At 64.8% G+C, this 57,671-nt stretch carries 47 protein-coding genes (1 of these 47 running past the window's edge); 14 read left to right on the top strand and 33 right to left on the bottom strand.

Annotated elements, in window-relative coordinates:
• The 10 genes from IX761_RS20755 to mtnA all read right to left on the bottom strand — a co-directional run.
• Positions 1-167, bottom strand: the 5' portion of a protein-coding gene (locus tag IX761_RS20755) for an MBL fold metallo-hydrolase RNA specificity domain-containing protein (protein WP_194791380.1). 1,303 nt of this gene lie to the left of the window's left edge; 167 of the gene's 1,470 nt are visible here — the first part of the coding sequence; the start codon lies at positions 165-167; the stop codon falls past the left edge of the window.
• Between the two features lie 102 nt (positions 168-269).
• A complete protein-coding gene (locus IX761_RS20750) occupies positions 270-533 on the bottom strand; it encodes a lipopolysaccharide assembly protein LapA domain-containing protein (protein WP_194791379.1) in 264 nt (87 codons plus the stop codon).
• 16 nt (positions 534-549) lie between these two features.
• Positions 550-846: an integration host factor subunit beta gene (gene ihfB / locus IX761_RS20745; RefSeq protein WP_194791378.1), complete on the bottom strand. Its 297-nt coding sequence runs from the start codon at positions 844-846 to the stop codon at positions 550-552.
• Positions 847-1,070: 224 nt separating this feature from the next.
• Positions 1,071-2,747: a 30S ribosomal protein S1 gene (gene rpsA, locus IX761_RS20740; RefSeq protein WP_023630827.1), complete on the bottom strand. Its 1,677-nt coding sequence runs from the start codon at positions 2,745-2,747 to the stop codon at positions 1,071-1,073.
• Positions 2,748-2,870: 123 nt separating this feature from the next.
• Positions 2,871-3,557, bottom strand: a complete 687-nt coding sequence (cmk, locus tag IX761_RS20735) for a (d)CMP kinase (RefSeq protein ID WP_110992523.1) — start codon at positions 3,555-3,557, stop codon at positions 2,871-2,873.
• Positions 3,554-5,794 (bottom strand): bifunctional prephenate dehydrogenase/3-phosphoshikimate 1-carboxyvinyltransferase, encoded by a 2,241-nt coding sequence (locus IX761_RS20730; RefSeq protein WP_194791377.1) that lies wholly within the window; start codon positions 5,792-5,794, stop codon positions 3,554-3,556. Before IX761_RS20730 ends, cmk begins: the two co-directional genes overlap by 4 nt.
• A 116-nt stretch (positions 5,795-5,910) precedes the next feature.
• On the bottom strand, positions 5,911-7,005 hold the full coding sequence (gene pheA, locus IX761_RS20725; RefSeq protein WP_194791376.1) for a prephenate dehydratase: 1,095 nt from the start codon (positions 7,003-7,005) through the stop codon (positions 5,911-5,913).
• Positions 7,005-8,090 (bottom strand): 3-phosphoserine/phosphohydroxythreonine transaminase, encoded by a 1,086-nt coding sequence (serC, locus tag IX761_RS20720; protein WP_194791375.1) that lies wholly within the window; start codon positions 8,088-8,090, stop codon positions 7,005-7,007. Before serC ends, pheA begins: the two co-directional genes overlap by 1 nt.
• Before the next feature lie 201 nt (positions 8,091-8,291).
• A complete protein-coding gene (gene gyrA, locus IX761_RS20715; protein ID WP_194791374.1) occupies positions 8,292-11,063 on the bottom strand; it encodes a DNA gyrase subunit A in 2,772 nt (923 codons plus the stop codon).
• 411 nt (positions 11,064-11,474) lie between these two features.
• On the bottom strand, positions 11,475-12,551 hold the full coding sequence (gene mtnA / locus IX761_RS20710; RefSeq protein WP_194791373.1) for an S-methyl-5-thioribose-1-phosphate isomerase: 1,077 nt from the start codon (positions 12,549-12,551) through the stop codon (positions 11,475-11,477).
• A 111-nt stretch (positions 12,552-12,662) separates the two neighbouring features.
• On the opposite strand from mtnA, the gene IX761_RS20705 reads away from it, so the two are divergent.
• The 4 genes from IX761_RS20705 (at position 12,663) to IX761_RS20690 (ending at position 16,204) form a co-directional block, all read left to right on the top strand.
• Complete coding sequence (locus tag IX761_RS20705; RefSeq protein ID WP_194791372.1) at positions 12,663-13,988, top strand: TRZ/ATZ family hydrolase; 1,326 nt, start codon at positions 12,663-12,665, stop codon at positions 13,986-13,988.
• A gap of 64 nt (positions 13,989-14,052) precedes the next feature.
• Positions 14,053-14,751 carry a bifunctional 2-polyprenyl-6-hydroxyphenol methylase/3-demethylubiquinol 3-O-methyltransferase UbiG gene (ubiG, locus tag IX761_RS20700; protein ID WP_194791371.1) on the top strand — a complete coding sequence of 233 codons (699 nt, stop codon included), beginning with the start codon at positions 14,053-14,055 and terminating at the stop codon, positions 14,749-14,751.
• Between the two features lie 2 nt (positions 14,752-14,753).
• Positions 14,754-15,425: an N-acetylmuramic acid 6-phosphate phosphatase MupP gene (gene mupP, locus IX761_RS20695; protein WP_194791370.1), complete on the top strand. Its 672-nt coding sequence runs from the start codon at positions 14,754-14,756 to the stop codon at positions 15,423-15,425.
• Between the two features lie 149 nt (positions 15,426-15,574).
• Positions 15,575-16,204 (top strand): SDR family NAD(P)-dependent oxidoreductase, encoded by a 630-nt coding sequence (locus IX761_RS20690; protein ID WP_194791369.1) that lies wholly within the window; start codon positions 15,575-15,577, stop codon positions 16,202-16,204.
• A gap of 112 nt (positions 16,205-16,316) precedes the next feature.
• Here IX761_RS20690 and IX761_RS20685 read toward each other — a convergent pair whose 3' ends face one another.
• The 7 genes from IX761_RS20685 to IX761_RS20655 form a co-directional block, all read right to left on the bottom strand.
• Entirely contained in the window at positions 16,317-17,102 is a 786-nt protein-coding gene (locus IX761_RS20685; protein ID WP_194791368.1) for a TenA family transcriptional regulator, read from the bottom strand.
• 37 nt (positions 17,103-17,139) lie between these two features.
• A complete protein-coding gene (locus IX761_RS20680; RefSeq protein WP_194791367.1) occupies positions 17,140-19,596 on the bottom strand; it encodes an EAL domain-containing protein in 2,457 nt (818 codons plus the stop codon).
• A gap of 290 nt (positions 19,597-19,886) precedes the next feature.
• Entirely contained in the window at positions 19,887-21,719 is a 1,833-nt protein-coding gene (locus tag IX761_RS20675) for an ABC transporter ATP-binding protein (protein WP_194791366.1), read from the bottom strand.
• Positions 21,712-22,344, bottom strand: a complete 633-nt coding sequence (locus tag IX761_RS20670) for a DsbA family protein (protein WP_194791365.1) — start codon at positions 22,342-22,344, stop codon at positions 21,712-21,714. Before IX761_RS20670 ends, IX761_RS20675 begins: the two co-directional genes overlap by 8 nt.
• Before the next feature lie 3 nt (positions 22,345-22,347).
• Positions 22,348-23,280: a rhodanese-related sulfurtransferase gene (locus IX761_RS20665; RefSeq protein ID WP_194791364.1), complete on the bottom strand. Its 933-nt coding sequence runs from the start codon at positions 23,278-23,280 to the stop codon at positions 22,348-22,350.
• Between the two features lie 217 nt (positions 23,281-23,497).
• Positions 23,498-23,794, bottom strand: a complete 297-nt coding sequence (locus tag IX761_RS20660; RefSeq protein WP_194791363.1) for a BolA family protein — start codon at positions 23,792-23,794, stop codon at positions 23,498-23,500.
• A gap of 10 nt (positions 23,795-23,804) precedes the next feature.
• A complete protein-coding gene (locus IX761_RS20655) occupies positions 23,805-24,323 on the bottom strand; it encodes a DUF2059 domain-containing protein (RefSeq protein WP_194791362.1) in 519 nt (172 codons plus the stop codon).
• A 153-nt stretch (positions 24,324-24,476) separates the two neighbouring features.
• Here IX761_RS20655 and IX761_RS20650 point away from each other — a divergent pair, with 153 nt between their 5' ends.
• On the top strand, positions 24,477-25,871 hold the full coding sequence (locus IX761_RS20650; protein WP_194791361.1) for a class II fumarate hydratase: 1,395 nt from the start codon (positions 24,477-24,479) through the stop codon (positions 25,869-25,871).
• 102 nt (positions 25,872-25,973) lie between these two features.
• Here IX761_RS20650 and IX761_RS20645 read toward each other — a convergent pair whose 3' ends face one another.
• Positions 25,974-26,936, bottom strand: coding sequence for a DMT family transporter (locus tag IX761_RS20645; RefSeq protein WP_194791360.1), 963 nt, complete (start codon positions 26,934-26,936; stop codon positions 25,974-25,976).
• Between the two features lie 254 nt (positions 26,937-27,190).
• On the bottom strand, positions 27,191-28,684 hold the full coding sequence (gene pap / locus IX761_RS20640; RefSeq protein WP_194791359.1) for a polyphosphate:AMP phosphotransferase: 1,494 nt from the start codon (positions 28,682-28,684) through the stop codon (positions 27,191-27,193).
• 132 nt (positions 28,685-28,816) lie between these two features.
• Here pap and mnmC point away from each other — a divergent pair, with 132 nt between their 5' ends.
• The 5 genes from mnmC (at position 28,817) to IX761_RS20615 (ending at position 36,274) form a co-directional block, all read left to right on the top strand.
• Complete coding sequence (gene mnmC, locus IX761_RS20635; protein WP_194791358.1) at positions 28,817-30,781, top strand: bifunctional tRNA (5-methylaminomethyl-2-thiouridine)(34)-methyltransferase MnmD/FAD-dependent 5-carboxymethylaminomethyl-2-thiouridine(34) oxidoreductase MnmC; 1,965 nt, start codon at positions 28,817-28,819, stop codon at positions 30,779-30,781.
• 233 nt (positions 30,782-31,014) lie between these two features.
• Entirely contained in the window at positions 31,015-32,802 is a 1,788-nt protein-coding gene (locus IX761_RS20630; protein WP_194791357.1) for an N-acetylglutaminylglutamine amidotransferase, read from the top strand.
• Positions 32,803-32,805: 3 nt separating this feature from the next.
• Positions 32,806-34,551 (top strand): N-acetylglutaminylglutamine synthetase, encoded by a 1,746-nt coding sequence (gene ngg, locus IX761_RS20625; protein ID WP_194791356.1) that lies wholly within the window; start codon positions 32,806-32,808, stop codon positions 34,549-34,551.
• Positions 34,552-34,641: 90 nt separating this feature from the next.
• A complete protein-coding gene (locus IX761_RS20620) occupies positions 34,642-35,826 on the top strand; it encodes an osmoprotectant NAGGN system M42 family peptidase (protein ID WP_194791355.1) in 1,185 nt (394 codons plus the stop codon).
• A 220-nt stretch (positions 35,827-36,046) separates the two neighbouring features.
• Positions 36,047-36,274, top strand: coding sequence for a YheU family protein (locus IX761_RS20615; RefSeq protein ID WP_194791382.1), 228 nt, complete (start codon positions 36,047-36,049; stop codon positions 36,272-36,274).
• A gap of 13 nt (positions 36,275-36,287) precedes the next feature.
• On the opposite strand, the gene csrA is transcribed toward IX761_RS20615, so the two are convergent.
• Together csrA and IX761_RS20605 are read right to left on the bottom strand one after the other, a co-directional pair.
• Complete coding sequence (gene csrA / locus IX761_RS20610) at positions 36,288-36,473, bottom strand: carbon storage regulator CsrA (RefSeq protein ID WP_194791354.1); 186 nt, start codon at positions 36,471-36,473, stop codon at positions 36,288-36,290.
• Positions 36,474-36,599: 126 nt separating this feature from the next.
• Positions 36,600-37,415, bottom strand: coding sequence for an SDR family oxidoreductase (locus IX761_RS20605; RefSeq protein WP_194791353.1), 816 nt, complete (start codon positions 37,413-37,415; stop codon positions 36,600-36,602).
• A 217-nt stretch (positions 37,416-37,632) separates the two neighbouring features.
• Here IX761_RS20605 and IX761_RS20600 point away from each other — a divergent pair, with 217 nt between their 5' ends.
• Positions 37,633-37,785 (top strand): DUF3309 family protein, encoded by a 153-nt coding sequence (locus IX761_RS20600; protein WP_110996334.1) that lies wholly within the window; start codon positions 37,633-37,635, stop codon positions 37,783-37,785.
• 8 nt (positions 37,786-37,793) lie between these two features.
• Here IX761_RS20600 and IX761_RS20595 read toward each other — a convergent pair whose 3' ends face one another.
• The 10 genes from IX761_RS20595 to IX761_RS20550 all read right to left on the bottom strand — a co-directional run bounded on the left by IX761_RS20595 (position 37,794) and on the right by IX761_RS20550 (position 51,685).
• The gene (locus IX761_RS20595; RefSeq protein WP_194791352.1) at positions 37,794-39,002 is read right to left on the bottom strand and encodes an EAL domain-containing protein; all 1,209 of its coding nucleotides are present in this window, start codon (positions 39,000-39,002) and stop codon (positions 37,794-37,796) included.
• A gap of 16 nt (positions 39,003-39,018) precedes the next feature.
• The gene (locus IX761_RS20590; RefSeq protein ID WP_194791351.1) at positions 39,019-42,597 is read right to left on the bottom strand and encodes a transporter substrate-binding domain-containing protein; all 3,579 of its coding nucleotides are present in this window, start codon (positions 42,595-42,597) and stop codon (positions 39,019-39,021) included.
• Between the two features lie 24 nt (positions 42,598-42,621).
• Positions 42,622-43,248: a response regulator transcription factor gene (locus IX761_RS20585; protein WP_194791350.1), complete on the bottom strand. Its 627-nt coding sequence runs from the start codon at positions 43,246-43,248 to the stop codon at positions 42,622-42,624.
• Positions 43,249-43,263: 15 nt separating this feature from the next.
• Positions 43,264-43,998: a molecular chaperone gene (locus tag IX761_RS20580; RefSeq protein ID WP_194791349.1), complete on the bottom strand. Its 735-nt coding sequence runs from the start codon at positions 43,996-43,998 to the stop codon at positions 43,264-43,266.
• Between the two features lie 112 nt (positions 43,999-44,110).
• Positions 44,111-45,310: a hypothetical protein gene (locus IX761_RS20575; RefSeq protein WP_194791348.1), complete on the bottom strand. Its 1,200-nt coding sequence runs from the start codon at positions 45,308-45,310 to the stop codon at positions 44,111-44,113.
• On the bottom strand, positions 45,307-47,799 hold the full coding sequence (locus IX761_RS20570; protein WP_194791347.1) for a CS1-pili formation C-terminal domain-containing protein: 2,493 nt from the start codon (positions 47,797-47,799) through the stop codon (positions 45,307-45,309). The genes IX761_RS20575 and IX761_RS20570 overlap by 4 nt, the downstream gene beginning before the upstream one ends.
• Before the next feature lie 108 nt (positions 47,800-47,907).
• Positions 47,908-48,381, bottom strand: coding sequence for a CS1 type fimbrial major subunit (locus IX761_RS20565; RefSeq protein WP_194791346.1), 474 nt, complete (start codon positions 48,379-48,381; stop codon positions 47,908-47,910).
• 200 nt (positions 48,382-48,581) lie between these two features.
• Positions 48,582-50,246, bottom strand: coding sequence for a cation acetate symporter (locus tag IX761_RS20560; RefSeq protein WP_194791345.1), 1,665 nt, complete (start codon positions 50,244-50,246; stop codon positions 48,582-48,584).
• The gene (locus tag IX761_RS20555) at positions 50,243-50,554 is read right to left on the bottom strand and encodes a DUF485 domain-containing protein (protein ID WP_194791344.1); all 312 of its coding nucleotides are present in this window, start codon (positions 50,552-50,554) and stop codon (positions 50,243-50,245) included. Before IX761_RS20555 ends, IX761_RS20560 begins: the two co-directional genes overlap by 4 nt.
• Positions 50,555-50,824: 270 nt before the next feature.
• Positions 50,825-51,685 carry a glycine betaine ABC transporter substrate-binding protein gene (locus IX761_RS20550; protein ID WP_194791343.1) on the bottom strand — a complete coding sequence of 287 codons (861 nt, stop codon included), beginning with the start codon at positions 51,683-51,685 and terminating at the stop codon, positions 50,825-50,827.
• 463 nt (positions 51,686-52,148) lie between these two features.
• Between IX761_RS20550 and IX761_RS20545 the strand changes: the two genes are divergently transcribed.
• Positions 52,149-53,690 carry a beta (1-6) glucans synthase gene (locus tag IX761_RS20545; RefSeq protein ID WP_194791381.1) on the top strand — a complete coding sequence of 514 codons (1,542 nt, stop codon included), beginning with the start codon at positions 52,149-52,151 and terminating at the stop codon, positions 53,688-53,690.
• A 230-nt stretch (positions 53,691-53,920) separates the two neighbouring features.
• On the opposite strand, the gene IX761_RS20540 is transcribed toward IX761_RS20545, so the two are convergent.
• Positions 53,921-54,283, bottom strand: coding sequence for a hypothetical protein (locus tag IX761_RS20540; RefSeq protein ID WP_194791342.1), 363 nt, complete (start codon positions 54,281-54,283; stop codon positions 53,921-53,923).
• Between the two features lie 219 nt (positions 54,284-54,502).
• Between IX761_RS20540 and IX761_RS20535 the strand changes: the two genes are divergently transcribed.
• Both IX761_RS20535 and IX761_RS20530 read left to right on the top strand, forming a co-directional pair.
• Entirely contained in the window at positions 54,503-55,801 is a 1,299-nt protein-coding gene (locus IX761_RS20535; RefSeq protein WP_194791341.1) for a serine/threonine protein kinase, read from the top strand.
• Complete coding sequence (locus tag IX761_RS20530; RefSeq protein WP_194791340.1) at positions 55,794-56,609, top strand: VacJ family lipoprotein; 816 nt, start codon at positions 55,794-55,796, stop codon at positions 56,607-56,609. The genes IX761_RS20535 and IX761_RS20530 overlap by 8 nt, the downstream gene beginning before the upstream one ends.
• An 810-nt stretch (positions 56,610-57,419) precedes the next feature.
• Here the strand turns inward: IX761_RS20530 and IX761_RS20525 are convergent.
• Positions 57,420-57,671, bottom strand: a 252-nt coding sequence (locus IX761_RS20525; protein WP_194791339.1) for an integrase core domain-containing protein, incomplete at its 5' end; no start/stop codon positions are given.

Here is a 57,671-nt window from a genome sequence, read left to right as displayed (position 1 = left end):
GCAATATCGAAACCGAGTTCACCGGGCTGCGCCCCGGGACGGACATCGCGCCCTTGCTCCAGCCCACAATCGATCAGCAGGCTGGTCACATCGTCGAGGTGCAACTGATGGCAGGAACCGGTGACACCGCGAACCCCGCCATGATGGGAAATTGAAGGAAAATCCATGTAGTAAACCCTCTGTCAGCCAACTCGAAGAAGGGGTCATTAACTCACCCTCCCAAAGGCCAACAAAGGGCATGAAGCCCCTGGCTCGTGCAGGAAACTTCCTTAGCTTTCAGCGAGTGCCGATCGGCGTGCCGCTGCACGAATCTTGCGCTTGCCCCGCATCAGCCCATAGGCACCGAGCAAGGGACCGATGGCCAGCCCTACGACCAGCGCAGCCACTACCACCACCGCGACTGGCACTTGAGGCGCAGCCCAACCAAACAGCACCAATGCCACCGGTTGCTGGTTCTCCAGCACGAAGAACAACACCACTGCCGCCAGCAGCAGCATGAACAGCACCGCCACGGCGCGCTTGAGGTTACGCATCAGTCTGCTCCTTCGCTCAGGTGGTCTCGTGCTCGTCTTCGTTCACCCGGTCCCGCAGTTCCTTGCCCGGCTTGAAGTGCGGCACATATTTGCCTTCGAGGCTGACCGACTGGCCGGTCTTAGGGTTGCGACCCAACCGCGGCGCGCGGTAGTGCAAGGAGAAGCTGCCAAAGCCACGGATCTCGATACGATCCCCTGTCGCCAGGCACTGCGACATCTGCTCAAGCATGGTCTTGATGGCCAGCTCCACGTCCTTGGACGAGAGCAGCCCCTGATGGGTGACAATACGTTCGATCAGCTCCGACTTCGTCATATTTTTCCCTTCGTTATCAAGCAGCTAGATCATTGCTTAAGCAGTTTGTAGCACGCTCCGGCAGATTTGAACAGTGTGGTTCTTGACTAAACAAAAAAATTCAAGAATAGCGTTCAGCCGGACAGGAAAGCCCTGACGTGCCGAGCTATTCTCAAGCGCCCTGAATTGCAGGCACAAAAAAGGGCGACCCGAGGGTCGCCCTTTTTCTACCGATCAAACAGAACTCAGTTCTGCTTGGCCATTGCTTCGCGCAGCAGCGCAGCCATGGTGGTGTCGGCAGCCGCTTCCGGAGCGTTTTTCAGGCTCTGGATGGCTTCGCGCTCTTCAGCATCGTCCTTCGACTTGATGGACAGGCTGATAACGCGGGACTTGCGGTCGACGCTGATGATCTTGGCTTCGATCTCTTCGCCTTCCTTCAGCACGTTACGAGCGTCTTCAACGCGGTCACGGCTGATTTCGGAAGCTTTCAGAGTGGCTTCGATGTCGTCGGCCAGGGTCACGATAGCGCCCTTGGCATCAACTTCCTTGACGATACCTTTGACGATAGCGCCCTTGTCGTTGATCGAAACGAAGTTGGAGAACGGATCGTCTTCCAGCTGCTTGATGCCCAGGGAGATACGCTCGCGCTCTGGGTCAACCGACAGGATGACGGTTTCCAGCTCGTCGCCCTTCTTGAAGCGACGCACGGCTTCTTCGCCGGCTTCGTTCCAGGAGATGTCGGACAGGTGAACCAGACCGTCGATGCCGCCGTCCAGGCCGATGAAGATACCGAAGTCGGTGATCGACTTGATGGTACCGGTGATCTTGTCACCCTTGTTGAACTGGCCGGAGAAGTCTTCCCATGGGTTCGACTTGCACTGCTTGATGCCCAGGGAGATACGACGACGCTCTTCGTCGATGTCCAGAACCATGACTTCCACTTCGTCGCCAACCTGAACGACTTTCGACGGGTGGATGTTCTTGTTGGTCCAGTCCATTTCGGAAACGTGTACCAGACCTTCAACGCCTTCTTCCAGCTCAGCGAAGCAGCCGTAGTCGGTCAGGTTGGTAACGCGAGCAGTGACGCGGGTGCTCTCTGGGTAACGGGCTTTGATAGCAACCCATGGGTCTTCGCCCAGTTGCTTCAGGCCCAGCGAAACGCGGTTGCGCTCGCGATCGTACTTCAGGACCTTGACGTCGATCTCGTCACCAACGTTGACGATCTCGGACGGGTGCTTGATACGCTTCCAGGCCATGTCGGTGATGTGCAGCAGACCATCGACGCCGCCCAGGTCAACGAACGCACCGTAGTCGGTGAGGTTCTTGACGATACCTTTGACCTGCTGGCCTTCCTGCAGCGATTCCAGCAGAGCTTCGCGCTCGGCGCTGTTTTCGGCTTCCAGGACGCTGCGACGGGAAACGACAACGTTGTTGCGCTTCTGGTCCAGCTTGATGACCTTGAATTCCAGCTCTTTGCCTTCGAGGTGGGTGGTGTCGCGCACTGGGCGGACATCAACCAGGGAGCCCGGCAGGAACGCACGGATGCCGTTAACGTCGACAGTGAAGCCGCCCTTAACCTTACCGTTGATAACGCCCTTGACCACTTCTTCAGCAGCGAAAGCAGCTTCCAGAACAATCCAGCACTCGGCGCGCTTGGCTTTTTCACGGGACAGCTTGGTTTCGCCAAAGCCGTCTTCGACCGCGTCCAGCGCAACGTGAACTTCGTCACCGACCTTGATGGTCAGTTCGCCGGTTTCGTTGTAGAACTGCTCGAGCGGGATGACACCCTCGGACTTCAGGCCAGCGTGTACGGTAACCCAGTCGCCGTCGATGTCGACAACGATACCGGTGATGATTGCACCCGGCTGAAGATTGAGGGTTTTCAGGCTTTCTTCAAAGAGTTCTGCAAAGCTTTCGCTCATTTTAATTCCTGTAGATTCGGGCGATAAAAACGCCCATAGCCACATTCCAGACAATGTGGGTTTCGTTAAGTTAAGAAGCGCTGACAGGACGTTGACTGGTGCCCCTGCCGGCCCTCCTCTCCATCAGACCAAGTCGCGCAGGGCGAGCTCGCTTCTGATGCGTTGCAGCACCTGCTCGATGGACAACTCCGTGGAATCCAGCTGAATGGCATCGGCCGCCGGCTTTAGCGGGGCCACTGCACGCTGGGTATCACGCTCATCGCGCGCACGGATCTCATCTAGCAGACTTGACAGACTAACATCTTCACCCTTGCCCTTCAACTGCAGGTAACGGCGACGAGCACGCTCCTCGGCGCTGGCGGTGAGGAACACCTTCAACGGCGCGTCCGGGAACACCACGGTACCCATGTCGCGGCCGTCGGCGATCAACCCAGGGGCTTCGCGGAACGCGCGCTGGCGCTGCAGCAGCGCCTCACGCACCGCCGGCAGCGAGGCCACCATCGAGGCGCCAGCACCGACCGTCTCGGTGCGGATGACGTTGCTGACGTCCTCACCCTCGAGAATGATCTGTTGAAGCTTGCCGGGCTCGGCGGCGATGAACTGCACGTCCAGGTGCGCGGCCAGGGCCTTGAGCAGCTCTTCGTTGGTCAGGTCAACACCGTGGTTGCTGGCGTTGAAGGCCAGCAGACGGTACAGGGCGCCAGAGTCGAGCAGACGCCAGCCCAGTTCGCGAGCCAAAAGCCCTGCGACGGTACCTTTGCCCGAGCCGCTCGGCCCGTCGATGGTGATGACCGGCGCTTGCGAATTCACGACTTGCCCTCTTCTGCGACGCGGATGCCGACTTCCTTGCACAGGGCCAGGAAGTTGGGGAAAGAGGTGGCGACGTTGGCGCAGTCATGGATGACGATTGGTGCGCTGGCGCGCAGCGAGGCGACACTGAAGGCCATGGCGATACGGTGGTCGCCGTGGCCATGCACTTCGCCGCCGCCGATCTGGCCGCCATCGATGATGATCCCGTCCGGGGTCGGTTCGCACTTGATGCCCAGGGTGATCAGGCCATCGGCCATGACCTGGATGCGGTCCGATTCCTTCACCCGCAGCTCCTCGGCACCACGCAGCACGGTACGCCCTTCGGCGCAGGCAGCGGCAACGAACAGCACCGGGAATTCGTCAATGGCCAGCGGCACCAGCGCTTCCGGGATGTCGATACCCTTGAGCTTGGCGCCACGCACGCGCAGGTCAGCCACCGGCTCACCGCCGACTTCACGCTGGTTCTCCAGGGTGATGTCGCCGCCCATCAGGCGCAGGATGTCGATCACGCCAGTACGGGTCGGGTTGATACCAACATGCTCCAGGACCAGTTCGGAGCCTTCGGCAATCGACGCGGCCACCAGGAAGAACGCTGCGGACGAGATATCCGCCGGCACTTCGATACGCGTGGCAGTGAGCTTGCCACCCGATTGCAGGGAGGCGACCGGGCCGTTCGTCTCGACCGCATAGCCGAAGCCACGCAGCATGCGCTCGGTATGGTCGCGGGTCGGTGCAGGCTCGGTGACGGTGGTGGTGCCTTCGGCGTACAAACCGGCCAGAAGCAGGCAGGATTTGACCTGGGCACTGGCCATCGGCAGCGTGTAGGTCAGTGCCTTCAGCTTGCTCCCACCGCGGATGGTCAGCGGCGGACGACCCTCAGGGCCGGTCTCGACCACGGCGCCCATTTCGCGCAGCGGATTGGCCACACGGTTCATCGGGCGCTTGGACAGCGACGCGTCACCCGTCATGGTGACGTCGAACGGCTGGCCGGCCAACAGGCCAGAGAGCAGACGCATCGAGGTGCCGGAGTTACCGACATACAGCGGGCCAGGTGGTGGCTTCAGGCCATGCAGGCCAACGCCATGAATGGTCACGCGGCCATGCTGCGGACCTTCGATGACCACGCCCATGTCGCGGAACGCCTGCAGCGTGGCAAGCGCATCTTCACCCTCGAGGAAGCCTTCGACTTCGGTGGTGCCTTCGGCCAGCGAGCCGAGCATGATCGAGCGGTGGGAAATCGATTTGTCGCCCGGTACGCGAATCCGTCCGGACACGCGGCCACCAGGTTGGGCCAGGAAAATCAGGTCGTTGGCGTTCATAGCGTCCACATAGGCCCGGCGGGCCAGGATTTTACTGAAATGCTCGCGGGCAACCCGAGCGCGGGTGAACACACCCAGCAACTGGTGCCCGTCCCCAGCATCGACCGCGTCGCGCAAGGCGTCGAGGTCGCTGCGAAATGTATCGAGGGTGCGCAGGACCGCTTCCCGGTTGGCGAGGAAGATGTCGTGCCACATGATCGGGTCGCTGCCGGCGATTCTCGTGAAATCGCGAAAGCCCCCCGCAGCGTACCGGAAGATATCCAGGTTTTCATTGCGCTTGGCCAGCGAATCGACCAGGCCGAACGCCAGCAGGTGCGGCAGGTGGCTGGTGGCCGCCAGCACTTCGTCGTGGCGCTCCACCGGCATGTGCTCGACATCGGCGTCCAGCGCCCGCCACAGGCGATCGACCAGGGCCAGTGCCGCCGGGTCGGTTTCGGCCAATGGCGTGAGGATGACCTTGTGCCGCCGGAACAGTGCGGCGTTGGAGGCCTCCACCCCGCTCTGCTCGGAACCGGCGATCGGGTGGCCTGGGACGAAGCGCGGCAAGCGCTCGGCGAAGGCTTCACGGGCGGCGCGCACGACATTGCCCTTGGCGCTGCCGACATCGGTGATCACCGCGCTGCCAAGGTCCAGTTGCGCCAGGCGCGCCAACACCTTCTCCATCGCCAGGATGGGTACGGCCAGCTGGATCACGTCGGCACCCACGCAGGCATCGGCCAAGTCCGCCTCGCAGCGGTCGACCACGCCCAGCGCCACGGCTTGCTTGCGCGATTCGGCATCCAGGTCGACGCCCACCACTTCGCGGCACAGGCCGCTTTCGCGCAGACCCTTGGCGAAGGAGCCACCGATCAGGCCCAGACCGACGACGACCAGGCGGCCGATGAGCGGAGCGGGTTTGTTTGTTACAGCATTAACCACGAGTGCGAACCCTGTTCAGAAATCAAGACAGTCTGTGAGGCCCATCGCGGGGCAAGCCCGCTCCCACAATTCAGATGTGGCAGTGGGCTTGCCCCGCGATGGGGCTTGAACAGCCCTCAGAGCACCGCCTTCGGATACGACCCCAGCACCTTCAGCGCCACGGCCTCCTGACTGATCTGCTCGAGCACTGCCTTGATCAGCGGATCGCGGTGATGCCCGACGAAGTCAATGAAGAACACGTAGGTCCACTTGCCGCTGCGCGACGGACGGGTCTCGATGCGGGTCAGGTCGATGCCGTTCTCGTGGAACGGCACCAGCAGCTCGTGCAGCGCGCCCGGCTTGTTGCTCATCGAGACGATGATCGAGGTCTTGTCGTCGCCGGTCGGCGGCACTTCCTGGCTGCCGATCATCAGGAAGCGCGTGGAGTTGTCCGGACGGTCCTCGATCTTCTCGGCCAGGCGGGTCAAACCATACAGGTTGGCCGCCATGTCGCCGGCGATCGCCGCCGAATTCCACTCACCCTTGACCCGCTTGGCCGCCTCGGCGTTGCTCGACACCGCCACGCGCTCGACGTTCGGGTAGTGCGCGTCCAGCCACTTGCGGCACTGGGCCAGCGACTGGGCGTGGGAATAGATGCGGGTGATGCTGTCGGTCTTGGTGTTCTCGCCCACCAGCAAGTGGTGGTGGATGCGCAGCTCGACTTCGCCACAGATCACCATGTCGTGCTCGAGGAAGCTGTCCAGGGTGTGGCTGACCGCACCCTCGGTGGAATTTTCCACCGGCACCACGCCAAAGTTGACGGCACCGGCCGCCACTTCACGGAACACTTCGTCGATGGCCGCCATCGGGCGGCTGACCACGGCATGGCCGAAGTGCTTCATGGCCGCCGCTTGGGTGAAGGTGCCCTCAGGGCCGAGGTAGGCGATCTTCAGCGGCTCTTCCAGGGCCAGGCACGACGACATGATCTCGCGGAACAACCGCGCCATCTCTTCGTTGTCCAGCGGACCCTTGTTGCGTTCCATCACGCGCTTGAGCACGGCGGCTTCCCGCTCGGGGCGGTAGAACACCGGCTTCTCGCCTTCGGCCAGCGAGGCGGTCTTGACCTTGGCCACTTCCTGGGCGCAACGGGCGCGCTCACTGATCAGCTCGAGGATCTTCTCGTCGAGGCTGTCGATGCGTACGCGCAGCGCCTTGAGTTCCTGTTCGGCCATCAGCCGTGCTCCTTCTCGAATTCAGCCATGTAGCCCACCAGCGCTTCGACGGCTTCCAGGCCCAGGGCGTTGTAGATCGAGGCGCGCATGCCGCCGACCGAACGGTGGCCTTTGAGGTTGAGCAGGCCACGGGCGTCGGCACCGGCCAGGAAGGCCTTGTCCAGGCGCTCGTCGGCCAGGCGGAACGGTACGTTCATCCACGAACGGGCGTTGTGGCTGATGGGGTTGGTGTAGAACTCGCTGTTGTCGATGTAACCGTACAGGCGGTCTTTCTTCGCCCGGTTACGCTGCTCCATGGCCTCGACGCCGCCCTGCTCCTTGAGCCACTCGAACACCAGGCCCGAGAGGTACCAGGAGTAAGTGGCCGGGGTGTTGTACATCGAACCGTTGTCGGCCGAGACCTTATAGTCGAGCATGGTCGGGCAGCTGCTGCGGGCGTGGCCCAGCAGGTCTTCACGCACGACCACTACCACCAGGCCGCTCGGGCCGATGTTCTTCTGCGCGCCGGCGTAGATCAGGCCGTACTGCGAAACGTCGATCGGGCGCGAGAGGATGTCGGAGGACATGTCGACCACCAGCGGTACATCACCGGTCTCCGGCACCCAGTCGAACTGCAGGCCGCCGATGGTCTCGTTGGACGCATAGTGGACGTAGGCCGCGTTCTTGCTCAGCTTCCACTCGTTCTGGCCAGGGATGGCCAGGTAGTCGTAGGGCTTGGCGCTGGCGGCGACGTTGACGTTGCCGAAGCGGCGCGCCTCCTCGATGGCCTTCTTCGACCAGATGCCCGTCTCGATGTAGTCGGCGGTGCCGTTTTCCGGCAGCAGGTTCAGCGGGATCTCGGCGAACTGCTGGCTGGCGCCACCTTGCAGGAACAGCACCTTGTAGTTGGAGGGGACGGACAGCAGGTCGCGCAGGTCCTGCTCGGCCTTTTCGGCGATGGCCACATAGTCGTCGCTGCGATGGCTCATTTCCATCACGGACAAGCCCTTGCCGTGCCAGTCCAGCATCTCGGCCTGGGCACGCTGCAGGACAGCATCGGGAAGCGCGGCCGGGCCTGCGCAGAAGTTAAAGGCTCGTTTGCTCACATCCACTCTCGCTCTGCCAAATAGAACTTGTGGGAGCGGGTTTACCCGCGAACAAGGGCGAAGCCCTTGCCATGCACCGCAGTGCCTTCTTCGCGGGTAAACCCGCTCCCACAGGGTTTTGCATTGCCCTCGGGGGCTTTGCCATCCGTAATCAGTCAAACGGGGCGACCTTGGTCGCCCCGTTCGGGTTGTAGCACTTGCTTATTCCTGTGGCGCCTCTTCAGCGCCGGCACCGTTCTCGTCAGCGGCCTCCGTCGCATCCAGCGGGGCGCCCTCCTCGTCCGTCTCGACGAGGTCGTCGAGCTCTTCCTCGGATGGCTCCTGCACCCGCTCCAGGCCCACCAGCGTTTCATCGCTGGCCAGCTTGATCAGCGTCACGCCTTGCGTGTTACGACCCAGGCTGGACACTTCGCCGACCCGCGTGCGCACCAGGGTGCCCTGGTCGGAGATCAGCATGATCTCTTCGCCTTCCTGCACCTGGATCGCGCCGATCAGCAGACCGTTGCGCCCTTTGGTACCCATGGCGATCACGCCCTGGCCACCACGGCCGCGGCGCGGGAACTTGGACAGCGGGGTGCGCTTGCCGAAGCCACGCTCGGAGGCGGTGAGGATCTGCGCGCCGGACTCGGGGATCAGCATCGAGATGATGCGCTGGCCCTTGCCCAACTTCATGCCGCGCACGCCACGGGCGTTACGGCCCATCTCGCGCACCACGCTCTCGGCGAAGCGGATCACCTTGCCGGCGTCGGAGAACATCATGACTTCCTTGGCGCCGTCGGTGATGGCCGCAGCGATCAGGGTGTCACCTTCCTTGAGCTTCAGGGCGATCAGGCCATTGGAGCGCGGACGGGCGAACTGCACCAGCGGGGTCTTCTTCACGGTACCGGAGGCGGTAGCCATGAAGATGTAGGCGCCGGTTGCATCGGCCACCCACTCCGCGGTGTCGCCGTCTTCTTCGTCGACTTCCTCGGCCTCGATCACTTCACCTTCGAGTACGGTGTCCTCCGCGTCCTCCAGCTCTTCCTCGGCGCCTGCGCTTTGCTGCAGGGCCTCCAGGTCGATCTGCAGCATGGCGGTGATGCGTTCACCTTCTTCCAGCGGCAGCAGGTTGACCAGCGGACGACCACGGGCGGCACGGGAAGCCTCGGGGATTTCGTAGGTCTTCTTCCAGTACACCTTGCCCTTGCTGGAGAACAGCAGCAGCGTCGCATGGCTGTTGGCGACCAGCAGGTGCTCGATGTAGTCCTCGTCCTTGACGCCAGTCGCCGACTTGCCCTTGCCGCCACGGCGCTGGGCCTGGTAGGCGGCCAGCGGTTGCGTTTTGGCGTAGCCGCCGTGGGAAATGGTCACCACGCGCTCTTCTTCCGGGATCATGTCGCCGTAGTTGAGGTCGTGGGTGGCGTTGAGGATCTCGGTGCGACGGGCATCGCCGTATTCGGCGCGGATCGCCTCCAGCTCTTCGCGGATCACTTCCATCAGGCGCTCGGCGCTGCTGAGGATGCGGATCAGCTCGCCGATCTGCTCGAGGATCTCCTGGTACTCGGCCAGCAGCTTCTCGTGCTCAAGGCCAGTCAGGCGGTGCAGGCGCAGGTCGAGGATGGCCTGGGCCTGCTCCGGCGACAGGTAGTACTTGCCGTCACGCAGGCCATACTGCTCCGGCAGGTCTTCCGGGCGGCAGGAATCGGCGCCGGCGCGCTCGACCATGACCTGCACGGCGCTGGACTCCCAGGCGGTGCTGACCAGGGCCTCTTTAGCCTCGCCCGGGGTCGGCGAGGCCTTGATCAGGGCGATGACCGGGTCGATGTTGGACAGCGCGACCGCCTGGCCTTCAAGGATGTGGCCACGCTCGCGGGCCTTGCGCAGCTCGAACACGGTACGACGAGTCACCACTTCACGGCGGTGACGGACGAACGCTTCGAGCAGGTCCTTGAGATTGAGCAGGCGCGGACGACCGTCGATCAGGGCGACGATGTTGATACCGAACACACTCTGCAGTTGAGTCTGCTGGTAGAGGTTGTTGAGCACCACCTCCGGCACCTCGCCGCGACGCAGCTCGATGACGATGCGCATGCCGTCCTTGTCGGACTCGTCGCGCAGCTCGGTGATGCCTTCGATCTTCTTCTCTTTCACCAGCTCGGCGATCTTTTCGATCAGACGCGCCTTGTTCAGCTGGTAAGGGAGCTCGGTGACGACGATCTGCTGGCGGCCACCGACCTTGTCGATGTCTTCGATCTCGGACCGTGCGCGCATATAAATGCGGCCACGGCCGGTGCGGTAGGCCTCGATGATGCCCTGGCGGCCATTGATCTGGCCGGCCGTGGGGAAGTCCGGCCCCGGGATGAACTGCATCAGCTCATCGACCGTGATGTCGGAGTTGTCGATCAATGCCAGGCAACCATCGATCACTTCGCCCAGGTTGTGCGGCGGGATGTTGGTGGCCATGCCCACGGCGATACCGCTGGAGCCGTTGACCAGCAAATTGGGGATCTTGGTCGGCATGACTGCCGGGATCTGCTCGGTGCCATCGTAGTTGGGCACCCAGTCGACGGTCTCTTTGTGCAGGTCGGCCAGCAGCTCGTGGGCCAGCTTGGACATGCGCACTTCGGTGTATCGCATGGCCGCGGCGTTGTCGCCGTCCACCGAACCGAAGTTGCCCTGACCATCGACCAGCAGGTAGCGCAGCGAGAAGGGCTGCGCCATACGCACGATGGTGTCGTACACGGCGGTGTCGCCGTGCGGGTGGTACTTACCGATCACGTCACCGACCACACGGGCGGATTTCTTGTACGGCTTGTTCCAGTCGTTGCCCAGTTCGCTCATCGCATACAGAACGCGACGATGCACGGGCTTCAAGCCGTCACGCGCATCGGGCAGCGCTCGCCCGACAATCACGCTCATCGCGTAGTCGAGGTAAGACTGTCTCAGTTCGTCTTCGATATTGACCGGGAGGATTTCTTTGGCCAGTTCGCCCATGAGAAGCCTGATTCCTTTTTCTGGTGAAACTTCGCCTGATCCCTCGGAGGACGAACGAAGCTCGCCGCCGCAGCGCGAAGCAATGCGACGACTTACGACAAATCAATGAGTTGTGCCATGGATCTGCGCAATGAAGGCCGCCATGACGAGCAGCCTTGGAAACTGCCGGATGTTATCACAAAGGCTGGGCGCATGGGAGATATGGCAGGATGCCGCCGGAGGGCATTTCCCCACCCACCGATGACGCACACGAACCCTGTAGGAGCGGCCTTGTGCCGCGAAAGGGGTGCGCAGCGGCCCCAGGATCCATGGTTGTCACGAGATTGCCGGGGCTGCTCCGCAGCCCTTTCGCGACACAAGGCCGCTCCTACAGAAGATGTGCAAGCCTGCAGGAGCTGGGAGCCGACCGTCTCAATGCAGGCGCTTGCGGCACATCAGCTGGGCGATTTTCGCCGTATCCGGGCGCTCGACGACGCCTTTCTCGGTGACGATCACATCGATCAGGTCGGCCGGGGTGACATCCACCACCGGGTTATACGCCTCGACATCGGCCGTCACCTGGATGCCATCCACCTCCAGCAACTCTTCCACCCCGCGCACTTCCAGCGGAATATCCTCGCCCGTGGCCAGGTTCAGGTCGATGCTGCTGCTTGGCGCCACGACCATGAAGCGCAAACCGTGGTGCATGGCCGCCACCGCCATCTGGTAGGTACCGATCTTCGCCGCCACGTCGCCATTGGCGGCGATGCAGTCGGCCCCGACCACCACCCAGGTGATGCCCTTGGTCTTCATCAGGTGCCCCGCCGCTGCGTCGGCGACCACGGTCACCGGCACACCGTCAGCGGCCAACTCCCAGGCGGTCAGGCGCGAGCCCTGCAACCAGGGGCGCGATTCGCAGGCATACACCTGCTCGACCATGCCTTCCAGGGTGGCTGCACGAATAACCCCCAATGCGGTGCCAAAACCACCGGTAGCCAGGGCTCCGGCATTCCCATGGGTGAGCAACGCCTGCTCGCTGCCCTGATGCCGGCGGATCTGCTCGACGCCGAACTGGGCCATGGTCAGGTTGGCCTCTCGGTCGCTTTCGTGGATGGCGACCGCTTCGGCCTCCATCACCGCCAGCACATCTTCGCCTGGGCGCAGGCGCTGCAAGCGCTCACGCATGCGATTGAGCGCCCAGAACAGGTTGGCCGGCGTCGGGCGCGCCTCGCCCAGCATCAGGAAGTCTTCTTCCAGCGCCTCTTCCCAGCCCTCGCCCTCGGCCAGGCGCTGACGCAGCGCCAGCACCAGCCCGTAGGCTGCGCAAATGCCGATCGCCGGGGCGCCACGCACAGCCATGTCACCAATGGCCTCGGCCACCGCCGCCACATCGGCGCAGGTCAGCCAGCATTGCTCGAGCGGCAGCAGGCGCTGGTCAAGCACGTGCAACGCGCCATCGCGCCACTCGATGCCCGTCACCGTCTCCGCCGCCATCAATTGCTCGCGCATCGCATCTCCCCGTCGCCCAGGCATCAAAAGCCGGCGATTATAGCGACCCTCAGCCCAGGACGCTCGGGTATACTGCGCGTTTCGCCGAATCAATCCAGGTCTATGCCGCGCATGCCCACCACCACGCCTCCTCTCGACTTGCTGCTGGTACCCCGCTGGCTGGTGCCCGTGGAGCCGGCCGGGGTGGTGCTCGAAGGACATGCACTGGGTATCCGTGACGGCGTGATCGCCTGGCTTGGACCGCTCGAGCGCGCCCCCCAGGCGCTTGAAGTACGCGAACTGCCCGACGGCCTGCTCACTCCCGGCCTGGTCAACGCCCATGGCCACGCCGCCATGAGCCTGTTCCGCGGCCTGGCCGACGACCTGCCGTTGATGACCTGGTTAAAAGAGCATATCTGGCCCGCCGAAGGGCGCTGGGTCGACGAAGCGTTCGTGCGTGACGGCACCGACCTGGCCATCGCCGAACAGCTCAAGGGTGGCATCACCTGCTTCGCCGACATGTACTTCTTCCCCCGCGAAGCCTGCGACCGCGTGCACCGCAGCGGCATCCGTGCGCAAGTCGCGGTACCCCTGCTGGATTTCCCCATCCCAGGCGCGCGCACCCCGGAAGAAGGCCTGCACCTGGCCATCGAGCTGTTCGGCGACCTGCGCCACCACCCGCGCATCACCGTCGCCCTCGGCCCGCACGCCCCCTATACCGTCAGCGATGCCAACCTCGAGAAGATCCGCATCATCGCCGACCAGCTCGACGCGCCGCTGCACATGCACATCCACGAGACTGCCAGCGAAGTCGAGCAGGCCGTCAGCGACACCGGCGAACGCCCCTTGGCCCGCCTCGCCCGCCTGGGCCTGCTGGGCCCCAACCTGCAGGCGGTGCACATGACCCAGGTCAGCGACGAAGACCTGGCGCTGCTGGTAGAAAGCAACACCAGCGTGGTCCACTGCCCGGAATCCAACCTCAAGCTGGCCAGCGGTTTCTGCCCGGTTGAACGCCTGTGGCAGGCCGGGGTCAACGTGGCCATCGGCACCGATGGCGCGGCCAGCAACAACGACCTCGACCTGCTTGGCGAAACCCGTACCGCTGCCCTGCTGGCCAAGGCCGTGGCCGGCAACGCCACGGCCCTGGACGCCCACCGGGCGCTGCGCATGGCCACGCTCAATGGCGCGCGCGCCCTGGGCCTTGCGGCCGTGACCGGCTCGCTGGAAGTGGGCAAGGCCGCCGACCTGGTGGTGTTCGACCTGTCGGGCCTGGCGCAGCAACCGGTGCACGACCCGGTCTCGCAACTGATCTATGCCACCGGCCGCGACTGCGTCAAGGACGTCTGGGTCGCCGGCCACCCCCTGGTGCAGGACCGCCGCCTGACGCAAATGGACGAGCAGGCGCTGGTCGCCACTGCCCGCGCCTGGGGAGCCCGCATCGGCGGGCGCAACGAATGACCGGGCGCCAGCCATGGCTGGCGCCCCGTGACACTCTTTATCGAAGCTTCAGAGGATTGTTCAGATGAGCAACGTCGACCACGCCGAAATCGCCAAGTTCGAAGCCCTGGCCCACCGCTGGTGGGACCGCGAGAGCGAGTTCAAGCCACTGCACGACATCAACCCGCTGCGGGTCAACTGGATCGACGAACGCGTCAGCCTCGCCGGCAAGAAGGTGCTCGACGTCGGCTGCGGCGGCGGCATCCTCAGCGAAGCCATGGCCCAGCGCGGCGCCACGGTCACCGGTATCGACATGGGCGAGGCACCGCTGGCGGTGGCCCAGCTGCACCAGCTGGAGTCGGGCGTGGCGGTGGAATACCGGCAGATCACCGCCGAAGCGCTGGCCGAGGAGATGCCCGGCCAGTTCGACGTGGTCACCTGCCTGGAGATGCTCGAGCACGTGCCCGACCCTTCGTCGGTGATCCGTGCCTGCTACCGCATGGTCAAGCCCGGCGGCCAGGTGTTCTTCTCGACCATCAACCGCAACCCCAAGGCCTACCTGCTGGCGATCATCGGCGCCGAGTACGTGCTCAAGATGCTGCCGCGCGGTACCCACGACTTCAAGAAGTTCATCCGCCCCTCCGAGCTGGGCGCCTGGAGCCGTGCCGCGGGCCTGGAAGTGAAGGACATCATCGGCCTCACCTACAACCCGCTGACCAAGCACTACAAGCTGTGCAACGACGTCGACGTCAACTACATGATCCAGACCCTGCGCGAGGAATAAGCATGCGCCTGCGAGCAGTACTCTTCGACATGGACGGCACCCTGCTGGACACGGCGCCGGACTTCATCGCCATCTGCCAGGCGATGCTCGCCGAACGCGGCCTGCCGACCATCGACGACGCGCGCATTCGCGACGTGATTTCCGGCGGCGCCCGCGCCATGGTTGCCGCGACCTTCGCCATGGACCCGGAGGCCGAAGGCTTCGAGGCCCTGCGCCTGGAGTTCCTCGAGCGCTACCAGCGCGACTGCGCGGTGCACAGCAAGCTGTTCGACGGCATGCCGGAACTGCTGGCCGACATCGAGAAAGGCAACCTGCTGTGGGGCGTGGTCACCAACAAGCCGGTGCGCTTCGCCGAGCCGATCATGCAGCGGCTGGGCCTGGCCGAACGCTCGGCGCTGCTGATCTGCCCGGACCACGTGAAGCACAGCAAGCCTGACCCCGAGCCGCTGATCCTGGCCTGCAAGACGCTGAATCTGGACCCGGCCAGCGTGCTGTTCGTCGGCGACGACCTGCGCGACATCGAGTCCGGCCGCGATGCCGGCACCCGTACCGCCGCCGTGCGCTATGGCTATATTCATCCAGAGGACAACCCCAACAACTGGGGCGCCGACGTGGTGGTGGACCACCCGCTGGAGCTGCGCAAGGTAATCGACAGCGCGCTGTGCGGCTGCTGAGATCCACAGGATAGCGACGCGTCCCTACTGTGGGAGCGGGCTTGCCCGCGATGAATCCACCTCGGTGCATGGCACGGGCTTCGCCCGTGTTCGCGGGTAAACCCGCTCCCACAGGGACCGCGACAGCTCTAGAAAGAAGGGAAACTTCAATGTTCGACTACACTCCCCGCCCCGACCTGCTCAAGGGCCGGGTCATCCTGGTCACCGGTGCCGGCCGCGGCATTGGTGCCGCCGCCGCCAAGGCCTACGCCGCCCTGGGCGCCACCGTGCTGCTGCTGGGCAAGACCGAAGCGAACCTGAACGAGGTCTACGACCAGATCGAGGCCGCCGGCCACCCGCAACCGGTGGTGATCCCGTTCAACCTGGAAACCGCCCTGCCCCACCAGTACGACGAACTGGCGGTGATGATCGAGGACCAGTTCGGCCGCCTCGACGGCCTACTCAACAACGCATCAATCATCGGCCCGCGCACGCCGCTGGAGCAGTTGTCGGGCGACAACTTCATGCGCGTGATGCACATCAACTGGGGTGCCTATGGCGTGTCGAAGTTCGCCACCGAGGGCCTGATGCAGACCCTGGCCGACGAGCTGGAAGGCGTGGCACCGGTGCGGGCCAACAGCATCAACCCCGGCGCCACGCGCACGGCGATGCGGGCCCAGGCCTACCCGAGCGAGAACCCACAGAACAACCCGCTGCCCGAAGAGATCATGCCGGTGTACCTCTACCTCATGGGGCCGGACAGCAAGGATGTGAACGGGCAGGCCTTGAACGCCCAGTAACGTTCCAGATCGCCGGGGCCGCACCGCGGCCCATCGCCGGCAAGCCGGCTCCCACAGTGTTGATGTGAGGCTGTCCACTGTAGGAGCCGGCTTGCCGGCGATGGGGCCTGCTTCAGCCCGCTGCCAGCGCCGGGCGCAGACGCCCTTGCTGGCGCCCCTCCAGCTGCATGCAGCGTTCCAGGAACAGGAACATGCAGTCGTAGCTCTTGCAGATCGCCCGGCGCAACTCGGTGCGCAGCCCCAGCGTCGGATTCTCGCCGGCCAGGGTGCAGATGATCTCCAGCGCCTCCCACGGGTGCTCGTCATCGTACTGGGCATGCATCTTCAACCACTTCATGGCGCGCTTGCGGGTCTCCTCGGGGAAGCCCTGGGCATAGGTGTCGGCCGAGCAGACCACCGCCGACCACTCGCCCGTGGCACCTTCGATGGCGTAGTTGGTGGCCGCCATGGCAATGGCCAGCGACTCGGTGGCGCAGACCCGCCAGCACCAGTCGTTGAGGCCGTTGAGCTCGGGCGGCACTTCCTGCGCCTGCAACTCGTGCAGGTGGATGCCGTGGGCCTGGCACCACTGCACCCAGTAGTCGGCATGGTTGAGCTCGACGCGGATGTTGCGCATCAGCCAGCGCCGCGCCATGTCTTCGCCTTGATGGCGCCCGTAGCGGGTCTTGGTGAGGTTGTGGGCCATGTACAACGAAAACTGCTCGACCACCGGCCAGCCACCGATGAGGTACTGGCGGATAGTCGCCGGCCGCAGTTGGCCGTCGCGCAGCCGCTGGTAGAACTCATGCTCCACCACCCTGCGCTTGCTTTCGCGACAATCTTCGATGAGTTGCTGGGCCCAATCAGGATAACTGGCCGGATCCATCAATGGTCCGATCCGAATGAACGCGTCGATCACTGTCAGCTCCTTGATTCCTTGTGATTCCGGGCGCTACTCAGCGAAAGGTCCCTGGCGCCCGGTGCAAGAGGGGCCTCGCCGCAATCCTTTGACGCTGCAGGCTGTCGCAGGTGAAGACCTGCGGGCGTTCTATGAGGTAGCCCTGGGCAAAATCCACACCGATTTCCTGCAACGCCTGCTCGATCAACGGTGTCTCGACAAACTCGGCGATGGTCCGCTTGCCCATGACGTGGCCGATGTGATTGATCACTTCGACCATCGCCCGGTTGATCGGGTCGTCGAGCATGTCTTTGACGAAACTTCCGTCGATCTTCAGGAAGTCTACTGGCAAATGTTTCAAATAGGCGAATGACGACATTCCGGCGCAAAAGTCGTCGAGGGAGAACTTGCAACCCAGCCCTTTCAATTCATTGATGAAACGAATTGCACTTCCCAAATTGGCTATAGCGCTGGTCTCGGTTATTTCAAAACAGATTAAGCGTGGCGGGATCTGGTACTCACCGAACAACCGTTGCAGATACTCGAGGAACTTGTCGTCGCCGATGCTCGCCCCGGAAAGGTTGATTGCGCACATGGCCAGCGGCCCTTCACGCCCTTCGTCCAGGCATTGGCGAATCACCTGGAACACATTGCGCACCACCCAACGGTCGAGGGCGGTCATCAAGCCGTAGCGTTCGGCGGCGGGGATGAAACTGTCGGGCAGGATGGTGCGACCGCTTTCATCGTGCAGGCGCAGCAGAATCTCGATGTGAGCGGCACTCTCCTGGCCCTGCAACGGGGCGATTTCCTGGGCGTACAGGCAGAAGCGGTTTTCTTCGAGGGCCACGTGCAGGCGCTGGATCCAGGCCATCTCGCCAAAGCGCATGGACAGTTCGCTGTCGTCGGCGTGGTACACCTGGACCCGATTGCGGCCTTTCTCCTTGGCCATGTAGCAGGCCATGTCGGCGGCCCGCAGCGACGCTTCCAGGGTGCTCGGCGCCTGGGCGATATGCACCAGGCCAATGCTGACGGTGGTGACGAAGGGCCGGCCTTTCCAGACGAAATGCAGGCTCTGCACCACCTGGCGCAACTGCTCGGCAATACGCTCGGCCTGCTCCGCCGGGCAGTTCTCCAGCAGTACGCCGAATTCGTCGCCACCCAGACGGGCCAGCGTGTCGCCCTCGCGCAGGCCCGACTGCAGCACCGCGCAGATATGCCGCAGCAGCTCATCCCCGGCGGCGTGGCCGCAGGTGTCGTTGACCAGCTTGAACTGATCGAGGTCGAGGAACATCAGCGAATGGCGCCCCGGCTGGCGTGCCAGGGCGTTGAGCGCCTGCTCCAGGCGGTATTCGAACTCGCGGCGGTTGGCCAGCCCGGTAAGCGCGTCGTGGGTCGCCTGCCACGACAGGTTGGCGATGTACTGGCGCTCCTGGGTCATATCGTGGAGCACCACGACGATGCCACTGACCTGACCTTCGCTGCGGATCGGCGACCCGACCAGATTGACCGACACCGTGCTGCCGTCCAGGCGCTGGATCAGCCGGGCGTGCTCGTCGCAGCCCTTGAGGCTGCCACTGAGCACCTGCTCGACCAGGGTGCGGCTGTCTTTCTCGGCGTTCTCGTCAAGCAGGCTGAACAGCGCCGCCAGCGGCAGGCCCTCGGCCTGGGCGGCCTGCCAGTGGGTCAGCTGTTCGGCGGCAGGGTTCATGTAGGTGATGCAGCCGTCGACATCGGTGGTGATCACCGCATCGCCAATCGACTCCAGGGTGACCTGCGCCCGCTCCTTCTCGTCCTGCAAGGCCATGGCGAAAGCCTGGCGCTGGGCCAGCAGCTTGCTCGAACGCAGCCAGGCCATGGCGATGAGGAACAGCGCGGTGGCCAGGTTGGTCAGCATCAGCACCTTGAGCAGCATCCGCGAACCTTCGCCCAGGGCGTCGCTGAAGGCCTTGGCCGCCGGGGTTACGCCATCGTTGATGGCGACGATGCGCGCCTTCCATTCAGCGACCCGATTGGCTGTGACCGCCCCGCCGGCGAAACCCTGGCGCATCTCGCCAGCCAGCACATCGAGCTGGCGCAGGTAGTCGTCGCCGATATCCCAATAGTCGATGGCGGTCTGCATGTAGCTGATATGGCGAAAGTTGCGGTAGAACCAGATGATCCGCGCCACGTCGTCGGGGTGGTTGCCACCCTGCAGGATGCCCTTGCGCGCGGCATCCAGGTCGGGCTCGGGCTGGTCCAGGGCCAGGCGCAGGTCGTAATCGCCCTTGGGCACGAGGATGGCCTGGCGGTAGCGCTGGTAGGTGAGCGGCTGGCGGTCTTCGGCGTACAGGCTGAGGTAGTAGATGGCGTCCTTCTGCGCCTTGGACCACAGGCTTTCGCCCGCCACGTAGGCACGAACCGCGGACAATGCATAAAGGCTGGCAGCGCCCAGCAGCACCTGGAACACCACCACGGCGACAAAGGGCCAGATGATCCCCAACAGCCTTGGCGCCTCGAGAGTCCGATTTCCCTTCATGTAATCCCTGTCACGACGGCAGATAAGGCACGAATCGACCTAGACAAAGCACAGCGTAGGCCATTTGCCATGCCTGCGACGTGCTTTTTGCTGACGGGGAATGCGCTTTGCAGTTGCCATGGCGCACAGCCACGGCCCTACCTTCTTGTACTGCCTGCGCAGCCCTCATCGCTGGCAAGTCGCGGCGGCGAACCGCAGCTCCCACAGGTACAGCGCAAGCCTTGAGCATGGCGCGGTCTATGTGGGAGCCGGCTTGCCGGCGATGAGGCCGTGCGCAATGTCAACGCTGCTCAGGTCTGTTGCAGGTGCCCATACAGCTTGGCATACAACCCGCCTTCGGCGATCAGTTGCTGGTGACCGCCATCCTCGGCCACGTGCCCGCCGTCGAACACCAGCACCCGGTCGGCCTGCTTAACGGCCGACAGCCGGTGGGCGATGATCAGCGTGGTGCGGCCACTGAGAAAGCGCGCCAACGCCTGGTGCAGGTTGTACTCGGTGGCGGCGTCCAACGCAGAGGTAGCCTCGTCGAGGATCACTACCTTGGGCTCGGCCAGCACCATGCGCGCAATGGCCAGGCGCTGGCGCTGGCCGCCGGACAGACGCACGCCGGAGCGCCCGACCACGCTGTCCAGGCCCTGGGGCAGCGCGGCGATGGTGGCGTCCAGCTGGGCAATGCGCAGCGCCTGCCAGCAGGCGTCGTCGCTGCAATCACGGCCCATGGTCAGGTTGGCGCGCACGCTGTCGTTGAACAGCGACGGGTGCTGCAACACCACCGCGACGTTCTCGCGCAGGGTCTCCAAGCCGATTTCCTGCACGCTGGCACCGCCAAAGCGGATAGTCCCGGCCTGGGCGCTGTACAACCCCAGCAGCAGTTGCACCAGGGTGCTCTTGCCGCCGCCGCTGGCACCGACGATGGCGACCTTCTCGCCTGGGGCGATGGACAGGTTCAACTGGTCCAGCACTGGCTCGTCGGCGTAGGCGAAACGCAGGTCGCGCACCTCGATACCCACCGTCTCACGCCCGGCGAACGGGTCGCTGGCCGCCGGGTACTGCGGCTCGTCGTCCCGCGCCAGCAGCTCGTTGAGCCGACTCAGCGCCCCGCCAGCAGCGTAGTAGGCATATTGCAGGTTCAGTAGCTGCTCCACTGGCCCGATCATGAACCACAGGTAGCTGAACACCGCCAGCATCTGCCCGATCGACAGGTCGGAGAACAGCACCGTGAGCATGGCCGCAGCGCGGAAGATATCGATACCGAACTGGAACAACAGCCCGCTGGCCCGGCCGCTGGCGTCGCTCTTCCACTGCGAGGCCACGGCATAGTCGCGCACTTCCCGGGCACGCAGGCCCAATCGGCCAAGAAAATAGCCCTGGCGGTTGCCGGCGCGGATTTCCTGGATGGCGTCGAGGGTTTCGGTCAGCGCCTGGGTGAACCGCGCGGTGCTGTCGTTCTCCAGCTTCTTCAGGTGCTTGACGCGCTTGCCCAACTGCACCGTGAAGTAGATCACCAGTGGGTTGAACAGCAGGATCAGCAGCGCCAGTTGCCAGTGCATCCAGATCAGGATCGCCGCGGTACCGGTGAGCGTGAGTACCGCCACCAGGAAGCGGCTGAGGGTTTCGCCGACGAACTTGTCGAGGGTGTCCAGGTCGGTGACCAGGTGGGTGGTCACCGTGCCGCTGCCGAGGCTTTCGTACTCTTTGAGCGAAATACGCTTGAGCCGCTCGATCAGGCGGATGCGCAGGCGGTAGACGATGTCCTTGGCCAGCCCCGCGAACAGCTTGGCCTGCACCACGTTGAAGGCCAGCGCGGCCAGGCGCAGCCCCAGGGTGGCGCACAGCATCAGGCCGATATAGCCCGCGGCGACCTGCCAGCCGCTGGGCAGGAAGTTGTTCATCCATTTCAGCGCGGAATCGCCGTGGCCGAGCAGCACTTCGTCCACCAGCAGCGGTAACAGCAAGGGGATGGGCACACTGCACAGGGCGGCGAGCACCGCCACCAGGTTGGCCGACCACAGGGCTTTCTTGTGGTGCAGGGCCAGGCGGCGGATTTCCGCCCAGCTCAGGCGATCGGGCGCAGCGGGGGACTTCCCTGGCACAGGGTCTGGCGACCCGGGCAGATCAAGCACAGGCGGCCTGCTGCAGCCAGCGGCCGAGCAAGGGTTGCAGGTTGCCCAGCGGCTGGTAGCCGTTGGTCAGCAACGCCAGTTGGCCATTGCGCTCAGCCAGCAACGTGGGGAAGCCTGCGATCCCCAGGTCCTGCACCCAGGCAAAATCGGCGGTTGTCGCGACGCGGGTGTCGTGGCTGGCGAAGCGCTGGGCGAACCCGTCGCGGTCGAAACCGGCTTGCACGGCCAGTTCCACCAGTTGCGGGGCCCGGGTGACGTCCACCCCGTGCTCGTAGAAGGAGGCCTGGATCAGCTTGAGCAGGCCCCACATGCGCTGCCCGTCCAGCTCGCGCGCCGCCACCAGGGCACGGCAAGCCGGCTCGGTGTCGTAGACGAAGCCATCGGGCATCGCGCCGTCGAAAGCAAACGGCTGCCCGGTGGCGTCATGCACCGCCTGCCAGTGTTCGAGGATGTATTTGCGGGTAGAGGCATCCAGGGCGCTGCCGCCACTGCGCAGGCCACCTGGCACCAGGTGGGTGGCGATACCGGCCTCGCGCGCCTGGGCGATCAGCGCCTCGGCCACCGGGGCGAAGCCCCAGCACCAGGAGCACATCGGGTCCATCACATAGAGCAGGCGTGCGGACATCGATCAAGCCTCTGCTTTGTAGTTGAAACCGATCGGGTGTGGCTGGTTGCGCGCCTTGGCCAGCTCGATCTGCTTCTGGCGGTCGATGGCACTGCGCCGGGTCTTCTCGCTCAGGCTGTCCCAGCAGTGCGGGCAGCTCACCCCTGGCGAATAGTGCTCGGACTCGCGGTCCTTCACATCGATCGGGTGGCGGCAGGCGTGGCACTGGTCGTACTCGCCTTCGGTCAGGTCGTGGCGCACCGTGACCCGGTTGTCGAAGACGAAGCAGTCACCGTCCCACAGGCTTTGTTCCTGAGGTACTTCCTCGAAGTATTTCAGGATGCCGCCCTTGAGATGATAGACGGCTTCGAAGCCTTCACCGAGCATGTAGCTGGACGCTTTTTCGCAACGGATGCCGCCGGTGCAGAACATGGCCACTTTCTTGTGCTTGCTCGGGTCGAAGTTGGCCTTGATGTACTCCGGGAACTCACGGAAGGTTTCGGTCTTGGGGTCGATGGCGCCCTTGAAGGTGCCGATGGCCACTTCGTAGTCGTTGCGGGTATCGATCAGCAGCACTTCGGGGTCGCTGATCAGCGCGTTCCAGTCTTTCGGCTCGACGTACTGGCCGACCGCCTGGTTCGGGTCAACGCCCGGCACACCCAGGGTGACGATCTCTTTCTTGAGCTTGACCTTGGTCCGGTAGAACGGCTGCTCGTCGCAGTACGACTCTTTATGGTCGACATCCACCAGCCGCGGGTCGTTGCGCAGCCAGGCCAGCAGGCCGTCGATGCCTTCGCGGCTGGCCGACACGGTGCCGTTGATGCCTTCATGGGCCAGCAGCAGGGTGCCTTTGACGCCGTTGTCGAGCATGGCGTCGAGCAGCGGCTCGCGCAGGTCGAGGTAGTCTTCCAGGGTGACGAACTTGTACAGCGCCGCCACGACGATCGGTTGGGTCATTGCGTTGAATCTCCAGGTGGCTGCCCTCGTAAGGGGCGTACCAGGTTTGACAAAAGCAGGGGGCCGCTTCGCAGCCCATCGCCGGCAAGCCGGCTCCCACAAGGTCGGCGCAATGCTCAAGCACTGCGCTGCACCTGTGGGAGCCGGCTTGCCGGCGATGGGCCGCAAAACGGCCCCAAGGGAATGTCGCGGATTGTATCAGAACGCCGGACGGGATTCAGTGCCCGCCGCCCGCGCACACCGGCGAGGCCGGCGCCGCCCCCACCTGCGCCCACTCCTCAGGGGTGTAGGTGTGAATGGCCAGGGCATGGATCTCGCCCATCAGCTCGCCCATGGTGGCGTAGACCTTCTGGTGGCGCTTGACGCTGTTCAGCCCGGCGAACTGCTCGCTGACCAGCACCGCCTTGTAGTGCGTCTCCTGGCCACGGCTGTGCATGTGGCTTTCGTTGTGCACTTCGAGGTGCTGGTCACCCAGCGCGGCCAGTTGCTGCTCGATACGTTGCTGCATGCTCATGGCAATCAACTCACTTCTTCGCCGGGGCCTTGCCGGCGCTCGGGTCGAGTTCCTTGGTCATGTCGTCGAGCAGCTTGTTGACCACCGGTACCGCAGGCTCGAGGCTCTGCTGGGTGAGCTGGGCCGACTGCTGCGTGACTTTCGGCATTTCGCGCAGGACCTTCTTGCCCAGCGGCGACTCGTAGAACTTGACCAGGTCGTTCAGCTCGGCCTCGGTGAAGGTGGCGGTGTACAGGTCGACCATCTTCGGCTTGATCTTCTTCCAGCCGATGGCGTTGTCCAGGGCGGCGTTGGCCTTGGCCTGGTAGCTGTCGAGCACGCCTTTCTTGGAGGCCGGCGCCTTGGTCTGTTCGAAACGCTGGGCGAACATCTGCTGGACCTGCATGTACACCGGGGTACCCAGCTTGTCGGCATTGGCCAGGGTCAGGAATTTCTCGGCGGCAGCGTTGTGGCCAGGGGTGGCAGCGAGTACCTGGCCACTGGCACAGACCAGGGCTACGGCGGCACAGAGGACACGGAGACGGGTCATTGCATTTCCTTCAAGAAAGGGAGGCGGGTACCTCAGAGTAGAGCATTCTGCGCTGTGGTGGCGAAGTGCTCAAGGGGGACGACGAGCGTGTGAACCGCTGGGTCGAATCAGGGCCTAAACTGCGAATTCGGACTACAAAGGAGTGAGCGCAGCATGAGCCGTATCGAGACAGACAGCCTGGGCCCGGTGGAAGTTCCGGCTGACGCCTACTGGGGTGCACAGACCCAGCGTTCGCTGATCAACTTCGCCATTGGCAAGGAACGCATGCCGCTCGCGGTGCTGCACGCCCTGGCGCTGGTCAAGAAAGCCGCGGCGCGGGTCAACGACCGCAACGGCGATTTGCCCGCTGACATCGCCCGGCTGATCGAACAGGCCGCCGACGAAGTGCTCGATGGCGAGCACGACGACCAGTTCCCGCTGGTGGTCTGGCAGACCGGCAGCGGCACGCAAAGCAACATGAACGTCAACGAAGTGATCGCCGGGCGCGCCAACGAGCTGGCCGGCAAGGGCCGCGGCGGCAAGGTACCGGTGCACCCCAACGATCACGTCAACCGCTCGCAGAGCTCCAATGACTGCTTCCCCACCGCCATGCACATCGCCGCCGCCCAGGCGGTGCATGAGCAGCTGCTGCCGGCCATTGCCGAGCTGTCGTCCGGCCTGGCCGAGCTTTCGGCGCGCCACCACAAGCTGGTCAAGACTGGGCGTACGCACATGATGGACGCCACGCCGATCACCTTCGGCCAGGAAGTGTCGGCCTTCGTCGCCCAGCTCGACTACGCCCAGCGCGCCATTCGCGCCACCCTGCCGGCGGTGTGCGAGCTGGCCCAGGGCGGCACCGCGGTGGGCACCGGGCTCAACGCCCCGCACGGTTTCGCCGAAGCCATCGCCGCCGAACTGGCCGCGCTCTCCGGCCTGCCATTCGTCACCGCCCCCAACAAGTTCGCCGCCCTCGCCGGCCATGAGCCACTGACCAGCCTGGCTGGCGCGCTGAAAACCCTGGCCGTGGCCCTGATGAAGATCGCCAACGACCTGCGCCTGCTCGGCTCCGGCCCGCGCGCGGGGCTGGCCGAAGTACGACTGCCGGCCAACGAGCCGGGCAGCTCGATCATGCCCGGCAAGGTCAACCCGACCCAGTGCGAGGCCCTGTCGATGCTGGCCTGCCAGGTGCTGGGCAACGACGCGGCAATCGGCTTTGCCGCCAGCCAAGGCCACCTGCAACTGAACGTGTTCAAGCCGGTGATCATCCACAACCTGTTGCAGTCGATCGAGCTGCTGGCCGACGGCTGTCGCAACTTCCAGCAGCATTGCGTGGCGGGGATCGAACCGGATGCCGCGCAGATGGCCGAGCACCTGGAGCGCGGCCTGATGCTTGTGACGGCGCTGAACCCGCATATTGGGTATGACAAGGCGGCGGAGATTGCCAAGAAGGCCTACAGCGAGGGCAAGACCCTGCGCGAGGCGGCGCTGGAATTGAAGTACCTGACCAACGAGCAGTTCGACCAGTGGGTAAGGCCGGAGAACATGCTGGCGCCGGGGGGCAAGGGCTGACTGTTTGCGGTGTCGGCTTCATCGCCGGCAAGCCGGCTCCCACAGATGCGCTGCCAGCCTCTGTGGGAGCTGGCTTGCCAGCGATGGGGACACCACAGGTGTTCAGCGAACTTGCACCAGCCGCCCGCGCCGCGCCTTCCACCCAGCCACCAGCGATGGCCCCAGCGCCACCAGCGCCGACCCGAGCACTACGGTAATTGCCCCGACATACCCCAGCGCATTGATCTCCTCGGCCTGCACATACTCAGGCCACGCCCAGGCCGCGATCGCCACCGCCACGAACGTCACCAGCGGCGTCAATGCCAGGGTCGCGCTCACCCGCGACGCCTCCCAGTGCGCCAAGGCTTCCGCGAACGCGCCGTAGGCGACCAAAGTGTTCAAGCAACACGCCAGCAGCAGCCAGCCTTGCAGCGGGCTCAGTTGCAGGGCCTCCAGCGGATGCACCCAAGGCGTGAGCAACAGTGCGCAGCCCAGGTACATCACCATCATCACCTGCTGCGAGCCCCACACCGTCAGCAGTTGCTTCTGGCTCAGGGCATAGAACACCCAGATGCTGGTGGCCAGCACCACGGTCAGCACCCCGGTGGTATAGGTCCCCAGCGATGTGAGCAACTCTTCCAGGCGCTGGTTGAAAAACAACCCGAAGCCCGCCAGCAGCACCAGCAGACCGAGTCCCTGCCCCAGGCTGAAGCGTTCCTTGAACACAAACACGCTGGCCACCAGCAACAACACCGGTCCCAGCTGCACCACCAGTTGCGCGGTGCCGGGGCTGAGCAGCTTGAGGCCGATCAGGTACAGCACGTAGTTGCCCAGCAGCCCAAAGATGGCCACCACGATCAACCCCTTGCCCTTGCCGCCCAGTCGGCTGAACGAGGGCAGCCGCCGATTGGCCGTCAGCCAGACGAACAGCAACACGCCGGAGACGGCAAGGCGAAACCAGGTAACGGTGACCGGGTCCATCACTTGCAGCACCTGCTTGAGCTTGATCGGCAGAATGCCCCAGAGCAGCGCGGTCAACAGGGCGAGCAGCAGGCCGAAGACCCAACGGCCGGAAGTGATATGCATGGTGTCCTCGATCAGGCCCGTGGTGGGGGAAACTGGATTCTAAGGGGTTGCAGCGCCGGGCCGAGGACGGGTCGCGGGAAAAGAATTCATCAGGTCATTCCCCGCTGGCATGGGAGCCTGTGTCTGTGTAGGAGCGGCCTTGTGTCGCGAATGGGCCGCGCAGCGGCCCCGGCATTCTTAGGATTGATCAAAATACTGGGGGCGCTTCGCACCCCTTTCGCGACACAAGGCCGCTCCTACAAAGAGGGGTGCCGCTACTTCTTGTGCTTGGCGAACGCCGCTTCCAGCGCTTCGTTGAGGGTACGCAGCACCTTCACCCGCGCCCAGCGCTTGTCATTGGCCTCCACCAGCGTCCACGGCGCGATCTCGGTGCTGGTGCGGTCGACCATATCACCCACTGCTTCGCTGTAGACGTCCCACTTTTCGCGGTTACGCCAGTCTTCCTCGGTGATCTTGTAGCGCTTGAACGGAATCTGCTCGCGTTCCTCGAACCGTTGCAGCTGGGTCTGCTGGTCGATGGACAGCCAGAACTTGACCACCACCACCCCGGCGTTGCGCAGTTGCTCCTCAAAGTCGTTGATCTCGCCGTATGCCCGCATCCAGTCGGCCGGGCTGCAGAAGCCCTCGACCCGCTCCACCAGCACCCGGCCATACCAGGAGCGGTCGAAGATAGTGAACTTGCCGCGCGCCGGGATGTGCCGCCAGAAGCGCCACAGGTACGGTTGGGCACGCTCTTCCTCGGTGGGCGCGGCCACCGGCACGATACGGTACTGGCGTGGGTCCAGCGCCGCCGCCACGCGGCGGATCGCCCCGCCCTTGCCGGCGGCGTCGTTGCCCTCGAACACCGCCACCAGCGCGTGCCGGCGCATGCGCTTGTCGCGCAGCAGGCCGGCCAGGCGCGCCTGCTCGGTGACCAGTTGCTCCTCGTAGTCGCGCTTGTCCAGGCGCAGGGTCAAATCCAGGGCACCCAGCAGGCTCTTCTGGTCGATGCTGCGCCCCAACGGCGCAACGTTGCCCTGGTGCTTGCCCTTGGGGTTGATGGCCAGCGCCGCCTGCAAGCTCTCCAGCAGGATGCGCCCGACCGCCAGGCTGCGGTAGTGCGGGTCGACGCCTTCGATCACGTGCCACGGCGCGTAATCGCGGCTGGTGCGGCGCAACACGCGCTCACCAAAGCGCACGAAGCGGTCGTAGGTTTGCGACTGCTGCCAGTCCAGCGGGCTGATGCGCCAGCTGTGCAAGGGGTCTTTCTCCAGCGCCTTGAGCCGCGCCTTCATCTGCTTCTTGGACAGGTGGAACCAGAACTTGATGATCAGCGCCCCCTCGTCGCAAAGCATCTGCTCCAGGCGTTCGGCACCGGTGATGGCCTGGTCGAGCACCGCGTCCTTGAACTCGCCGTGCACCCGGCCCTGGAGCATCTGGCTGTACCAGTTGCCGAAGAACACCCCCATGCGCCCTTTCGGTGGCAGCGCCCGCCAGTAGCGCCAGGCGGGCGGGCGGGCCAGCTCTTCGTCGGTCTGCTGGTCGAAGGTGCGCACCTCGATCAGGCGCGGGTCCATCCATTCGTTGAGCAGCTTGACCGTCTCGCCCTTGCCCGCGCCTTCGATGCCGTTGATCAGCACGATCACCGGGAAGCGCGCCTGCTGCTTGAGCTCGTACTGGGCTTCGAGCAACGCCTCGCGCAGCGCGGGCACCTCGGCCTCGTAGGTGTCCTTGTCGATGCTGTGACCGATTTCCGCGGATTCGAACATGCTGGGCTCCTTCATTGGATTAGCAAGATTAGCGGAATTGGGCTTTGCCTGTACCGGACCTATCGCCGGTACAGCCTGCGCAAAACCCGCAGATGGCATAAAATCCGCCGATCCGCCGCAACCGAGCCCACCATGTCCACCCCTCATCAAAACGCCCAGGTCGACTGGGACGACCAGGGCCGCCCCCATTCGCGCCAGTACGACGATGTCTATTTCTCCAGGGAAGACGGCATCGACGAAACCGTGCATGTGTTCATCGAACAGAACCACCTGCGCCAGCGCTTCGCCGAACTGGCGCCACACGCCTGCCTGGTGATCGGCGAGACCGGTTTCGGCACCGGCATGAACTTCTTCTGCGCCTGGCAGCTGTTCAGCGAACTGGCCCATCCAGATGCACGCCTGCACTTCGTCAGCGTCGAGAAATACCCGCTGACCCGCGACGACCTCGCGCGGGCCATGCAGCTGTGGCCAGCGTTCGCGGCATTCACCGGGCCACTGCTCGAACAGTACGTGGCGATTCACCCCGGTTTCCAGCAGTTCAGCCTCGACGGCGGCCGGGTCACCCTGACACTGATGATCGGTGACGCCCTGGAGCAGTTGCCGCAACTCGACGCGCGCATCGATGCCTGGTTCCTCGACGGCTTCGCGCCAGCCAAGAACCCGGACATGTGGACCCCGGAGCTGTTCACCCAGCTGGCGCGCCTGTCACACCCCGGCACCACCCTGGGCACCTTCACCACCACCGGTTGGGTGCGCCGCTCGCTGGTCGAAGCCGGTTTCACCATGAAAAAGGTGCCGGGGCTGGGCAAGAAATGGGAGGTGATGCATGGCGTCTTCACCGGCACGCCCGCCACTGGGCCTGCCCCTTGGTACGCCCGCCCTGCCGCCCTGCCCGGCCCACGTGAAGCGCTGGTGATCGGCGCGGGCCTTGCGGGTAGCGCCACGGCGGCGAGCCTGGCCGCCCGCGGCTGGCAGGTCACGGTACTGGAGCGCCACGACGGCCCGGCCCGGGAAGCCTCGGGCAACCCGCAGGGCGTGCTCTACCTCAAGCTGTCGGCCCATGGCACGGCGTTGTCGCAGATGATCCTCGCCGGCTTCGGCTACACCCGCCGCTGGCTCGAACGTCTGCAACGCGGGCTCGATTGGGACGGCTGCGGCGTGCTGCAACTGGCCTTCGATGACAAAGAACACGAGCGCCAGGCGAAACTGGCGAGTGCATTCGACAGCAGCCTGCTGCACCTGCTGGACCGCGACCAGGCCGAAGCCATCGCCGGCGTTGCCCTGACTGCCGGCGGCCTGTTCTACCCCGAGGGTGGCTGGGTGCATCCGCCCGCGCTGTGCCAGGCGCAACTGCACCATCCGCGCATCCGCCTGCTGAGCCACGCCAATGTGCTGGAACTGCGCAAGGCCGATGGTCTGTGGCAGGCCTGGGACGGCGAACGCCTGCTGGCCAGCGCGCCGCTGGTGGTGCTGGCCGGCGCCGCCGAAGTGCGCAGCTTCCCCGCCTGCGCCGGGCTGCCGCTCAAACGCATCCGCGGGCAGATCACCCGCTTGCCGGCCACCGCGGCCAGCCGGGCATTGCAAACGGTGGTGTGCGCCGAAGGCTATGTGGCGCCGCCCCGCGAGGATGAGCACACCCTGGGTGCCAGCTTCGACTTCCACAACCAGGACACCACGCCCACCGTCGCCGAGCACCAAGGCAACCTGGCGTTGCTGGACGAGATTTCCACCGACCTGGCCCAGCGGTTGGCCGTCGCTGAGCTCGATGCCGAGCAACTCGAAGGGCGCGCGGCGTTTCGCTGCACCAGCCCGGATTACCTGCCCATCGTCGGGCCGCTGGCCGACGAGGCGGCATTCAACGAGGCCTATGCGGTACTGGGCAAGGATGCGCGGCAGGTGCCGGGCATCGACTGCCCGTGGCTTGCGGGGCTGTACGTGAACAGTGGGCATGGGTCACGTGGTTTGATCACTGCGCCGCTGTCGGGGGAACTGATTGCGGCGTGGGTCAGTGGTGAGCCGTTGCCGGTGGCCAGGGCGGTGGCCGAGGCTTGCCACCCGAACCGGTTTGCGTTGCGCCGGTTGATTCGTGGTAAGTAGCGAGATCGCTGGGGGGGCGCTTTGCGCCCCTTTCGCGACGCAAGGCCGCTCCTACAGAGGTACGCGATCCCCCTGTAGGAGCGGCCTTGTGTCGCGAAAGGGCCGCGCAGCGGTCCCAAGGCCGCCAAATGCATATAACAGATTGATCTAAAACTCTCACAAGCCACCCCGGTCCTTACCTAAGTGCCCCACCTTGCGGGCACCTTCCCCAACGGCAAAACCGGTAAGGACTTATGTGCGGATTAGCAGGAGAGTTACGTTTCACCCCCCTCGACCAAGCCCCTCGCCCGGCGGACCTCGCCGCGGTGGAGCGCATCACCCACCACCTGGCGCCCCGCGGCCCGGACGCCTGGGGCTTCCATAGCCAGGGCCCGATCGCCCTCGGCCATCGCCGCCTGAAGATCATGGACCTGTCCGACGCCTCGGCACAGCCGATGGTCGACACGCCCCTAGGCCTGGCGCTGGCGTTCAACGGCGCCATCTACAACTTCCCCGAGCTGCGCCAGGAGCTGCTGGACCTGGGCTACAGCTTCCACTCCGACGGCGACACCGAGGTGCTGCTCAAGGGTTACCACGCCTGGGGCGCGGCGCTGCTGCCCAAGCTCAACGGCATGTTCGCCCTGGCCATCTGGGAGCGCGACAACCAGCGTCTGTTCCTGGCCCGCGACCGCCTCGGCGTCAAGCCGCTGTACCTGTCGCGCAACGGCGAGCGCCTGCGCTTCGCCTCGACGCTGCCGGCACTGCTCAAGGGCGGCGATATCGACCCGATGCTCGACCCGGTGGCGCTCAATCACTACCTCAACTTCCACGCCGTGGTGCCCGCGCCACGTACCTTGCTGGCCAACGTGCAAAAGCTCGAACCCGGCACCTGGATGCGCATCGACCGCCACGGTGAAGTCGAGCGCCAGACCTGGTGGCAACTGCACTACGGGGCCCGCCCCGACGAGCAGGAGCTGGACCTGGAAGGCTGGACCAGCCGCGTGCTCGACGCCACCCGCGACGCCGTGGCGATCCGCCAGCGCGCGGCGGTGGATGTCGGCGTGCTGCTGTCCGGCGGGGTCGACTCGAGCCTGCTGGTCGGCCTGCTGCGCGAAGCCGGGGTGGACGAGCTGTCGACCTTCTCCATCGGCTTCGAAGATGCCGGCGGCGAGCGCGGCGACGAGTTCCAGTACTCCGACCTGATCGCCCGCCACTACGGCACCCGCCATCACCAGCTGCGCATCGCCGAGCACGAAATCATCGAGCAGCTGCCGGCGGCCTTCCGCGCCATGAGCGAGCCGATGGTCAGCCACGACTGCATCGCCTTCTACCTGCTGTCGCGGGAAGTGGCCAAGCACTGCAAGGGCGTACAAAGCGGCCAGGGCGCCGACGAGCTGTTCGCCGGCTACCACTGGTACCCGCAGGTGGACGGTGCGCAGGACCCGTTCGCGGCCTACCGCGAGGCCTTCTTCGACCGTAGCCACGCCGAGTACCGCGACACTGTGCAGGCCCCCTGGCTGCTGGACAACGACGCCGCCGGCGACTTCGTTCGCGAGCACTTCGCCCGCCCCGGCGCGCCGGATGCGGTGAACAAGGCATTGCGCCTGGACAGCACGGTGATGCTGGTCGACGACCCGGTCAAACGGGTGGACAACATGACCATGGCCTGGGGCCTGGAGGCGCGCACACCGTTCCTCGACTACCGCCTGGTCGAGTTGTCGGCACGCATCCCGGCCCGCTTCAAGCTGCCCGACGGCGGCAAGCAGGTGCTCAAACAGGCCGCGCGGCGGGTCATCCCCCATGAGGTGATCGACCGCAAGAAGGGTTACTTCCCGGTACCCGGCCTCAAACACCTGGAAGGCGCAACGCTGGGCTGGGTGCGCGAGTTGCTCACCGACCCGAGCCAGGACCGTGGCCTGTTCAACCCGGCGATGCTCGACCGCTTGCTGAGCAACCCCCACGGCCAGCTCACCCCGTTGCGCGGCTCCAAGCTGTGGCAGCTGGCGGCGCTGAACCTGTGGCTCAGCGAACAAGGAATCTGACCGATGAAAGCCCACGAAATCGCCTATGGCCAGCGCCTGCTGCGCGGCCAGGCGCCCTCCTACGAACGCTTGCAGGCGCGCCTGGCCGGCGACGGCAGCGAGCCCCATGACCAGCCGCGCGCGGTGCACTGCGGCTGGGGCAGGCTGCTGATCGGGCACACCTACCCCGACCCGGTCAGCCTCGCCGATGCGCTGCTCGAAGAGCGCGCCGGCGAGCGTGACATCGCCCTGTACGTGGCGGCGCCGCAGCAGGTGCTGGCACAGGCACCGCAACAGCTGTTCCTCGACCCGTCCGATACCCTGCGCCTGTGGTTCACCGACTATCGCCCAGCGCAGCGGGTGTTCCGTGGTTTTCGCATCCGCCGCGCGCAGAGCCCGGCCGACTGGCAGGCGGTCAACACGCTATACCAGGCCCGCGGCATGCTGCCGGTCGACCCCGAGCGGCTGACCCCGCGCCATCTCGGTGGCCCGGTGTACTGGCTGGCCGAGGACGAAGACAGCCACGCGGTGATCGGCAGCGTGATGGGCCTGAACCACAGCAAGGCCTTCGACGACCCCGAGCACGGCAGCAGCCTGTGGTGCCTGGCGGTGGACCCGCACTGCACCCGCCCCGGTGTAGGCGAGGTGCTGGTGCGCCACCTGATCGAGCACTTCATGAGCCGCGGGCTGGCCTGCCTCGATTTGTCGGTGCTGCACGACAACCGCCAGGCCAAGCGCCTGTACCAGAAGCTGGGGTTTCGCAACCTGCCGACCTTCGCGGTCAAGCGCCGCAACGGCATCAACCAGCCGCTGTTCCTGGGGCCCGGCCCCGAGGCCGGGCTCAACCCCTATGCGCGGATCATCGTCGACGAAGCGCTGCGTCGCGGTATCGAGGTGCAAGTGGACGATGCCGAGGCCGGCCTGTTCACCCTGAGCCTGGGCGGCCGGCGCATCCGCTGCCGTGAATCGCTCAGCGACCTCACCAGCGCGGTGACCATGACCCTGTGCCAGGACAAGCGCCTGACCCGCAAAGCGCTGCACGACGCCGGGCTGCAAGTGCCGGCACAGCAGTTGGCGGGCAACGCTGACGACAACCTGGCGTTTCTCGACGAACACGGCGCGGTGGTGGTCAAGCCGGTGGACGGCGAACAGGGCCAGGGCGTAGCCGTGAACCTGACCTGCATCGACGACATCGGCCAGGCGGTGGAGCAGGCGCGGCGCTTCGACAGCCGCGTGCTGCTGGAAAGTTTCCACCCCGGCAGCGACCTGCGCATCCTGGTGATCGGCTACGAGGTGGTGGCCGCGGCGATTCGCCACCCGGCCCAGGTGATCGGCGATGGCAAGCACAGCCTGCGCGCACTGATCGAAGCCCAGAGCCGCCGGCGCCAGGCCGCCACCGGCGGCGAAAGCCGCATTCCGCTGGATGACGAGACCGAACGCACGCTCAAGGCCTGTGGCCTGGGCTACGACCACGTATTGCCAGCCGGCCAGCGCCTGGCCGTGCGGCGCACCGCCAACCTGCACACTGGCGGCACCCTGGAGGACGTCACCGAACGCCTGCACCCGGTGCTGGCGGATGCGGCGGTGCGTGCTGCCCGGGCCCTGGAGATACCGGTGGTGGGCCTGGATTTCATGGTGCGCGATGCCGAACACCCGGACTACGTGATCATTGAGGCCAACGAGCGAGCGGGGTTGGCCAACCATGAGCCACAACCGACGGCCGAGCGCTTTGTCGATTTGCTGTTCCCCCATAGCCGGGCGCTGGCCTGAAACCTATCGCGGGGCAAGCCCGCTCCCACAAACCTGGCGTGGGAGCGGGCTTGCCCCGCGAAGGCCCCTCGAAACAAAGGAGAAATCCTGATGCCTGAGAAACACCCCGAACCCGACCTCGACTACCTGAAAAGAGTCCTGCTGGAGATGCTCGCCATCCCCAGCCCCACCGGCTTTACCGACACCATCGTGCGCTATGTGGCCGAACGCCTGGACGAGCTGGGCATCCCCTACGAACTGACCCGCCGCGGCACCATCCGCGCCACCCTAAAGGGCCGGCAAAGCTCGCCGGACCGCGCCGTCTCGGCGCACCTGGACACCATCGGCGCCAGCGTGCGCCAGTTGCAGGACAACGGCCGCCTGGCCCTGGCGCCGGTGGGCTGCTGGTCGAGCCGCTTCGCCGAGGGCAGCCGGGTCAGCGTGTTCACCGACACCGGCGTCTACCGCGGCAGCGTGCTACCGCTGATGGCCAGCGGGCACGCCTTCAACACCGCCATCGACCAGATGCCGATCAGTTGGGAACATGTCGAGGTTCGGCTGGACGCCTACTGCACCACCCGCGCCGATTGCGAGGCACTGGGGATCGCCATCGGCGACTTCGTCGCCTTCGACCCGTTGCCGGAGTTCACCGAAAGCGGCCATATCAGCGCCCGCCACCTGGACGACAAGGCGGGCGTGGCGGCGCTGCTGGCGGCGCTCAAGGCCGTGGTGGAAAGCGGCCAGACGCCGCTGATCGACTGCCACCCGTTATTCACCATCACCGAGGAGACCGGTTCCGGCGCCGCCGCCGCCCTGCCCTGGGACGTCAGCGAGTTCGTCGGCATCGACATCGCCCCGGTGGCCCCCGGCCAGGCCTCCAGCGAACATGCGGTGAGCGTGGCCATGCAGGACTCGTCCGGGCCCTACGACTACCACCTGTCGCGGCACCTGTTGAAGCTGGCCGGCGACCAGGGCCTGCCGGTGCGCCGTGACCTGTTCCGCTACTACTTCAGCGACGCTCATTCGGCGGTAACCGCCGGCCACGATATCCGGACCGCCCTGGTGGCCTTCGGCTGCGACGCCACCCATGGTTACGAGCGCACCCATATCGACAGCCTGGCGGCCCTCAGCCGCCTGCTCTGCGGCTACCTGCTCAGCCCGCCGGTGTTCGCCAGCGACTCGCAACCGGCCAATGCCTCGCTCGAACGCTTCAGCCACCAGCTGGAGCACGATGCACAGATGGAGAGCGAAACCCGGGTGCCGGCGGTGGACAGCCTGGTGGGGAACAAAGGCTGAGTCGATAGCCTGCGCAGCGCCTGTAGGAGCGGCCTTGTGTCGCGATGGGCTGCGCAGCGGCCCCAGGATCTCGGCATCACGCTCAATTGCCGGGGCTGCTCTGCAGCCCATCGCGACGCAAGGCCGCTCCTACAAAGACCAAGCAAGGCTGCCGATGGGCCGGCTTGCCGGCGATGGGCGTGCCACGTAGCATGCCCGTCTCACGCCAGGGCCCATGACCATGCTGATCCCCCACGACCACCTCGAAGCCGAAACCCTCACCCGCCTGATCGAGGATTTCGTCACCCGCGACGGCACCGACAACGGCGATGACACCCCGCTGGAAACCCGGGTACTGCGTGTGCGACAAGCCCTGGCCAAGGGCCAGGCATTCATCCTGTTCGACATGGAGAGCCAGCAGTGCCAGCTGCTGGCCCGTCATGAAGTGCCCCGGGAGTTGCTGGAGTAGGCGACGACAGGCCTCACGCCTGTGCTTTGAGCCGCTGCTCTTCCTTGATGCGCTTGTAGACTTCCACCCGGTGCACCTCGACATGCCGTGGCGCGCTGATGCCGAAGCGCACCTGGCCATTTTCTATCGCCACCACCGTGATCCGGATGTCATCACCGATGACGATCACCTCGCCCAGCTCGCGTCCGATTACCAGCATGCTCCGTTCCTCCAGCCAAAGGTAAAACCGGAGACTGCCTCGGTAACTTTCTCCTACTCAATCGGTCAGCAGAGAAATAGACAAGACCTACCTCGAACGATGAAAAGTCCTACATAAAACACCGACTCAACCCACACTCCTGCGGGCCTTGGCGCGCATCTTCACCGCCATTTCCGCCATGTCGTCATACAGCCGCTGCGGCGCCTTGCACTTGAGCTGCCAGGCCTCGCGCCCGGCTTCGTGGGGCAGGATCAGGAACTCGCCCGCCGCCACCTGGGCATGGATATGCTCGGCGATTTCAGCGGCACTGATGGGCGAGCCTTCCAGCAGCTTGCCGATCTGGGCCTTCATCGCCGGGGTCGGCCCGCGGAACGAGTCCAGCAGGTTGGTCTGGAAGAACGACGGGCAAACCACGTGCACCGCCACCTCCACCTGGCGCAGCTCCACCAGCAGGCTCTCGGACAGCGCCAGCACCCCGGCCTTGGCCACGTTGTAGTTGCTCATGCCCGGCCCCTGCATCAACGCGGCCATCGAGGCGATGTTGATGATCCGCCCGCGGCTGCGCTCGAGCAGCGGCAGGAACGCCTTGCAGCCCTTGACCACGCCCATCAGGTTGACCGCGATCTGCCAGTCCCAGTCCTCCAGCGACAGCTCGGCAAAGAAACCGCCCGACGCCACCCCGGCGTTGTTGACGATCACGTCACAGCCGCCGAACCGCTCCTCGCAGGCTTGGGCCAGGGCAGTGAGCTGGCTGTAGTCGCGCACATCGCAACGCTGGACGAAACCGTCGCCCCCAGCGGTGCGCACCTGCTCCAGGGTTTCGCGCAGGCCGGCCTCATTGACGTCGGCCAGCGCCAGCCGCCAGCCATCGCGGGCCCAACGCAGGGCAATCTCGCGGCCAAGGCCGGAACCGGCCCCAGTGATCATCATTCGGTTGTGCATGCTCGCAGCCCTTGTCCTGAACAGTGGAATGGGCAGGAGTCTAGCGACAAGCCGAAGGGCCGCGGTGCGGCATCAGGGTGCTGAATGTGGGGCTATCGGCTAGTCGCGGCGTGATCAGCGTCCTCACGATGGAATCTTTGCCCACACGCGCCGGTCGGACACTGTAAGCGGCCAGCATTCCGAGCCCCTTGACCCTCAACCACGCAAGGACTCCGCCATGACCACGATCCTCATCATCATCCTGATCCTGCTGCTGATTGGTGGCTTACCGGTCTTCCCTCACTCGCGCAGTTGGGGCTATGGCCCTTCCGGCATCGTCGGCGTGGTGCTGGTAGTGCTGCTGATCCTGGTGTTGCTGGGGCACATATGAACCTGCGCTCAGCACGGCGGTGGCACCAGGCGCTGGTCTGAACGCACCCGGCGCAGCAGCTCGTCGCGGTCAAGCGGTAGCGCCAGGTAGTCACCCTGGGCGCTTTCGCAGCCCATGCCGAGCAGCGCCAGGTGCTGCTCGGCGCTGACCACCCCGACCACCGTCAAGTGCTGGTCGAGCGCCAGGGCCAGGCCCACGCAGTTCTGTACCACGGCCCGGCAACGGGCCTCGTGGGGTAGGCCACGAATGAAACGCTCGGCCAGCTTGATGCGGGTGAACGGCAGCTGGCACAGCAGCTGGCTGCCCGCCTGGTCGCTGCCGAACTCGGCCAGGCTCAGCTCGCAGCCCAGGGCGCGCAGGCGCAGCAGGTTCTCCAGCTCGACCAGGGTGATGTGATAGAGGCTGCGCCCGGTGAGTTCGAAACACAGGTGACGCACATCGAAACGCTGCCCTTGCAGCAGCGCGCGGATGCGCAGCACCAGCGAGCGGTCGAGCAATTGCGGTCCCATCAAGCGCAGGGTGATGCGCAGGCGTCGGCCATGCTCCGGCAGCTCGCGGTACAACGCCAGGCCCTGCTCAAGCATCAACAGCGCCAGCTCATCGAGCAGGCCGCAGCGCTCCAGTGCCGGCAGGAACGTTTCCGGCGCCAGCACCCCCATCAACGGGTGATTCCAGAACGGCAGCAGGTCGATACCGATGATGCGCCCGTCGCGCAAATCGAAGCTGGGCAGGTAGAACGCGTTGAACTGTTCATCGCGCATACCCCGGCGGATCTGCTCCTCCCCCGGCCAGAACAGCGGGTGGCGCGGAGTCGCGTTAGCGCTCGCCAAGGGCTCGCGCAGGTACTGGCCAAGGCTCTCTACCGACAGTGGGTGCTCCATGTCGGCGACATAGCGCATGCCCAGCCGCTCCACCAGTTGCTGCACGCCGCGGCGCATGCTTGGGCTCAGGCTGCAGGTCAGCAACACGGCGCCCGACAGCCTGGCCTTGCCCAGCCGATGGAGGAACTCAAGGCTGTCCATGCCCTGCCCACTGGCAGTCAATGCGCAAACCACCAAGTCAACCCTGCCGATCTGCTGCAACCGCGCCATGGCCTCTTCGCGATCAATGGCCTGGAACACCTCCACGCAGCCCAGGTAAGTGAATGTCTTTGCCGCGACCACCCGCTGAAAGCGGTGCTCCTCGACCACCAGCACGCGCATCCCGTATGCCTCCACGTTCGTTTCCCTCACCTCAGCGTCCCTCCACAAGCCCCGCAGGCACTACCCTGACAGCCGTACTGTGGCGCCGCAGTTCTTGCTCCAACTCACTCAATGCCTGGCACAGCGCCTGCAGTTGCACGGCCGGCAGCGCCCCGCCGGCGCAACTGCGTTCGACCTGTTCGCACGCCTCGATCACTTGACGGGCACGGATAATCCGCGCCCCACCCTTGATGCGGTGAGCCAGCACGCCAAGGGCGGCCAGGTCGTCATCCGCCTGGTGGCCGAGCAACTGGTCGAGATCCTTGTGGTTGCTGGCCAGCAAGTCGGCGAGCAACGCGTCCAGTGCCTGCCGATCACCACCGGTGAGGCGCTCCAGGCTGCTCAGGTCGAAGCCAATGGCCGCCTGCACCCTCCCGTCATCCCCACTTCGCTCCTCGCAGGCCAACGCCTGGGCCAGCGTCTTGAGCCCCAACGGTTTGAAGTGGCAGTCGTCCATGCCGGCCTCTCGGCAGCGCTGGCGCTCTTCAACCTGCGCATTGGCGGTCAGGCCCAGCACTCGACAACGCTGGCGCCCCTGCCTGCGTTCGTGCAGGCGAATCGCCCGGGCCAGGGTGTAGCCGTCGAGCACAGGCATGTTGCAGTCGCTGAGCACCACGTCGAAATCGCCGCGCAACCAGGCCCGCAGCCCCTGGGCGCCGTCCTCGGCGACACTGGCGCGATGGCCCAGGTAACCCAGCTGGTTGGCCAGTAGCAGGCGGTTGGCCGGGTAGTCGTCGACCACCAGCACGCGCAGGCTCGCGGCCTTGCTCGCGGCCCCGCTGGGTGCCGGCACCTGCGTTGTTGCCGCACCGGCGTCGGCACGCTCCAGGCTCAGCACCATGTCGATCCGTGTGCCCACGCCCTGGGTACTGCGCAAGTCCATTTGCCCGCCCATCAGCTGGCACAGGGTGCGGCTGATCGACAACCCCAGCCCGGCACCGCGCCGGGCCGACTGGCCGTTGTTGCTGGCCTGCCAGAACAGCCCGCCGAGCCTCGAAAGCTCGGCCTCGGGGATGCCGATACCGGTGTCCTCGACTGTCAGTTCCACTGCCACCGCCTGGGCTTGGGGCGTACAACGCAGGCCCACGCGGACACTGCCGCGGTGAGTGAACTTGATGGCGTTGCTCAACAGGTTGGCGAGGATCTGCTTGAATCGCAGCGGGTCGAGCAGTACCTCGACATCGCTCTGCCCTTCCATCTCCAGCGCCAATTGCAGGCCCTTGCCGCGGGCCTGTTGCTCGAACAGCTGCACCACCGTGGCCACGTGCTGGCACAACGGCACGGGTTGGGGCGCCAGTTGCAAGTGCCCGGTCTCGATGCGGGTGACGTCGAGGATGTCGCCGATCAGTTCGAGCAGGCTGCGCGCCGCATCCGAGGCGACTTCGATCGACAGCCGGTCGAGCATGCCCTGCTCGGCCTTGCGCAATGCCAGCTCGAGCATCCCCAGCACGGCATTGAGCGGTGTGCGGATCTCATGGCTCATGGTGGCGAGGAACTGGGTCTTGGCCTGGTTGGCGCTGTCGGCCTCGTCCTTGGCCGCGCGCAATTGTGCCTGCAAGTGCTGGCGTTCGGTGACATCGATCCAGCCGGCGATCACCCCGGCCTGGCCGTCACGCAGGCCACGGTAGGGCAACATCCAGTGGTACAGGGTTTGCTGCCGGCCATCGTGCAGGCTGACTTGCAGGTCCTCGATCTGCACCCGACCGCTGGCCAGCACCTGGCGCCAGCCGCCCTGCCAGGCCAACGCCTCGCCGAGCGGCTGGCCAATGACCGCCTCACGCTTGAGCTGCAAGGCCTGCAGATAGCTGCTGTTGCAGGTGAGCAGGCGCCCCTGCTGGTCACAGACATAGATCGGGTGCGGTGTGCCGTCGATCATCACGCGCATGAACGCCAGTTGGTCGGCCAGCTCGCGTTCGGCCTGCTCACGCACGCGGATCAGCCGACGCAGGTAACGAACCCAGGCCAACGCCAGCAACAGCAGCACGGCGACGGCGGCAAACCCCTGCAATACCTGAACGCGGTAGCGTTGCCAGAAGCTGTCGGCAACGATCACCTCGCTGCGCCAGCGCCGGGCCAGGGCATCCATCTCTTGCGGCGAGAGGCTGAGCAGCGCCTTGTTAAGGATGGCCTGCAACTCCAACGCGCCGCGTGGGCTGGCGAAGGCGAAGTAGGCAGGCTCCAATGGCAGGCTGGCGCTGATCTTCAGGCGCGTGGGGTACATGCGCTCGGTCAGCGCGCGGGCGCCGATCAAGGGCACCAGCGCGGCGTCGGCGCGGCCGCTGGCCACGCGCCAGACGGCATCCACCGGCCCGTCGGCCTCGACCAGCTGGATCGCCGGATGATGCTGACGCAGGTAGGCGTTGGGGTAGCCGCTACGGGTCACCGCCAGGCGCTGGCCGGCCAGTTGCTCCAGGCTCGACGGTGCCTGCTCATTGTCATTGGTGACCAGCACCCGGGCGGAACTGGCAAAGCTGCGGCTGAACGTCAGCCAACGCTCGCGCTCGGGGCTCAGGGTAAGGCCGCCGATGAGGTCGGCCTCACCGCGCGTGGCGCGCTCGACCATGCGCTCCAGCGTGCCTCCGGCGACCAGTTCGAACTCAAGGCCGGTGCGCCGGCCGATGCGCTGCAACACGTCTACCGCCAGGCCGCGCATACGCCCTTCGCCGTCGCGGTAGCTGATGGGCGGGTACTGATCGTTGAGCAGCACCCGTACCGGCCCCTGGCCCTGCAACCAACGCTGCTCCTCTTCGCTCAACTGCAACGGGCCGCGCTCGACCAAGCCCTGGCCACCCCAGCGCCGGCGGATGCGGGTATGTTCCTGGGGCTCGATGCTGGCCAGCACGGCATCGACCAGCGCGTGCAGGGGGGCATCCGCCGGGTGCATGGCAAAACCCAATGGCTGGCTGTCGAGATCGGGGCTTTCGATGGCCTCGACCGCGCCGACCAGCCCCTTGCCAATCAGGTACTGGCTTTCCAGCGCGCCGCCCAGGAACAGGTCAGCCTGGCCGAAGGCCAGGGCGCCCATGGCGGTGCGGGTCGATGGGAAGACCTGGACTTGTGCCTGGGGGAAGCGCGCGAGGATGCTGCCCAGCGGCCGATAGCCTTCGCGCATGGCCACACGCAAGGGCACGCTGGCGGCGGGTTCATCCTCTCGCAATACCATCACCGGCTGGTCCTGGGCATAGGGTTGCGACAGGTGCAGGCCGGCATCCACGGCTTGCCGGGCGCTGACGCTGGCCACCAAGTCGACTTCCCGGGCGCGCAGGGCACTGATCGCGACGTTGAGCGAGCTGAACACATGGACCTGCACGGGCACCTGCAGATGATCGCCCAGCAGCCCGGCGTAGTCTGCGCCGATGCCTTCGTACTCGCGCCCGGTACCGAGGATGTCCAAGGGTGGGTTGTCTGGCCGCACGACCGCCAGGTGCAACTGGCGTCGCTGCCACAACCAGCGCAGTTGCGTTTCATCCGGCACCAGCCGCGGGCCGTCGACGACCGAGCGACCATACAGGCGCGGCGACTCGTTGCCCGCCACGAGCGACGCGTAGCACAGCAAAAAAGCCAGCAGCATGCGCGACACCTTCATGACCGGGCGCTAGATCAGCTGGTTGCGACGTGCCAGGTCGGCCAGTTCGACCACCGAGCCCACCCGCAGCTTATCCAGCAGCCGCGCCTTGTAGGTGCTGACCGTCTTGTTGCTGAGCAGCATGGCCTCGCCGATGGCCTTGTTACCCAGGCCCCGGGACAGGTGCTGGAGGATGATCACTTCGCGATCGCTGAGCGAGGCCAGGCGTTGCCCCTCACTGGCGTGGAGGTCCTTGCGGTGCACCGTCCCCAAGGAAACTTCGGGGAAATAGCTGTAGCCCGAACGCAGGGCCAACACCGCCTTGCTCAGCTCGCAGAGGTCGTCGGCCTTGGACACGAACCCCGCGGCGCCGGCGCGCATGCAGCGCAACGAGAAGCACTCGGCCAGCTGCGAGGTGAGCACCAGGATCTTCGGCGGCCGCTCCAGCGCCCGCAGTCGGCTCATGACCTGCAGGCCATCGAGGCCGGGCATGACGATGTCGAGGATGACCAGGTCGGGGGCGTGCTCACGTGCCAGTTGCACGGCGTCGACGCCGTTGTCGGTCTGGCCGATGATTTCGATGCGCTCCTGGCGCAGTTGCAGGCACACACTGGCGCGGATAAAGGGGTGATCGTCGACCACCAGGGCATTTTGCATAGGTCCTCCTGCGACTCAACCCTTGAACGTCATTTCCTGGCGCTTGTCACCTTCGATCAGGTCGAAGCGGTAGTGACGGCCGGGCTGTTGGGCAAACTCGCGCATCCTCCCTGGCAGCAGGTGGTGCTTGGTGGCCGCGACACAGTCGCGCCCGTCCGGTGAGCAGTGGCGGAAGTGATCGAGAATCACCGTGCTGTTGCCCTCGTTGGCGATGACCAGGCGCCCCTGCTCACCCCTGACCGGTGTCGCGAACCGGCTTTGGTTCGGGCGCACGAACAGTAGCGTGCCGTAGCCCGCCAACACGTTCACCCCCGCCGTCAGGTCGTCGCGGTACTCCTTGGCCTGCTCATCGCCAATCGCAAAGCCATCGCCGTGCTCGGGCAGCACCGGGATGAAGCGCAGCCGAAAATAGCGCTCCCGGTCCCGCTCGCCGCGATACAGCAGGCGCACCCCCTGCATGCCGCGGGCCGGGATGATCAGGCGCGCCGGGCTGGCGACCAACCCACGCTGCTCGAGGGGCAGATCCTCGATGGCCACCTCACGCGCCACGCCGTCTGCGTCATAGACCAGTTCGGCGACGCTGACCTTGACGAAGGCGGTCATGTCACCGCCATTGCGTACGCGCTTGAGCAGGGTGCTACGCTCCCCCGGCAGGTAGTCGTGAAGGCCGCCGACATTCAGCTCCGGAGCGGCGTGCAGCGTAAGGGGTATCAGGAGCAGGGGCAGACACAGCATTTTCATCGTTTTCATGATTGACCTCAGGGCCTGACGCAATAGCGGGTGTCCATTGTTCACCGTTATTCGCCACCACAACGTCAGACCGATCCCAGAAGAAACGAGAAAATTCCTAAAGACATACCCGCTACAGCTCTGCGTCGAAGACAACCGTGACTTCACCCTCATACTTGCTGCCCGCCTGCTGCAACATCTGCCTGAGCGGCTCGCCGCTGACGTCGAAGTGCATCTGTCCCGGGCGGTTGCTGACAACCGTCACCTGGTCGAACAACAGCGCCGCGTGGCGCCCGACTGGAACAGGCAGGCGATTGACCGCCCCGCCCTGGTACTCGACACCGGCCGGCAGGGTCAACGCGATATTCACAGGCACCTGGTGACCCGCCGGGTTGCGCATGCCGCATTGCCCCGCGACATCGAGCTGACAGCGGGCATAGACCTTGAACGGCCCGGTGGACCACAGGTGAAACGGCAGGTCGCGGTACAACCGCTGCGGCGCGCCACGGCCACCGAGCCAGCCTACCCAGCCGCCGGGCGGCTCCAACACCGCTCGCTCCGAACCCGGTGGAAACCACAGGTCGAACTGATGCTGCACATCGAGCTCGAAATTGATCGTCAGGGTATCGCTGCTGAGGTTGCTGACCTGATTGCCGAAGTCGAAATCGCCACCGGCCCCGATTCGCAGCTGCAAGCGCCCACGATAAAGCCCCTGGCGTATACGGGTGGGGCTGGGCATGTAGAGGCGGTAGGAAATCCCCAGGTTATAGATGTCGACGTCCTGGCGCTTACCCTGCTCCCCCGCGTAGGGGTCCCTGTAACAGGGTGAGGGGGCCGCGGGGTTGGTGATGCCCAGCAGGTCGAAACCCTCGATGGGCCCTGCTTCCTCGAAGTTCCAGCCTTCAAGCCAAGTACAACCACCGCGAACCCATCCAGCCACAGGATGCTCACTCTCCCTTGCCGCGCGATGGCCGTAGCCTACGGCAACAACCTCGAATCTCATCTGAAAGTGCTCGCCAGTGCCGTCATGGAACACATCGACTGGACGCGCCGTAGGCGTTTGCAAGTAATGCCGATCGCGGACATCCGCGGCACCATGGCTTACTTGCTTGCTGTAGCTGAGCGGCAACGCTACCGACCAACTGTCACGGCAAGCCCACGGCCACTCGGTGCAGTATCCGGCCGGTGGCGTGGTGTTTTCGAACTGGCCATTGCTCTGCCCGCGATAGCGCGCGGTGACGGTCACCTCTGCGGCCAGCAGGCTGTCGTTGATGGCCGCGATCAGCAGCAGCGGGCCGAACAACAGCCGGGCAACCTGCCCTGTCAGGCTCATGATTCGTCTCCTGTGCGTGTGTGGGTAACCTCGGCCACGCCCGCCGCAACACAGGCCTGATCGCCTGCCAGCACGATGCTGCCTTCACGCTCGAGGCGCTGCATGTCGAGCTCGAACAGGCAGGCGAGCTGCCCCTGGCGGCGAATTTCGAGGGTGGGCGTCGACTCGCTCAGCTCCACGGCGAAGTGCCCGCCGGCCTCGCTCACGCTGCGGCTGGCATGGTTGATCACCTGGGCACCAGCCAATGGCTGGCCATGCGTGTCGAGCAGCCGCCCCAGGACGGTGACCGTGCGCAGCACCCTCAGTTTGCGATAACCAACCCCGCCCCGATTGAGGTGATAGTCCAGGCTGGCTGGCTGAATGACGGCCGCCGGATCGTGGTCGCCGACGAAGTCGAGTTGTACATGGCCAGCCTGATAAGCGCCCACCGGGATCACGTTGCGCCCTGGTCGCAGGGTCGCGCCCAGGCCACGGTGATCATCGGCACGCAGCTCGACGTGGTCCAGGTCAGTCTCGATATCGACGATCAGCCCCGCATCCCGGGGCAACAGCTGCCCGCTCAAGGCCAGCTCGCCATCCCCGGCCGCCATGACGCTCTGCAGGTTCACCCCGGCGCTGAGCCGGTCGTTGTATGAAGAACTCTGGGCATAGGCATCGCCATGCATCATCTGGCCCTGGAACCGGGCATTGCCAGCAAACCCGGCGCCGTACCGATCGAGCGTGAGGGTACTGCCCAAGGTGCGCACCACACCCAGGTCGACATCCTGCTGGTAGGCCAGCGAAGCGTTCTGGTCACGGCCGCCGTCGCGCGAAGTGCGGCTGCCGATGCTGGCTGAAACCCTGCGCCCCGGGCCGCCGAGGTTCATGCTCAAGCTCAGGTTGACACCCCGATTGCGCGACTCGCCGCTGCTGGTCGTGCCTGGCCGGTCGAACAGCGACAAGCGCCAGGTGGTATCGGTGCCAGCCAGCTTGCCGTAATACGACCAGCCCAGGTCGATACCCATACCCTCGGCGGCACCGCTGCCATGCGACAGGCGCACGGTGGCGGTGCTGCGCAGGTCCAGGCGATGGCTGGCGGAAAGGGAGGTTTGTGTGACCTGCTCGGTAGCACGCCTGTCGCGGTGACTGTAACGTTGGCTGTCCACCCGCGAGCGGCTGTGGCTGAACACCAGCGAGCCCGAGTCGTGGCTGCGAATCAACTGCAAGTCGTAGCCATTGCCTTGCCCATTGGTGTGGTAGAGGTTGCCGTAGACCTTGAAACGATCGCGCACATCCCAGTCCAGTGATGTGCCGTATTGCATGGCCTGGTCCACCTGCTGGACGGACATGCCCATGATCGCGCGGGGATGAAGCAGGTAGTTGGCCAGCACACCGGCACTGAGGCTGCCATCATGGTCGTCGGCCCAGTTGCTCAGCACCGAGCGTTGCTGGCCGGCATACAGGTTGTAGCGCCACGGGTTCCCGGGGTTGCGCCAGTTGCTGGGTTTGTAGACGAACGCCTGGGTTCGCGACGTTTCCTGGCCATCCTCCAGCAGGCGCACCTCCACCTCGTAGATGCCACCCGGCAGCACTCGGGTGTCCAGGGCCTGCAGCCCGGGTTGCACCGGTTGGCTGTTGATCAACACGCCATTGCGGTGGAACTCGGCAATACCCGGACGATTGGGCGTGACGTAGATCGGTGTGGCGCTGGGCTGGCCATCATCGACCAGCAGGCTGTCGCTGCTGCCGAACATCAAACCCAGCGTGGTGTCGGGGCTGCTGCCGAGCAGGCGGGGCTGGCGCGTCAAACCCTGGGCACCCGGGGTGAAGTAGCCCAGGCGGAAGAAATGCTGCTCATTCAGGCGTTCGCCATACAGCTGGCTCATGCGGTGGCGAGTACCGTCATGGGTGTCGCTGCCGCGATCCAGCTGGGCATCGGCCAGGGTGGTCCAATGACCGATGCTTCCCAGCCCTTGCAAGCTGAAATGGCCACTGGTGTCATGCCCATCGTTCACCACGTTGAGCTGATTGCGCAGCAGCACGCCATGCCCGGCGTGTTCCGGCAAGCTGTGAAAACGAGGCAGGTCGGCCTGGTGCTCGGCGTTGCCGGTCAGCAGTGACAGTTGCGAATTGACCAGGCTGTAATGGATCGCCCGCAAACCATCGACGCAATCGCGCAGGCAATCACCCAGTGGCCGGCCATCGGCAAGCCGTTCCAGCCAGCGACGGCGGACAGCAGGTGCCTCACGACTGTCCTGTACATCGGTGAACTCAAGCAGTTGAACCCGGTCGTCGCGCCCGAGCACGACCATCGCATCACCCAGGTAACGGCCATCCAGGTCGACCCGGACCGCCAGGGGCACGTCGAAAAAATGGGTTTCGAATTCGCGCGGCAAGCCCTGTGCCTGGGTAACCGCCGCCAGGGGCGCGGAAGGTTCCTGGGCCCAGGCAGGTAAAGACGCAAAACCGGCAGCCCAGACCAGCCACCAGCGGTGTGAATGTGTTTTCAACTGAATCCCGACCTTGGCCTGATCTGCAAGTACGACCCTCCCCGCCCTGGCTCAATGGCCAAGGTGCAGGGAGAGCGACGACGGATGAAGGAATGAACGCAGCGGTGCTCAGGGCGCCTTGGTCTCGAACATCATGTTGACCAGGCCGCGGTAGGTGCCGGGCTTGTAGCCGCCGCTGGGCTCGATGGTGGCAACTTCGAAACCGACCAACGTGCCTGGGGCTGCCTGGGTGGCCGAGAGGACTTCCTTGGGGGTGGTGTCCAGCGTGGTGCTGCCAACCTTGACGGCGAGCCCGATGGTGTCGATGCCACTGACAATGGCCGGCGGGGTGAGCAGGTGCGCCGTGATCGGGCCGATGGTGCTCTTGGCCTGCAGCTGCTTGGTGAGCGGGCGGAAGCTGCCGCTGACAGGCATCCAGGTGAGGTCTTGAGGGTCATTCATCCAGTCGCCCACCGGTTCGACATAGAACGCTGCGGTCGGCACGGTAGCGGTGACCATGACCTGCTTTTCGATCGGGTCGGCGGCAAAGGCCGAACTGGCGACCAGGGCTGCGACAGGAAGGGCCAGCAAGGGTTTTCTCACGTAACGAATCTCCATGATTGCCTGCGAATTGGCGCCGCAGGAAAACGCGCCAAGGGTTTTCAGCGTTGGCACATGGATTATTCGTAAACCCTGAGGGCGGGCAGTTAGGAGCGCTCCGAACGTCTTGTGGAAAATTCCCAGGCAATGAGCAGAAACGAAGACGCCCCGCAAGCGGGGCGTCTTTCATGGGGCCGAATGGATTAGTGGGAAACCGCTCCGCTGGCACCCAGGCCGGTCTGCGAACGGACGAACTGTGGGTAGAACAGCGCGCGTTCATCATCCGCAGCCTTGGACTTGTCGGTGACCGAGAAGAACCAGATGCCGGCGAAGGCGATGATCATCGAGAACAGCGCCGGGTACTCGTACGGGTAGATGGCTTTCTCGTGACCGAGGATCTGCACCCAGATGGTCGGGCCGAGGATCATCAGGCCAACCGCGCTGACCAGGCCCATCCAGCCGCCGATCATGGCGCCGCGGGTGGTCAGTTTCTTCCAGTACATCGAGAGCAGCAGCACCGGGAAGTTGCAGCTGGCGGCGATGGAGAAGGCCAGGCCGACCATGAAGGCGATGTTCTGTTTCTCGAACAGGATGCCCAGGCCGATCGCCAGCACGCCCAGGGCGATGGTGGTGATCTTCGACACGCGGATCTCGTCCTTGTCGTTGGCCTTGCCCTTGCGCCAGACGCTGGCGTACAGGTCGTGGGACACCGCCGAGGCACCGGCGAGCGTGAGGCCGGCGACCACCGCCAGGATGGTGGCGAAGGCCACCGCCGAGATGAAGCCGAGGAACACGCTGCCACCCACGGCATCGGCCAGGTGCACCGCCGCCATGTTGTTGCCGCCGATCAGGGCACCAGCGGCATCCTTGAAGTCGGGGTTGGTGCTGACCAGCAGGATCGCGCCGAAGCCGATGATGAAGGTCAGGATGTAGAAGTAACCGATGAAGCCGGTGGCGTAGAGCACGCTCTTGCGGGCTTCTTTAGCGTCGCTGACGGTGAAGAAGCGCATCAGGATGTGCGGCAGGCCGGCGGTACCGAACATCAGCGCCAGGCCCAGCGAGAACGCCGAGATCGGATCCTTGACCAGACCGCCCGGGCTCATGATCGCCTCGCCCTTGGCGTGCACCTTGATCGCCTCGGAGAACAGGGTGTTGAAGTCGAAGCCCACGTGCTTCATCACCATCAGCGCCATGAAGCTGGCACCCGACAGCAGCAGCACCGCCTTGATGATCTGTACCCAGGTGGTGGCGAGCATGCCGCCGAACAGCACGTACAGGCACATCAGGATACCGACCAGGATCACCGCGACGTGGTAGTCCAGGCCGAACAGCAGCTCGATGAGCTTGCCGGCGCCCACCATCTGGGCGATCAGGTAGAACGCCACCACCACCAGCGAACCTGAGGCCGACAGGGTGCGGATCTCTTTTTGCCCGAGGCGGTACGAGGCCACGTCGGCGAAGGTGTACTTGCCCAGGTTGCGCAGGCGCTCGGCGATCAGGAACAGGATGATCGGCCAGCCGACCAGGAAGCCGATGGAGTAGATCAGGCCGTCGTAGCCGGAGGTGAACACCAGCGCGGAAATACCCAGGAACGAGGCGGCCGACATGTAGTCGCCGGCAATCGCCAGGCCATTCTGGAAGCCGGTGATCTTGCCGCCGGCCGCATAATAGTCAGCGGCCGACTTGTTACGCTTGGACGCCCAGTAGGTGATGCCGAGGGTGAAGGCGACGAACGCCACGAACATGGCGATGGCGGCCACGTTAAGCGGTTGTTTCTGCACCTCGCCGGTGAGCGCGTCGGCGGCCCACACGGCGGGTGCGAACGCACCGCAGGCCAAAGCGGCCAGGGTTTTCAAGTGACGGCTCATTGCTTGGCCTCCTCGAGGATTGCCTTGTTCAACTGGTCGAACTCGCCGTTGGCGCGGCGCACGTAGATGCCGGTGAGCACGAATGCCGAAAGGATCAGGCCGACGCCCAGGGGGATACCCCAGGTGATCGACGAACCAGGGCTGAGCTTGGCACCGAGCAGGTGCGGGCCATAGGCGATGAGGAGGATGAAGGCGCAGTAGAGGCCGAGCATGATCGCCGAGAGGATCCAGGCGAAACGCTCGCGCTTGGTGACCAGTTCCTTGAAGCGCGGACTGTTCTGTATCGATCGGTAAATGCTGTCGTTCATTGTTTTTGTCCTAGCAGCACAGATGTAGGGAGAACCCGACTCCACTTTATGCTGCCGTTGGACGCCAACCAGACGACCTTAGTCTTAGATGCAAGGGTGTTTTACAGATTGCGTAACAAAGTGACGGCGCCTTCGCGGGTAAATCGCAGCGGCGAACCGCCGCTCCCACAAGCATCTCCACAAGCTTGAAGATTGTGGAGATGCTTGTGGGAGCGGCGGTTCGCCGCTGCGATTTACCCGCGAAGAAGCAAAACTGGCCCTAAGGGACTGTTACTTGCCCGTCCACTCCTTGACCCGCTCCGGGTGTTTGGCCACCCAGTCCTTGGCCGCGGCTTCAGGCTTGGCGCCTTCCTGGATCGCCAGCATCACCTCGCCGATCTCATCCTTGGATTGCCACTGGAACTTTTTCAGGAACTCGGCCACTTCCGGTGCCTTGCTCGCCAGCTCTTTGCTGCCGATGCTGTTGACCGTCTCCGCCGCGCCGTACACGCCTTTGGGGTCTTCGAGGAACTTGAGCTTCCACTTGGCGAACATCCAGTGCGGCACCCAGCCGGTCACCGCGATCGATTGCTGCTTGGCGTAGGAGCGACCGAGCTCGGCGGTCATCGCCGCGCCGGAGCTGGCGGTGAGTTTGTAGCCGGTGAGGTCGTAGTCCTTGATCGCCTGCTCGGTCTTGAGCATCACACCCGAGCCTGCATCGATGCCGACGATCTTCTGCTTGAAGCTCTGGTCGGTCTTGAGGTCTTCGATGCTGCTGGCCTTGACGTACTCGGGGACGATCAGACCGATCTTGGCATCCTTGAAGTTGGGGCCGTAGTCGACCACGTTATCCTTGTTCTTGGTCCAGTACTCACCGTGGGTGACCGGCAGCCAGGCCGAGAGCATGGCGTCGAGCTTGCCGGTGGCCACGCCCTGCCACATGATGCCGGTGGCCACAGCCTGCAGTTTCACGTCGTAGCCGAGCTTCTGCCTGATCACTTCGGCGGCGACGTTGGTGGTCGCCACGCTGTCGGACCAACCATCCACGTAGCCGATGCTGACTTCCTTGGCCATGGCCTGCGCAGCGCTCATGGCCAATACCAGGGCGGTGCCCACGCCCAGGAAACGTCGCATTCTTGTAATAGTCGCCATCAAAGCATCCCCTCGTCAGGTCTTGGAGATTGCATCATCGACCTGACACATAAGGCGACCTGCTCTGTGCGCGACCTTCAACGAACGATCCGCGACAGCACTGTGCCATTAGCGCCATCGGTGGGTGGCGGCCTGCGCGATCCTTGCATGCCAAAGACTTGGCGCCGGGCTACTATCACTGGTTAGCCCGCACGGGCCCTACGCCTGCAAACCGGCTAACGTGTTGGCGGCTCGCATAAATCCTGGAGGAGCGGCCTTGTGTCGCGAAAGGGCCGCAAAGCGGCCCCGGCGATCTTGAGGTGTAATCGAGATCCTGGGGGCGCTGCGCACCCCTTTCGCGACACAAGGCCGCTCCTACAGATTCATGCGCAAGACAGTTGCTCGCACAGGGTTCATGCGATTCTCTGTGGGAGCCGGCTTGCAGGCGTAGGTCCGCGAGGCGGCCCCGCCCATGAACCTGACGATGGACCGCCCAATGCCCCGCACGCTTTACCTGTTCGCCTGCCTGCTCGCCCTCCTCGGTCTCGGCGCCCTCTGGTATGGCCTCGGCAAGCCGGTGAACCTGCCCGACGCCGCCAGCCCCACGCACAAGTTGCAGTGCGCCTCCTACACCCCGTTCGACAAGGACCAATCACCGTTCGACCAGCCATTTCGCCTGCGCCCGGCGCGCATGGACGCCGACCTGGCACTGCTGGCCCAGCGCTTCCAGTGCATCCGCACCTACTCGATGACCGGCCTCGAGGCGATCCCGGCACTGGCGCGCAAACATGGCCTGAAGGTAATGCTCGGGGCCTGGGTCAATGCCAACCCGGTGGACACCGACAAGGAGGTCGAGCTGCTGATTGCCGCCGCCAATGCCAACCCGGACGTGGTCAGCGCGGTGATCGTCGGCAACGAAGCGCTGCTGCGCAAAGAGGTCACCGGCGAGCGCCTGGCCGCGCTGATCGGCAAGGTGAAGCGCCAGGTCCAGGTGCCGGTGACCTACGCCGATGTCTGGGAGTTCTGGTTGCAGCACCCGCAGGTGGCGCCGGCGGTGGACTTCCTCACGATCCACCTGCTGCCCTACTGGGAGGACGACCCGCGCGGCATCGACGCGGCCCTGGCCCATGTGGCCGGCGTGCGCCAGGTGTTCGGCAACCGCTTCGCCCCAAAGGACATCCTGATCGGCGAAACCGGCTGGCCCAGCGAGGGGCGCCAGCGCGAAACGGCAGTACCGAGCCGGGTCAACGAGGCGCGATTCATTCGTGGTTTCGTGGCACTGGCCGAGGCCAACGGCTGGCGCTACAACCTGATCGAGGCCTTTGACCAGCCCTGGAAGCGCGCCAGCGAGGGCGCCGTGGGCGGTTACTGGGGGCTGTACGACGCCGACCGCCAGGACAAGGGCGTGCTCGAAGGGCCGGTGAGCAACCTGGCGCTGTGGCCGCAGTGGTTGCTGGCGTCGACGGGCCTCTGGCTGATGGCCTTGCTGCTGGCCGGTCGCCCAGTTAACCAACGCGCCGCCCTGCTGCTGCCGCTGCTGACCGCGCTCGGTGCCGGCAGCCTGGGGCTGTGGGGGGAACTGATGCGTACCAATGCGCGGTTCGCCGGGGAGTGGCTGTGGGCCGTGCTGCTGGCGGGGCTCAATCTAGTGGTGCTGGCTCACGCAGCACTGGCCATGGCCCAGCGCGATGGCTGGCGGCAGCGGCTGTTCACCTGGCTTGAGCGGCATGCCGGCAAGTGGTTGCTGGCGGCAGGCTTCGCGGCGGCGGTGAGCATGCTGGCGATGGTCTTCGATCCGCGTTATCGCAGCTTCCCCAGTGCGGCGTTGTTGCTGCCGGCGGTGGTGTACCTGCTGCGGCCGGTGCCGGCGCCACGGGCGGAGGTGGCGTTGCTGGCGTTCATCGTCGGTGCGGGGGTGGCGCCGCAGTTGTTCCAGGAAGGGTGGGCGAATCGGCAGGCGTGGGGCTGGGCGCTGGTCAGCGTGCTGATGGTGGGGGCGTTGTGGCGCAGTTTGCGTAAGCACTGAGGCCCCCATCGCGGGGCAAGCCCGCTCCCACCCCGACCGGCTTGCGCATTCTCTGTAGGAGCGGCCTTGTGCCGCGAAAGGGCCGCAAAGCGGCCCCGGCGATCTTGGGCGTACTCGAGATCCTGGGGGCGCTGCGCACCCCTTTCGCGGCACAAGGCCGCTCCTACAGAGGCCTGCGCAAGACAGTTGCTCCCACGCTGGTGGGAGCGGGCTTGCCCCACGATAGGGTGTCACGCCTTGCGCCGCACCAACCGTAACCCTGCCAGCACTACTGCGAACACCGCGATGCTGGCGGTATACAGCACCAGCGCTGGCAAGCCGAATACCAGCGCCAGCACCGCCAGCCACCAGCCTGGGCGTTTCGGAATCAACTGGGCGAGCAACGCCAGCGCCAGTGCACTCCAGGCGATCACCTGGAAATGAATCCCCAGCCCCAGCAGCGAACGTACCTGGCACTGCCAGAGATCGGTCGGTACCACGCACGAGCCCACCCACTGGGCATCCTCCATCAGCCCATAACGCACGCCATAACTGGCGGCCAGCCACAGGGGCAGGAACAGCAGCAGAACAATGACCGGCCACGAACGGGACATCCGGTTCTCCAATAGCGGTAATCGAATGCGTGAATGATCGCTCACAGGCCGATGTAAGGCAAAATCATGGCCCTGCGGCTATGTTGCACAAGACACGCATTACCATGCACAACAACATCTGGCGCGACAAAGGCATGAACGGCAGGCAACTTTGCCTTGCCCGTCATGGTCCTAGCCTGCGTACCGACTGCACCACCTTGCGTTTTTCTGGGGGACTACATGCTTCGATCTTTGCGCCTCGCCGCCCTGCTCGGCGGCTTGCTCATGGCTGCGGCCGCTTCGGCGCGGGATATCGATGCCGCAAGCTACGGCTACCCGTTGACCAACCCGTTCGAGGCGACCATCGCCACCACGCCGCCGGACCAGCGCCCGACGCTGCCGGAGGACGACGACATCGACCAGGCCGACTACAGCCTGAACCTGCGCCCGGAGCGCGAGTTCACCCTGCCGGACAATTTCTGGTCAGTGAAGAAGCTGCGCTACCGCCTGGCCCAGCAAGACCACGAGGCGCCGCTGATCTTCCTGATCGCAGGCACTGGCGCGCCCTACCACAGCTCGATCAATGAATACCTGAAAAAGCTGTTCTACCAGGCCGGCTATCACGTGGTGCAGCTGTCCTCGCCCACCAGCTATGACTTCATGAGCGCCGCTTCGCGCTTCGCTACCCCCGGGGTGTCGAGCGAGGACGCCAAGGACCTGTACCGGGTCATGCAGGCAGTGCGTGCCCAGCACCCTCGCCTGCCGGTCAGCGACTACTACCTCACCGGCTACAGCCTGGGCGCGCTGGATGCGGCGTTCGTCAGCAAGCTGGATGAAACCCGGCGCAGCTTCAACTTCAAGCGGGTGCTGCTGCTCAACCCGCCGGTCAACCTGTACACCTCGATCAGCAACCTCGACAAACTGGTGCAGACCCGGGTCAAGGGCATCGACAAGAGCACCACGTTCTATGAGTTGATGCTGGAGAAACTCACCCGCTACTTCCAGGACAAGGGCTACATCGACCTCAACGAGGCCCTGCTGTACGACTTCCAGCAATCACGCCAGCACCTGTCCAACGAGCAGATGGCCATGCTGATCGGCACCTCGTTCCGCTTCTCGGCGGCCGATATCGCCTTCACCTCCGACCTGATCAACCGTCGTGGCCTGATCATCCCGCCGAAGTACCCGATCACCGAGGGCAGCAGCCTCACGCCGTTCTTCAAGCGCGCCCTGCAGTGCGACTTCGACTGCTACATGACCGAGCAGGTGATCCCGATGTGGCGGGCGCGCACCGATGGCAACAGCATCTTGCAACTGATCGACCAGGTGAGCCTGTATGCGCTGGAGGACTACCTGCGTGACAGCCCGAAAATTGCCGTGATGCACAATGCCGACGACGTGATCCTGGGCCCTGGCGATATCGGTTTCCTGCGCCGTGTATTCGGCGAGCGCCTTACCCTGTACCCCCACGGCGGCCACTGCGGCAACCTCAATTACCGCGTCAACAGCGACGCCATGCTGGAGTTTTTCCGTGGTTAACCGACTGCTGCTCGTCACCGCCCTGCTCGCTAGCGGCTGCGCCCTGGCCGACGAAGTCGCGCCCCGCGCCAGCGTGATCGAGGCCGACCAGCCTGCCACCCTCACGGTGGAGCCGGACGGCTTTGTCGACCCGCTGCGGGCGCTGAAATTCAACCCGGGGCTGGACCAGCGCGAGTTCGAGCGCTCTACCCTCGAGGCGTTGAACATCTACGACCCGCTGGAGTCGATGAACCGGCGCATCTACCACTTCAACTACCGCTTCGACCAGTGGGTGTTCCTGCCGGTGGTCGATGGTTACCGCTATATCACCCCTGGGTTCGTGCGTACCGGGGTGAGCAACTTCTTCAACAACCTGGGTGATGTGCCGAACCTGTTCAACAGCGTATTGCAGCTCAAGGCCAAGCGATCGGCGCAGATCACCGCGCGACTGATGTTCAACACCATCATCGGGGTGGGTGGGTTGTGGGACCCGGCGACGAAGATGGGGTTGCCGCGCCAGAGCGAGGACTTTGGCCAGACCCTGGGGGTCTATGGGGTGCCGGAGGGGCCTTACATCATGCTGCCGATCCTGGGGCCTTCGAACCTGCGGGATACCACGGGGTTGGTGGTGGACTACGCGGGTGAGCAGGCGGTCAATTTCCTTGATGTTGCCGACACGGCTGAGGATCACCCGGAGATCATCGTGCTGCGGGCGGTGGACAAGCGCTATACCACCAATTTCCGGTATGGGCAGACCAACTCGCCGTTTGAGTATGAGAAGGTGCGGTATGTGTATACGCAGGCGCGGAAGTTGCAGATAGCGGAGTGATTGGGGTTCGGGCTCGGGGCTCGGGGCTCGGGGCTCGGGGCTCGGGGCTAGTGTGCTGGTTTTTAGATTTCGGTGCATATCCATTCACGATAGCGACTTTTCGTCACCTTTCCGCCCTTACGGCGGCCTACTTTTTTCTTGGAAAAAGTAGGCAAAACCGCCTGCTCCATCATCCGGCCCCTACGCTTCGCTCCGGGGTTCCCTCACTCCGGCCTTGCTCCCGCGTGGACGCACTGACGGGCCATCCATGGCCCGGTCAGTGCTCGATGGGCATCCATGCCCATCGCCCCGCTCCGCAAGTCCTACGTTCGGCCTCCTGAAGTCGCGTTTGGCGGTGACTGGACTATTGCGCGCTTAGAAGCAAGAGCAAGAGCAAGAGCAAGAGCAGCGAGTGTTCAATTGTTATTGATGTGTTGTTTGTAATGGCCTCATCGCCGGCAAGCCGGCTCCCACAATGACCGCGTAAGTTTCGAGTTCAGCGCAGTCCCTGTGGGAGCTGCGGTTCGCCGCTGCGACTTGCCAGCGACTTCAATTTGAAGTTCAACAAAACAAACAACTAGCGACAGCTGCGCCAATATAGGCGCCGCCCCTAACTTCGCGACTTCAGGAGGCCGATCGGAGGGCTTGCGGAGGGAGGCGACGGGCATGGATGCCCGTCGAGCACCGATGGGCCATGGATGGCCCTTCGGTGCGTACTCCCGGGAGCAAGACCGGAGTGAGGGAACCCCGGAGCGCAGCGTAGGGGCCGTATGAATGGAGCGAGCATTTTTTGGTGGGCCTGTCCCGTGACAACGGACGCCAAAAAGCTGGCTATTTAGCCTTCTGCCTTAAGCTCTTGGCATATTCGTTCGGAGAACGGTAGCCAAGGGCGGAGTGCAGCCGACAGCTGTTGTAAAAACCATGAACATAGCTGGCGATGGCTAGTTGAGCATGTCGTTTACTGGGATATGCACTGAATGCTTCTTCCCTTTTCAGCGTAGCGAAGAAGCTCTCAGCCACTGCGTTGTCCCAGCAGTTTCCCTTTCGGCTCATGCTTTGCGTGAAGTCTTTCCTGGCCAGTAC

Origin of the sequence: Pseudomonas sp. UFMG81, from assembly GCF_015354575.1 — a bacterium.
Lineage (GTDB): Bacteria > Pseudomonadota > Gammaproteobacteria > Pseudomonadales > Pseudomonadaceae > Aquipseudomonas.
Note: the sequence above shows the minus strand (reverse complement) of the source record. Positions and strands in the feature narration are given on the sequence as shown.

What these genes read in the sequence shown, in the direction of transcription:
- IX761_RS20750 (WP_194791379.1), bottom strand. Translation starts at nt 533, where the DNA reads ATGCGTAACCTCAAGCGCGCCGTGGCGGTGCTGTTCATGCTGCTGCTG.
- ihfB (WP_194791378.1), bottom strand. Translation starts at nt 846, where the DNA reads ATGACGAAGTCGGAGCTGATCGAACGTATTGTCACCCATCAGGGGCTG.
- rpsA (WP_023630827.1), bottom strand. Translation starts at nt 2,747, where the DNA reads ATGAGCGAAAGCTTTGCAGAACTCTTTGAAGAAAGCCTGAAAACCCTC.
- pheA (WP_194791376.1), bottom strand. Translation starts at nt 7,005, where the DNA reads ATGGCCGAACAGGAACTCAAGGCGCTGCGCGTACGCATCGACAGCCTC.
- gyrA (WP_194791374.1), bottom strand. Translation starts at nt 11,063, where the DNA reads ATGGGCGAACTGGCCAAAGAAATCCTCCCGGTCAATATCGAAGACGAA.
- mtnA (WP_194791373.1), bottom strand. Translation starts at nt 12,551, where the DNA reads ATGCGCGAGCAATTGATGGCGGCGGAGACGGTGACGGGCATCGAGTGG.
- IX761_RS20705 (WP_194791372.1), top strand. Translation starts at nt 12,663, where the DNA reads ATGCCCACCACCACGCCTCCTCTCGACTTGCTGCTGGTACCCCGCTGG.
- ubiG (WP_194791371.1), top strand. Translation starts at nt 14,053, where the DNA reads ATGAGCAACGTCGACCACGCCGAAATCGCCAAGTTCGAAGCCCTGGCC.
- mupP (WP_194791370.1), top strand. Translation starts at nt 14,754, where the DNA reads ATGCGCCTGCGAGCAGTACTCTTCGACATGGACGGCACCCTGCTGGAC.
- IX761_RS20690 (WP_194791369.1), top strand. Translation starts at nt 15,575, where the DNA reads ATGTTCGACTACACTCCCCGCCCCGACCTGCTCAAGGGCCGGGTCATC.
- IX761_RS20680 (WP_194791367.1), bottom strand. Translation starts at nt 19,596, where the DNA reads ATGAAGGGAAATCGGACTCTCGAGGCGCCAAGGCTGTTGGGGATCATC.
- IX761_RS20670 (WP_194791365.1), bottom strand. Translation starts at nt 22,344, where the DNA reads ATGTCCGCACGCCTGCTCTATGTGATGGACCCGATGTGCTCCTGGTGC.
- IX761_RS20665 (WP_194791364.1), bottom strand. Translation starts at nt 23,280, where the DNA reads ATGACCCAACCGATCGTCGTGGCGGCGCTGTACAAGTTCGTCACCCTG.
- IX761_RS20660 (WP_194791363.1), bottom strand. Translation starts at nt 23,794, where the DNA reads ATGAGCATGCAGCAACGTATCGAGCAGCAACTGGCCGCGCTGGGTGAC.
- IX761_RS20655 (WP_194791362.1), bottom strand. Translation starts at nt 24,323, where the DNA reads ATGACCCGTCTCCGTGTCCTCTGTGCCGCCGTAGCCCTGGTCTGTGCC.
- IX761_RS20650 (WP_194791361.1), top strand. Translation starts at nt 24,477, where the DNA reads ATGAGCCGTATCGAGACAGACAGCCTGGGCCCGGTGGAAGTTCCGGCT.
- IX761_RS20645 (WP_194791360.1), bottom strand. Translation starts at nt 26,936, where the DNA reads ATGCATATCACTTCCGGCCGTTGGGTCTTCGGCCTGCTGCTCGCCCTG.
- pap (WP_194791359.1), bottom strand. Translation starts at nt 28,684, where the DNA reads ATGTTCGAATCCGCGGAAATCGGTCACAGCATCGACAAGGACACCTAC.
- mnmC (WP_194791358.1), top strand. Translation starts at nt 28,817, where the DNA reads ATGTCCACCCCTCATCAAAACGCCCAGGTCGACTGGGACGACCAGGGC.
- IX761_RS20630 (WP_194791357.1), top strand. Translation starts at nt 31,015, where the DNA reads ATGTGCGGATTAGCAGGAGAGTTACGTTTCACCCCCCTCGACCAAGCC.
- ngg (WP_194791356.1), top strand. Translation starts at nt 32,806, where the DNA reads ATGAAAGCCCACGAAATCGCCTATGGCCAGCGCCTGCTGCGCGGCCAG.
- IX761_RS20620 (WP_194791355.1), top strand. Translation starts at nt 34,642, where the DNA reads ATGCCTGAGAAACACCCCGAACCCGACCTCGACTACCTGAAAAGAGTC.
- IX761_RS20615 (WP_194791382.1), top strand. Translation starts at nt 36,047, where the DNA reads ATGCTGATCCCCCACGACCACCTCGAAGCCGAAACCCTCACCCGCCTG.
- csrA (WP_194791354.1), bottom strand. Translation starts at nt 36,473, where the DNA reads ATGCTGGTAATCGGACGCGAGCTGGGCGAGGTGATCGTCATCGGTGAT.
- IX761_RS20605 (WP_194791353.1), bottom strand. Translation starts at nt 37,415, where the DNA reads ATGCACAACCGAATGATGATCACTGGGGCCGGTTCCGGCCTTGGCCGC.
- IX761_RS20600 (WP_110996334.1), top strand. Translation starts at nt 37,633, where the DNA reads ATGACCACGATCCTCATCATCATCCTGATCCTGCTGCTGATTGGTGGC.
- IX761_RS20590 (WP_194791351.1), bottom strand. Translation starts at nt 42,597, where the DNA reads ATGCTGCTGGCTTTTTTGCTGTGCTACGCGTCGCTCGTGGCGGGCAAC.
- IX761_RS20585 (WP_194791350.1), bottom strand. Translation starts at nt 43,248, where the DNA reads ATGCAAAATGCCCTGGTGGTCGACGATCACCCCTTTATCCGCGCCAGT.
- IX761_RS20580 (WP_194791349.1), bottom strand. Translation starts at nt 43,998, where the DNA reads ATGAAAACGATGAAAATGCTGTGTCTGCCCCTGCTCCTGATACCCCTT.
- IX761_RS20575 (WP_194791348.1), bottom strand. Translation starts at nt 45,310, where the DNA reads ATGAGCCTGACAGGGCAGGTTGCCCGGCTGTTGTTCGGCCCGCTGCTG.
- IX761_RS20560 (WP_194791345.1), bottom strand. Translation starts at nt 50,246, where the DNA reads ATGAGCCGTCACTTGAAAACCCTGGCCGCTTTGGCCTGCGGTGCGTTC.
- IX761_RS20555 (WP_194791344.1), bottom strand. Translation starts at nt 50,554, where the DNA reads ATGAACGACAGCATTTACCGATCGATACAGAACAGTCCGCGCTTCAAG.
- IX761_RS20550 (WP_194791343.1), bottom strand. Translation starts at nt 51,685, where the DNA reads ATGGCGACTATTACAAGAATGCGACGTTTCCTGGGCGTGGGCACCGCC.
- IX761_RS20545 (WP_194791381.1), top strand. Translation starts at nt 52,149, where the DNA reads ATGGACCGCCCAATGCCCCGCACGCTTTACCTGTTCGCCTGCCTGCTC.
- IX761_RS20540 (WP_194791342.1), bottom strand. Translation starts at nt 54,283, where the DNA reads ATGTCCCGTTCGTGGCCGGTCATTGTTCTGCTGCTGTTCCTGCCCCTG.
- IX761_RS20535 (WP_194791341.1), top strand. Translation starts at nt 54,503, where the DNA reads ATGCTTCGATCTTTGCGCCTCGCCGCCCTGCTCGGCGGCTTGCTCATG.